The organism is Empedobacter brevis (assembly GCF_965118635.1).
Lineage (GTDB): Bacteria > Bacteroidota > Bacteroidia > Flavobacteriales > Weeksellaceae > Empedobacter > Empedobacter brevis_A.
The window spans coordinates 1-50,034 of the sequence record NZ_CBCPHV010000015.1; the positions used below are offsets into that span (position 1 = coordinate 1).

Here is a 50,034-nt window from a genome sequence, read left to right on the forward strand (position 1 = left end):
CTAAAGCATAATCTTGATAAGCCGTTGTAACGATAAATTTCTGTGAATGATCAAGAATTTTCATCAATTGAATTCCTGTTAATTCTGGCATTTGAATATCCGTAAAAATAAGATCAACTTTATTATTTTTTAGAAAATCAATTGCTTCAAAAACTTCCGTTGTTGCGAGCGAAATATTTAAATTTTTGTTTTCGGATGCATGTTTTTTTAATAATTCTACAGCTAAAGGTTCATCGTCCAAAATAATACAATTAATTTTCGTCATGGAATGGAATTTTTAAGTAAATATGAAACGTTTCATAATCGTTTTTAACTTCGAAAGTATAATTTTTCCCAAAATAATAATTCAATCTCTTTTTCAAATTTGTCAATCCAATTCCCAAAGTTTCATCTTTTTGATGTTGATTAATTTTATTTTCGACTGATATTTCTAGAAAATTAGTTTCAGTTTTGATATTGATTTTAATTGGATGATTGATATCTTTTACAATGCCATGCTTTATTGCATTTTCGACAAAAGGCGAAATGATATAAGGATGAATTAATCTTTTAGGATTCGTTATTAGAAATTCTTTTTCAACATAAAATTTTTCTCCATAACGAATCTTTTCCAAATCTAAATATTGATTAATATAATCAATTTCTCGTTCAATTTCTATTTTATCTTTATTGGTTTCGTATGTTGTAAAACGCATAATTGCACTTAGATTTTCGATTGCTTTTAGCGAATCTGCAGAATTTACACTTACCAAACTGTAAATATTATTTAAAGTATTAAACAAAAAATGAGGATTAATTTGAGCTTTCAGGAAGTTTATCTCAGCTTCTTTTTTCTCTTTTTCTATAATATTATTTTGTTTTAATGTATTGATAGAATGAAATGTCATCCATAAAAAAAGTGACGAAAAAACGATGAAAGAACCATAATGTAAATTATCATAAATATAAAAACTGATGGTTGTTCCTTCAAAATAATTCACTTTGTTAAACAAGAAATCTGTAATAATTTGTTCAATCATATAACGAACAATAATAAAAATACTAAAGGAACATATTATAGATAATAAGATTGATTTCCAATTAATATTCTTTAAGAAATAGGGAGCGATAAAAAAATAGGTTATAAAAATTGTGATTAATTGCACAATGTACATTGTTGCTGTAAATAATGCAATCGTTTCAAAGAATGGATTTCCATTAGTTAAATTAATTAAGCCAATCGTTATATAATCAAATAGAATATAAATAGCCCAAAAGCCCAAAAGAATAAAAACACTGATTTGTTTAGAGAAATTTATATTTTTTTTATCAACTTCCATTGTTTTGTTTTTTGTAAAATTAAATCCTTTTCTACATAAATAAGATGCGATTCGTCGATTAAAGAAATGGGTTGGTCGATAAATTGGAATTTATGTTTATGAAATCAGAGAAATTTGAGTGAAAATTAAAATTCAACTCAAATGAAAAATTTATTTATCACAATCGTTACCGTTTTAGGATTTGCTAATTTATCAGCTCAAGCAAAATATAATTTTCAAACAAAATTTGATGATGCTATTCCTGTTCTCAATCTCGGTACTTTTCATATGGGATTTACAACAGATGCAAATTCTACCGAATTCGATGAACATAACAAAGAGAATATTCGTGAAGTGCATGAATTAGCGAAGAAAATTGCAGCTTTCAAACCAACAATTATTTTGGTAGAACAAGAACCTTATAAAAATAAGAAAATAGCTGCGGCTTATTCAGCTTACTTAAAAAATCCAAAAATGAAGTTTGAAAAAACTACTGAAATAGAATTGTTGGCTTATGAAGTTGGACGATTAAGCGGAGCAAAACAGATTTATGGCATAGATTATCAAAAAGATTATTATTATCCGTTGTATTATGCGTTGAAGAACCAAGAAGATACGATAACATATAAAAAGTATAACGAGTTATTTTCTTTGAACGAAAAAAAGAATAATATTAACGAAGATAAAATGAATGTTGCTGAATTATTTTGGTTGAATAATCAACCAGATTATTTGGATGCATTGATTAATTATAATGCAGATTTACTTACTACAGTTTCTGTGAATGGTTATCCGTTAGGAGCAGAGCAAGCGGCAAAGTTTTATGAAAGGAATTTGTGGATGTTTGCAAATATGAATAATGTTCCGATTACAAAAGATGATCGCATATTTGTTTTGATGGGCGCTACGCATACAGCATTTTTCAAAGATTTTTTGCGACGCTCACCAAAGTTTAAAGAAGTGAATAGTTTAGATTATCTGAAATAAAGCCATAAAAAAACCTCGCAAATTGCGAGGTTTTTTTTGTATATAGTTGAATAATAATTATTCTTCTTCTGTAGATGGAGTTTCTTCGATAACAACTTCTTCGATAACTTCCTCTTTTTTCGCTTTCTTATCGTTAGCGTAAATTGGGTTGTCGAAGTTGAAGAAAGAACCTTCTTCTTTATTAGAATTAGCAGCTTTTTCAGCGTCTAATTTAGCTAATTCTGCTCTAGTTTTAGCAGCTTCTTCAGCAGCTTTGATAGATGCAGCATCTGGTACAATTTCAAATCCGAAATCTACTTCAACCTCTCTGTGGAAACGAACTTTAGCTTCGTATTTTCCTAAACGTTTGATAGTATTTCCAGGGATTCTAATGTTTTTCTTCTCGATTTCAACACCAGCTTTTACTAAAGCTTCTGCTAAATCTGCATTGTTTACAGATCCAAATAATTTATCTCCAGAACCAACTCTAGCTTCGATTTTAACAACTAAACCATCTAATTTAGCTGCTTTTTCTTTTGCTGCTGCGATTAATGTAGCTTCTTCTGCTTTACGAGCATCTAAAACTTCATTTAATTCTTGTATATTTTTTGGAGTTGCAACTGATGCTAATCCGCGTGGGATTAAGAAGTTACGTGCGTATCCAGGTTTTACTGAAACAACTTCAAATTCAAAACCTAAACCTTCTACATCTTGTCTTAAAATTACGTTCATGATATTTTAATATTTAGGTTATTATTTTAATTGATCACCAATAAATGGCATTAATGCTAAGTGACGAGCTCTTTTAATCGCTTTAGAAACTTTTCTTTGGTATTTTAAAGATGTTCCTGTGTAACGACGAGGTAAAATTTTACCTTGCTCATTCACGAATTGAATTAAGAAATCAGCGTCTTTATAATCAACGTATTTGATTCCAAATTTTTTGAAACGACAATATTTTGAGTTTGATTGTGTTTCGATATCTAAAGGAGATAAATAACGGATTTCTGATTCGCTACCTCCAGCTGCTTTTTTTGCTAAATCGTCAATTGCCATAGCTTTGCTTATTTGTTAGAGTTAGACTTTAATTTTGTTCTACGTTTTTCTGCCCAGTCCATACCGTGTTTGTCTAATTTCACAGTTAAGAAACGGATTACACGCTCGTCACGTTTGTAAGCAACTTCTAATTGAGAAACTAACTCGTTATTGTCTGTTTTAAATTCTACTAAGTGGTAGAATCCATTTCTTTTGTTTTGAATTGGGTAAGCTAATTTTTTTAATCCCCAGTTCTCTTTCGCTACGATTTCTCCTCCGTTAGCAGTAACAAAGTCATTGAATTTATTAACTGCTTCCTCTACCTGAGAATCAGATAGAACGGGAGTCAAAATGAAAACAGTTTCGTAATGTGTCATTTTTAACTTCTTTTAAGTTATTATTTATACTAAAATTCGAGGTGCAAATATAGGAATAATAATTTGAATAACACAAATGAATAATTATTGAATTTTTATAGATCGCTTATTTGTTGAAAATTATAGCTTTATATTTTTGTGCTAAAAAAAATGATGACTTTTTGTAAAAAAAATTTGCAGTTTAAAAAAAGTAGCTTACATTTGTCAACATAAAAGGCTAATGGCTTTTTCATAGGTTTAGGTTGGTTAAGGTTAAAACCCTCGTTTCTGCGAGGGTTTTCCTTTTTTTTGTAAAAACATCTTCTTAAATTTGGTCATATTATTTAATGTAAAATTTATATGACTACAAAATACAATCCTATTCCAAGCGAGTTATTCGTAAAGAATAGAGCGAAATTTGTAAAAGCAATGAAACCTCATTCTCTTGCTATTTTTAATTCAAACGATATTTACCCAATTTCTTCCGATTCTACATTACCATTTGCACAACATCGTGATATTTTTTATTTATCAGGAGTTGATCAAGAAGAATCAGTTTTATTAATATTTCCAGATGCTTACGATCCTAAATATAAAGAAGTGTTATTTGTTCGTGAAACAAATGACCATATAGCTGTTTGGGAAGGTGAGAAATTATCTAAGGCACAAGCAACAGATGTTTCAGGGATCAAAACAGTGCTTTGGTTGCAAGATTTACCAAATGTTTTGCGTAAATTAATGGTAGAAGCAGAGAATGTTTATGTCAATAAAAATGAACATTATCGTGTAACAGAAGCGCCGCAAGTAGAAACGAGAGAAGATCGCTTTGTAAAACAATTGAAAGCAGATTATCCAGGGCATACATATTTACGTTCAAATCCTATTTTGCAAAGATTACGTTCTGTTAAAGAACCAGAAGAGATTCAATTGATTCAACATGCGTGTGATATTACAGAAAAAGGATTTCGTCGAGTTTTAAATTTTGTAAAACCAGGAGTTTGGGAATATGAAATAGAAGCGGAATTTGTTTATGAATTCATTCGCAATCGTTCAAAAGGTTTTGCTTATACACCAATTATTGCATCTGGAAATAATGCCAATGTGTTACATTATATCCAAAATAATCACGAATGTAAAGATGGAGATTTAATTTTGTTTGATGTTGCTGCAGAATATGCCAATTATTCTTCTGATATGTCGCGTACAATTCCTGTTAATGGGAAATATACAAAACGTCAACGCGAAGTCTATGATGCGGTTTTACGTTGTAAAAAAGAAGCTGAAACAATGTTGATTCCTGGAAATAATTGGTACAAATACCATGAAGAAATGGGAAAAGTTTATACAGCTGAGTTGTTAGGTTTGGGTTTAATTGATAAAGCGGATATTCAGAATGAGGATCCAGCTTGGCCGGCTTACAGAAAATATATGATGCACGGAACATCTCATCATATGGGATTAGATACGCATGATTATGGATTGTTAACTGATGATTTTGTAGCGGGAATGGTTTTTACAAATGAACCTGGATTTTATATCCCTGCAGAAGGTTTTGGAATTCGTTTAGAGGATGATTATGTAATCCAAAAAGAAGGAAAACCTTTCAATTTAATGCAAAATATTCCGTTAGAAGCAGAAGAAATAGAAGAATTAATGAATAAATAAGAATTTTTCAGATAAATTATAAAAAAATGGAACTCAATTGAGTTCCATTTTTTTATGATATTTTAATAAAATCCTTAATCATTTTCTGGAGCATCATGCGAAGGAATATCATCTAAATCCAACATTTCTTTGGCAAGTGCTATCATTCTAGGAGTTCCTGTATGTTTATTTTTTTCATCCGAAAGTTTTACAACGCCTGTCCATTTAAGGTCAAAAGAACAAATTTCAGTCAATTTCATTACAATATTCATTGGTTTTAAATCGGTATCGTTTGTTAAATTCGTTCCGATTCCAAAAGATAATCCGATTCTTCCTTTAAAAGCTTTTGTAATCATTTCTACTTTTTCTGAATTTAATCCATCTGAAAAAATAATTGTTTTGAATAAAGGATTGATTCCCATTTTTTCGTAATGTGCAATTGTTTTTTCTCCAAATTCAATCGGATCACCAGAATCGTGACGAACTCCATCAAATAATTTAGATAATTTTTTATCAAATTGTCCAAAGAAAACATCAGAAGTATAAGTATCAGTTAAGGCAATTCCTAAATCGCCATAATAAACTTTTACCCAACGATCTAAACTGATTGAATTTGCAATTTTGAATCCATAACGAGCGCCATGGAACATAAACCATTCGTGAGCATGTGTTCCAATTGGCTTTACGCCATATTTATGTGCAAAATGAACGTTAGAAGTTCCAACAAAACTTTTTCCTCTATGGTTTGTTAGTTCCTTCATTACAATATCATGAACTTCGTAACTGTGACGGCGACGAGTTCCGAACTCAGCAACTGTTACACCAAGACGATTGTATAAATCAACTTTATCGCTTGTTCGTTTTGTGATTTCTTCGTTCGAAATACGTTTAGCATTTGTAAGTTTATAAAATAGTTCGCTTATCAAACACAAAATAGGAACTTCCCACAAAATAGTACGATACCAATATCCTTCTACGTGAACTTCTAAATCAGAGCCGTTTTGAATGATTTGAACTTCATTCGGATCATAGCGATAACCTTGTAAAAAATCTAAATATGCAGGGCTTAAATAAGGGCAATTTGTTGTAAAAAAATCTTTTTCATCCTTTGTAAGAGCCAAAGAAGCCATGGCATTGATTTCTTTTTGTAGTTCTGCTGCGAAACCTTCAGGAAATTGATGTTCTCCGCGGTTGATAAATTTATAACGAGCCATAACATCTGGATACAGTTTTGTAACGCCAAATTGCATGGTGAATTTATAAAAGTCGTTATCGATAATGGATTTTAATATGCTCATTTATGTTTAATTCTAAAATATTTTGAAATTTAAAGATAAAAAAAAACCATCAAAACAGATGGTTTTTATGAGATTATCTCGTTTGATGATCATTATTTTTTAACTCTTTTTTCGATTTTTGGTAATTCGAAATTAAAAACTAAAGTCAAATCTCTGAAAGAAGAATTTTCAGTTAAACCTTGTCCAGAAATATAGTATTTGTTTCTTGCATAAGCTAAGCGAGAAGGTAAAATAATAACTCCTTGAAAGTTATATAAATCGTTTGTAGAGCGTTCTGTTGTTTTGAAATGTTTTAATCCTTCTACAAAGTTTTTTAATTCTATGTTTTCTCTTTTTACTCCGTTTTTAATTTCAGTTGCTGTGGGAATAAAATAGTAATAAGTAGGATCTTGAATAGAAGAACCGTCTCCAAAGTTTATAGAATTCCATTCTGCTGAGTTAATAGGAACTCCAATTGCTCCATATTTTCTTTTATAATCTTTATTATTTGTAGCGCGAAAAGAAGTTGTTTGAATATTTAAATATATTTTAGAGCTATCATTAGAAACGATAGTTTCACCTGTTCCTTTATGATGTGGATTTTCGGCATACCAAATTCCTAAATTATCTTTTTTTGCATATGTTTTTAATGCAGGATAGGCGTCATCTTCATTATCTTTAATGTCATCAAATTTAGTAAGTTTTCCATTTTTTGGATTAAAATAATAATCTTCCATGTATTGCTGAATTGCTTCATCATCTAAAGCGTTACGTTCTTCAACTGGAATTTTAGTTTCTTTATCAACACCGTTATCATCATCATTATTACATCCTACCAAAACAGCAGAACATGCAATTAAAGTAACAAAGAATTTCTTTATCATGTTATTTCGATTTATATTGCGAATTTAGAAAAAATATTAGTTTAACCTAACAAATATTCAGTTTTAAATGAGATTAGATAAATTTCTTTGGAGTGTTAGATATTATAAAACGAGGTCTTTAGCAGCAGATGCCGTTAAAAAGAATCGTGTAAAAGTAAATGGAGATGTCGCAAAAGCTTCGCGAGATATAATCCCAGGTGATGCAATTGAAGTGAGAAAAGATCAAATTAATTTATCTTTCAAAGTATTGCAAGTGCCCAATAATAGGATTGGAGCGAAATTATTAACCTTGCATATTGTAGATACAACACCAAAAGAGGAATATGAAGTATTGGAGCTTCGTAAACTCTCGCAAGATTATTATCGTGAAAGAGGAGAAGGTAGACCTACGAAAAAGGATCGACGAGATTTGGACGATTATTTGGACGAAGGTGAAGAAGATTCTGGAGATATTATTATAAAAGGAGAAGATTTGGATTAACTTCAAATCTTCTCCTTTTTAAGATGTATCATAATTTCATCTAAAATCTCTAATGTACTTTGATTGGAAATATTGATGGTGTATTTTGCTTTTTCATAAAATTGATTGCGTTCAAATAAATGTTTCGCAATAAACTCTGTTATTTCTTCATTCGAAAGATGAGCGATCAAAGGACGAGTTTCTTTTTTATTTTCCAATCGTTTGACTAATTGTGGAAGTTGAACTCGCATAAATATGGAAATTGAATTTTTTGTAATTTCATCCATATTATCATAATAAACAGGTGTTCCTCCACCTAAAGAAAGTACAATATTAGTCGAAGTTAAGACTTCTTTTAATGCTTTTCTTTCTTTTTTTCGAAAACCTAATTCACCTTCTTTTTCAAAAATTTCACTAATTTTTGCTTGATATTTTTGTTCTATAAACTCATCAAGATCGATAAATTCAAAACCTAATGCTTTGGCTAAGTCTTTTCCAGTGGTCGATTTTCCACTGCCCATGTAGCCTACTAAAGAAATTATCATATTAATCTACAGGTAAATCTTCTGAATAAAATATTGTTAATCTTGCATATCCATCAAATGTATCAATTTGATATGAATAAGTGTTTTCTAAACGTCTCGCATCATAGCGTTCTACATTATAAGTTACTTGATAATCTTCATTTGTAACAATAGAATTTGAATGATGATATTTAGATTTAGGAGCATCTTTTTTAATTTCTGCTCTGTATTGATTCAAGAATTTAATAGGAAAAGAATATGTTAATTTATAAACAATTTCTTGCGAAACTTGTATGGCCGTTATCTTATTCAAAAACATCGTTCCTTGATTGTTATTTTTAATTTTCAAAGAATCTATGCGATCCATATTTTGGATGTATAAGTTTTTTCCAAGTTTAGAAACTTTAAAACAACGATCATTCAACTTTTGATGAATAATCTGTGGTTGATCTTTTATCAACTCCTTCAAATCTTTTAATGCAAAATTAGACAAATGTACATCTTTAGTTTCCTGATTACAATTGTTTGCATATTCAGAATCGGGTACGTCTGCCTCTGGATTATCAGATTTTTTACACGATACCACCGAAAACAAAGCAATAATAATATATAATATATTCTTCTTCATTCTAAAATTTCAATCTTTATTAGTGTTCTGAAAATAATTTCGGTTCACATAGATTTAGAATTGTTGGTTGACAAATATAGCATATAAATCATTTATCAATGTATAAAATGATGTTTCTATCACGTATTTTTTTACTTTTCTTATGTGATATACTATCTTTCTTTTTTAAAACTAAAAAAATATCAAAATTTAAGTTCTTAAAACCGAAATGATTAATTAATAAATTGTAAAAAACTTCATAAAACGTTTGTTAAATTAGTATTAAACACCCTATATTTGCACTCGATTTAAGAAGCCGACCTGGTAGCTCAGTTGGTAGAGCACAACACTTTTAATGTTGGGGTCCTGGGTTCGAGCCCCAGCCAGGTCACTTAGTCAAAACGTTCTTTTATTTTACTGAATTAAATAAAAATCACTATTCGTTTTGTGAACTCAAATATAATCGTATATTTGCAGTCCGAAAAAACGGAGACCTGGTAGCTCAGTTGGTAGAGCACAACACTTTTAATGTTGGGGTCCTGGGTTCGAGCCCCAGCCAGGTCACAAACTTCTAGTTATTGAGAAGTCTAAAAACAATAACACTCCAAAACGGAGACCTGGTAGCTCAGTTGGTAGAGCACAACACTTTTAATGTTGGGGTCCTGGGTTCGAGCCCCAGCCAGGTCACAAACTTCTAGTTATTGAGAAGTCTAAAAAACAATAACACTCCAAAACGGAGACCTGGTAGCTCAGTTGGTAGAGCACAACACTTTTAATGTTGGGGTCCTGGGTTCGAGCCCCAGCCAGGTCACACTTCGATAAGTCAAACAGGAATGTTTGACTTTTTTTATGGAATGAAATGGAGGTTGTTTTTATTTAAGATTATTCTTTTGTTGTTTATTTAATTTACTGTGCTTTAAATCTTGAATATAAAAACTATGATTTTTTAAAGATTTTTCATGATAAATAGTGATTGCAGAACATCAATAAAAAGTGTATTTTTAAAATTTAAAATCAATCAATTCTGAAACCTCTAACAACAATAAAAAACACTTCCTGGTGGAAAATAGTCCTTTTTCTTGTTTGGCTTTATTTCTTTGGATTAATGTTGCAAATAACTTTACGTTATATATCTATTTCGTCTGATGTTTCATTTTTGGCGATCAAACAAGATGAGGTTACATCAATTCCGAGTTATTTAACAATCTTTTACATTCATGTTTATTCGTCGATTTTCACATTATTTTTTGGCATCCTTCAATTTATAAAAATAACTAATCAACAAATTAGAAAAATTCACCGACTTTTCGGAAAATTCTATTTTTATATTACTGTTTTGTTGGCAGCGCCAAGTGGAATTTATATAGGCTTTTATGCGAATGGAGAATTGATTGCAAAAACTGCTTTTGTTATTTTAGGAATTCTTTGGTGGATTTTCACTGTGATTGCAGTTGTTAAAATCAAACAGAAAAATATTCAATCGCACCGAAATTATATGCTTCGTAGTTACGCATTAGCTGTTTCTGCGCTCACATTACGTGCTTGGAAAGTAATTTTGGTTTATTTGTTTCAACCTGCGCCGATGGATGTTTATCAAATTATAGCATGGTTGGGATTTGTTCCAAATTTATTGCTTGTAGAATATTATATTTATAAAACTAAACAATCTAAAATATGAAAAAATTAACATTACTTATTTGCACAACATTTGTTGTTTTTAGCTGTAAAGACGACAAGAAAGAAACTCTAGAAAATAAGGATTCTAAGGATACAATTTCATCTATTCATATAGAACCAACACAAGAAGATGTTGGGCTTTGGGCTGGACTTTTTGAGGCTGATTCTATTGATCATGAGAAAGGAGGTAATTGGTCTTATCAAAATAGAATTAGTATCGTTATTCAGAAAATTAATAAAGATAATACTGTTGAAGGTTACAGTGTTTCAGCTGGAAATATCAGACCATTTAAGGGAGATTTAGTGAAAGAAGGCAATTCTCGCTATGTGATGGCAAATGAACCTGGAGATCATAAATATGATGGAACCTTTAAGTTTAATATTTCTGAAAATGATGATTCCATTTATGGAACTTGGGTTTCGAAAAGAAAAGATTTACCTGTACTTTCTCGGAAGTTTAGTTTGAAGAAAACAGAGCTTATTTATAATCCGAAAAACATTTTAGTTCAACCAAAGTATGGTGTAGATGAAGAATATACCGATGAATTTGATAATATAGATTGGATAAATTCAAAAAAAGAAAAGTATGATGATATGGATGGTGAAGAATATTTTATTAATGTTAATCGTGCAGCTTCAGATGAAATTTATAAGCTAAATGGTTCGACACAAAAATTGACAGAAAAGCAACTAAAAAATTTACATAAGTTAGATTTAGAAATTATTCGAAACACAATTTATGCACGTCATGGTTATACTTTTGCGAATCGTGGCGCACGACAATTTTTTGATAATGTAAATTGGTATGTGCCTTTATATGCAAATGTTGAGGATAAATTGTCTACAATTGAGAAAGAAAATATTGCCTTATTGAAGCGTTTTGAAAAATATGCAACCGATAATTACCAACAATATGGTCGATAAAAATTAGAATCTTAGAAAAATAAAATTGTTAAAAATCAATCAATTTTTTATTTAACACTTTTTCTATATTAAATTTTTCTAAATTAATTATTACTAAAATTAAATAAAATAAAAAGTATAGTAATAAAAAATAAATTTGTCATAAATTTGCACCCATAATTTTCAAGAATGCAAAACATTAGAAATATTGCGATTATCGCACACGTTGACCACGGTAAAACTACATTGGTTGACAAAATTCTTCACAGCGGAAACGTTTTTAGAGAAAACCAAGAGTCTGGTGAATTAATCATGGATAATAATGATATCGAGCGTGAAAGAGGGATTACGATCTTTTCTAAAAATGCTTCGGTAGAATACAAAGGTGTAAAAATCAATGTAATTGACACTCCTGGCCACGCGGATTTCGGTGGAGAAGTTGAGCGTGTATTGAAAATGGCTGATGGGGTAATTTTATTGGTGGATGCTTTTGAAGGTCCAATGCCACAAACTCGTTTTGTTTTAAGTAAAGCATTAGAGTTAGGATTAAAACCATTAGTTGTAATTAATAAAGTTGATAAAGAAAACTGTCGTCCAGACGAAGTATATGACAAAGTTTTCGAATTATTCTTTAACTTAGATGCTACAGAAGAACAATTGGAATTCCCAGCGTTCTACGGTTCATCTAAACAAGGATGGTTCAATACTGAAAATGTACGTGTAGATGATATTACACCTTTAATGGATGGTATATTAGAGCACGTTCCAGCTCCAGAAGCTTACGAAGGTTCTTTACAAATGCAAATTACATCATTAGATTATTCTAAATTCTTAGGTCGTATCGCAGTTGGTAAAATAACTCGCGGTGTAATTAAAGAAGGAGATTGGGTTGCTTTAACAAAACCTGATGGAACTTTCAAAAAACATAAAATCAAAGAATTATATACATTCGCTGGTTTAGGTAAAGTAAGAGCTACAGAAGTAAAAGCTGGTGATATTTGTGCTGTTGTTGGTATTGATGGTTTCCAAATTGGAGATACTATTGCAGATCCAGAAAATCCAGAAGCATTACCAGTTATGCACATCGATGAGCCTACAATGAATATGTCTTTCGGAATTAACAACTCACCATTCTTTGGTAAAGATGGTAAATTTGTTACTTCTCGTCACTTAGTAGAGCGTTTAGAAGATGAGCTAGAACGTAACTTAGCTTTACGTGTAGAACCTACAGAAGATTCTAATACACAATTAGTTTACGGTCGTGGTATTATGCACTTATCTGTATTAATTGAAACAATGCGTCGTGAAGGTTATGAGTTGACAGTTGGTCAGCCTCAAGTAATCTTTAAAGAAATTGACGGTGTAAAATGTGAACCATACGAAACATTAGTAATTGATGTTCCAGATGATTATTCTTCAAAAGCTATTGACTTAGTAACTCAACGTAAAGGTGATTTATTAGTTATGGAAGCAAAAGAAGGAATGCAACACTTAGAATTCGAAATTCCATCTCGTGGATTAATCGGATTACGTTCTCAAATGTTAACTTCTACTGCTGGTGAAGCTGTTATGGCACACACTTTCTTAGAATATAAACCATTTAAAGGAGCAATCGCTGGTCGTTCTGCTGGTGTTATTATTTCGAAAGATCAAGGTACATCAACACCTTATTCTATTGATAAATTACAAGATCGTGGTAAATTCTTTATAGAACCAGGTGAAGAAGTTTACGAAGGTATGATTATCGGAGAGCATTCTCGTAACAATGATTTAGTTGTAAATGTTGTTGAAGCAAAAAAATTGAACAATATCCGTGCAGCTGGTAAAGATGATTCATCTTCTATCGCTCCAAAAACAGAAATGACTTTGGAAGAATGTATGGAATATATTCAAGCTGATGAATGTATCGAAGTTACACCAAACTTTATTCGTTTACGTAAAATCCACTTAAAAGAAGTAGATCGTAAACGTTTCGAAAAATCAATGAGCTAATCATTTCAAATTAGATAAATAAAAAACCAGAAGTTAATCTTCTGGTTTTTTATTTTGTATAAATTCCATTTTATGTTTGAGTTTGTTAACCACAAAATTTAACTCATTTTGAGAAGCACGATATTCTAAAATTTCACCTTTAGTTTTGAACCTTGAAATATTAAATCCTTCTTCTACATCATTGTACCAAATCAAATAGTTTTCACATAAAGCAATTACCCAAAAATTATCTTCAATAACGTCATTACATTTCCATATTTCAGGAGCAATTTTAATTTTATTCCAAAATAATAAAGTTTCATCTTCCATATTTTGCTCACTAAAATAAATTTCGAGCATCAATTCGTTTTTAGGGAAATTTATCCAATTATCCATTAATAAGAATTTTTTAATAATAACCAATTTTCAAATTTCTGAATTTGTGTCGAATTTGGTTCTGTCCATTCAATCAAATACCAATAACTATCAGAAGGAAGAGTTTTTCCATTTAATTTTCCATCCCAAGTATAATTATTTGCATCAGAACCTGTGAATAATAATTTTCCTTTGCGGCTGTAAATCAAAAATTTTGGATTGATTTTACTTTTTAATTGAGAATAATCCAATACATCATTTTTACCATCTCCATTTGGAGAGATAAAATTAATAAGTTTAATCAACGAAAAATCTTTCGAAACAGGCGTACAATTATCTGCGGATTTTACATAAACTGTATGATTTCCTAAAGTTACATTTGTAAAAATATTAGAAGATTGAAAAGGACCATTGTCTAATGAATATAAATACGGAGGATTAGATTCTGAAACTTTTATAGTAACTGTTGAACCTTGAATCTCGATTGATTGTATAATAGGATCTTTGGCTTCAATAACATTTACTTCTTGTGTATAAAAACAACCATTAAGTCCTAATTTTACATAATAAGTTCCAATTGGAACATTTGTGATGGATGAAGTATCAGATCCGTTATGCAACCATTCGTAAGTATCAAATCCAGAACCAGCATCCAAAGTTGTTGTAGTTCCTTTGCAAATTGTAACATCTTTTAAGGTTGATGATTTTGCAGATTGTTTGAAAATAAAATGGAGTGGAGCAATATTTTCGCATAAGTCATTTTGTTTAAATCTTACCCAAAATGTTTGATCTGAATTGATTGTTCTTATCGAATTGATTTTATTTTTTTTGCTTTTTGCATCAATTTCATTTAAGTAATACGTTGCTGATCCTTCAAGATTTGTAACCAAATAATTGACATAATCGGATAAATTAATTTCTTCATCGTTGCTTAAATCCTCATCACAAATTTCTATTGGAGGAATTACATTTGCAACACTCAAATTATTTAATTCAAAAATAATTTTTTCGATAACGGGTTGACAAGTTCCGATTTGAACACGAATCCAAATTTCTTTAGAATTTTTAATTTGATTTAATTCAAAATTTGTAATATCAGCAGAAATATTATTCTTAGCATCTTGTTCATTTTCAAAATATTTTACTTGATGTGCTGAATAATAATCTTCTATAATACGATCTGTATATTCATTTAAATTTATCTGTATTTTTCCATCTAAATCATTATCACAAATAGAAAAATTCTTTTGAGATATTACTGGTTTTTCTTGTATTGAAACATGAATATTACCTTTTAATGAGCAACCACTACTTTGTGTGATTTCAACTTCGTAATATCCTGCTTCAGTTACTGTTAATTTATCGTTTGTTTCACCAATAATTTCTGCTCCATCCTTGTACCATTTATAAGTAGAATCTGGAGTTGAAGCATCTATTATTGCTGATGATCCTGGATCTGGACATAATAAAATATCAGGACCTAAACTTTTTGTTCCTAAAAGACTTCCCGCTTTCAAAAAAACTGCAGAATCATAAAGTCCATTTTGTTGATCAGCTATTACAATTTTTAAATGATATCTTATTCCAGTTTTAATAGTTGTTTTTGCGGTCATTACCCTAGTTTGTCCATTAAAACTAATTGGAGCATTTGTTGGGTTAAATTGATCAAAGTATTGAGGATTAATTGCTGTACATTTTCCTCCGTTCCCATAAACTGTATTTACAGAAACTGGTGTTTTTGTATTAGGAATTACAGCTAAATTTGTATAAGGTTTTGAACTTCCTGCTTCTTTTATTAGAAAAGCAAAACCATCTGTATAACCACAGTTTCCTGGATCATTTCTTTTTAAATATTGTTCTGAAGCAAATAGATAATCAAAACTAATTTGATTTGTTTGATTAGAAATAAAATCAAATTCTAAAATTGTGGCATTTTTTGTTTTCGAAACGCCTAGTGCATTTTCTAAATCAATATCACCTTTCCAATTCTGATCATCTGTACTATTTATTCCTATATTTGGTCCAGGAGCTTCTTTTAGCTTTCCAGTAGTTAATAAAATACCTTTTGATAAAGAAAAAGAACTCAAATTTTTATCGAAATAACCATAACTTTTATCTCCATCATTAAAATTCCAGCCAGAAATCTCTATGGAACCTTCATCAATATCTATACAATTTGTTCCAACAAAAATATCTTTAACTAGCTCTGTTGATGTATAAGATGTATCTACATTAATGTATTGCCCAAATAGGAAATTATTAAAAGTAAAAATTGAAATAAAAAATAGAATTATTTTTGTGTAAAAGTTATTCATTGTAAAATAATTAAGATAAAAAAACTGTTAAATTACTTCTGGAAATAAAGTAGCTTTAACAGTTTAGAATTTATATCTTTTAATAAAAATAGTATTATCCTATTTTTCCTAAATTTTCTGCAATAGTTTCAATAAAAGAAGTTAATGGTTTCTTCGCCATCATTTCAATCATCATATTGAAATTCCCGTCAAAATCTAATGTTACATCAGACGAATGATCATCAACTGCATCAATAGAAATTGTTAATGTATATTCAAATGCTGGAGCAGGAGATTCGAAAACAATTTTTGATGGTTCAACTGTTTCTTTCAAACGCATACCAACTTTTGGTAAAGCACCAACGCCAACTGTAAATCCTTTTCCAGATTCATGAATTTCGAACGATTTTGTGTCTTCAGGCATCAATTGTTCATAATTTTTCATATCCAACAAAAAATTATAAGCTTCTTGTTGATTTTTTGCAAAACGGACTTTATTTGTATTTACCTTCATATCCTTGTGAGTTTTTTTATAAATTTGTAACAAACCTTTCAAATGTACAAAGTTTTTTTTAATGAAAGTTTGTTAACTTTCAGTAACCAATCGAATCCTGAAGCAAAAAATATATTGTTTCAAAATGAAGCTCAATTCGATGAATCATTTCATCTTTTATCAACTAAAGCAGCAACGTTAGTTAATATTTTTAGTGAAGATATAGATCGTGTTTGGACAAAATTTTTAAAATATTATAAACATATACAAGCAGCAGGAGGTATTGTTCGAAATCCTCAAGATGATTACTTATTTATTTTCAGATTAGGAAAATGGGATTTACCGAAAGGAAAAATGGAAGAAGGAGAATCGCCAGAAGAATCTGCAATTCGTGAAATTGAAGAAGAATGTAGTTTAACAAATCTAGAACTGAAACGATTTTTAATGCCAACTTTTCACATTTATTTTTTGAGAGAATATATTGTGAAAGAAACATTTTGGTTCGAAGTTTTCTATAACGGAGTTGAATTGCCTTTGCCACAAACAGAAGAAGGAATAGAATCTGTAGAATGGAAAAAAGAAAGCGAAATCCCAGAATTGTTAAAAAATTCTTATCCGAATATCAAATTATTAATGAATAATTATTTATATTTGGACTAAATAAAATTCAATGAAAAAATATATATTAACATTCTCTGCTTTAATGTTTTTTGGATTGACAACAAATGCGCAAACAAAAAATGAATCGAAGGCTAAAACTGAAAAAGCTTCGAAAGTTCAATCTAAAATTTTAGAAAATGGAACCGCTAAAATAGAAGATTTGCAAGCTTATCAAGTTTTTGGGGAATCGTTTGATATAAAAAATACTTTGACAAAAGATGAACTTGGAAAGTTGTACGATAACATGAAAAATGGTGATTCATTAGAAAATGTACAATTTACTTCTACGATAGAATCTGTTTGTAAAAAGAAAGGTTGTTGGATGAAAGTTGATCTTGGAAAAGGTGAAGAACAATCATTTGTACGTTTCAAGGATTATGGATTTTTTATGCCATTAGATGGTGAAAAATCAAATGTTATTGTACATGGAAAAGCTTTTGTAAGCGAAATTTCTGTACAAAAATTGCGTCATATGCAGAAGATGCAGGACAATCGAAAGAAGAAATAGCGAAAATTACAAAACCTCAGTTACAATATAATTTTGAAGCTGATGGCGTTTATTTGAAACAAAATTGATATTTTTAATTAATATTTAGTCAAAACCTTTCTACATTTTTGGAAAGGTTTTTTTATGAAATTGATTCTATAAAAGATGACAAATTTATTTGAATTTAATCCAAATCAGTATTTTTCCTTAATTGGAAAATCGGTGAATGACGATTTATTTCAGTCATTTCAAGAAGAATTTGAATCAGAAGTTTCTGAGCGAAATATTTTTCAAGGAAAAATTATATTGTACAAAGAAAAAGGACTTTCTGTAAAAATTGTTGATGAAATAATTACTTCAATAAAATTTTATCTTTCTCCAAATCCAATTTGTAAAACTTATGAAGGAAAAATTATTTTTGGTTTACAGCGAATTACGGATGAAACACAAATTCGTAAGGATGAAAATTATAAACGAATTAAAGATAATGATCCAAATCGATTAACAAATAGTTATAAAAGAGAAAATTGCGTGTTTAGCTTTGATTCGATGACTGGCGAATTTCTTACGATTGAATTATTAAATGAATAATATTTCTTTTAATTAGCTTGTATTAACCATTCGTTAACCGTTCATTAACGGATATAAATTAATGTTTTCTAGAATTTTATAAAAAATAAAGATTATTTTAATTGCAGTTATTTTATCAACAACATATGCTTGTCAAGGACAAACAGCAACAGCATCTGCAAAAGCTAGAACATCAGAAAAAACGACACATTCCAGTGCTTCGATAAATGTGAGTGATAGTAACGAGGTTTATTCATATTCGGCAATATTTGATAAACAAAATTCGAAAACAGCATTAAAAGAAATAGAGAAAGCTTTTGGAAAGCCAATGATTGAAGGAAAGAATTATGTTTGGCGAGAAGGAAATTCATTAGAAATAAAAGCACGAGAAGGAAAAGTAACAATAGAATTTGAAAAAGGTTCTACAAAACTCTATGAAAAAGTAAAAGAATTAGGCGAATCGATTTCTGCTGTTGTAGGAAATAAGAAATAATTAGATAAAAAACGGAAGTCAAAATTAGGCTTCCGTTTTTATTGTTTTTAGAAATCTATTTAATCTTTATAAATCAAATATTTTGCTCTAATTTTCTTGAAAGCTTCCAAATCTTTTTGCCAAGTTGCTTTTATTTCTTCTTCCGATAAACCTGCTTCTATTTGTTTGCGCAATTCATCAGTTCCAGAAAGTTGATCAATCCACAATTTTTTACCATTCATTGTCCAAAAAGGTTGCTTTGTATTATTTTTATATGCATTAATTAACCATTTCAAATTGATGGCAGATTGATAAGGAACTTCGGATAAATCTTCTCCATAACAAACTTCATTTTTGAATTTCGGATTTGTAGCTCCAGGTTTTGAAGTTGGAATATATTCAAAAGGCATATTTTTAAGAAAAGGAGAACCATAAACCTGAAATTGAATATTCGTTCCGCGTCCTTCATTTACATTTGCTCCTTCGAATAAACAGGTGCTTGGATACAAATTAATCGCATGTGCATTTGGTAAATTTGGCGATGGTTTTACAGGTAAATCATACTTTGATTGATGTGTATAATTGATTAAAGGAACAATTTCCAAATCAGCTTTTACATTATTTGCTAGCCAACCTTCACCATTTATCATTTGTGCATATTCACCAATTGTCATTCCATAAACAATGGGAACATTGTGCATTCCAACAAAGGATTTATACTCGTTTTTCATTACAGGGCCGTCTACATAATGTCCGTTCGGATTTGGTCTGTCCAATACAATTACTTTTTTTCCATTTTCTGCTGCAGCTTCCAAAACATAATGTAAAGTAGAAATATAAGTATAAAAACGTGCTCCAACATCTTGCATATCAAAAATCAAAATATCTACATCAGCAATCTGATTTGCTTTTGGCTTTTTATTATCTCCATAAAGTGAAATAATAGGAAGATTAGTTTTTGCATCAACTCCAGATTTTACTCTTGCACCAGCATCGGCATCACCACGAAAACCATGCTCAGGTGAATAAAGTTTAACAACATTGATATTATTTTTTAATAATAAATCAACTGTATGCATCGTTGTTCCATCAATTGTTACAATTCCTGTTTGATTTGATACTAAACCAACTTTTTTATCTTTTAATTTTGAAAGATAGTTGGTTGTATTTTCTGCTCCAACAAGAATGGTTGAATGGTTTTCAATTGTTTTTGAGGTGTTATTTTGAGCTAAAATTGATCTAGAAAAGCTGAAAAAAATAACTGAACTAAGTAAACCAATTGATGTATATTTGACAAAGTTTTTCATTTCGTTTTGAATCATTTGAATTTAGACGAATTTAAAGCCTAAAATTAATTTTAATCTTATAAAAAGTATATAATTTGAGTTTTTCTTGGTGGTTTTCAAAAAAAATTGCGCTTGGTAAAAATACTAAAAATAACTTATCGAGTATTATTATTCGCGTAGGTCAAATTGCTGTAGCATTAGGTTTGATTGTATCTTTGGTAACAATTTCAACTGGTGTTGGTGCAAGAAAGGCAATCAAAGAAAAGTTAGCCGATTTTAATGGACATATAACAATTAGAAACTATAATAGTAATACATCTTTAAATTCTGATTCATTATCCCTTCATCAATCTTTTTATCCAAAGTTTAAATCCATTCCGGAAGTAGAACATGTTCAAGCAATAGCCAATAAAAGTGGCGTTATCCGAACAGATGAAAATTTTAGTGGCGTTGTTTTCAAAGGAGTTGGAACAGATTATGATTCAGTTCGTTTCGAAAAATTTATGGTAAAAGGACATTTTCCTCGTATCAATAAAGATTCTATTATGGATGAGGTTTTATTATCGAAAAAGATTGCAGATGAAATGAAATTAGACGTTGATAGTTCATTTGTAATGTATTTTATTCAAGGCGATACAAAACCAATTTATCGTCGATTTATTATTTCTGGATTGTTTAAAACAGATATCAAAAATTTTGACGACCAAATAATGCTTGGAGATATCAAACATATTCAACGATTAAATCGCTGGGATTCGACTACTGTTGGTGGTTTCGAATTATTTGTGAATGATGTCGAAAATATAGATGCTGTAGCCAAGCAAGTTCAGGAAAATATTCCGTATAATTTATACGCAGAATCAGCAACTTCTTCATTTGCTCAGATTAACGATTGGATTTCTATTTTCGATAAAAATATTGTCATTATTCTTTTTATCATGCTTTTTGTTGTGGTGATTAATATGGTGATGGTTTTATTGATTTTAATTTTAGAACGAACACATTCCATTGGTATTTTAAAAGCATTTGGAGCAACAAATTGGCGAATAAGAAAACTATTTATCAATTATGCGCTATTTATTATGTTACCAGGATTAATTGCTGGAAATGTAATAGGACTTGGATTATTATTCATTCAAAAATATTTCGAAATCATAAAACTTCCGGCAGAAAATTACTATTTATCAACAGCTCCAGTTTATTTAGATTTCGGAACAATTATTTTATTAAATGCGGGAGCTTTATTAGTTTCTGCAATTGTATTACTTTTGCCATCTTATATGATATCTAAAATTACACCTGCAAAAGCAATTAATTTTAGATAAAATTTAATGTTTTAATTTAAAAGTTTGAAAAAAATGAAATACGCAAACAATATATTAGAAACGATAGGAAATACACCTTTGGTTAAAATCAATAAGATTACAAAGGATTTACCTTGTACCGTTTTAGCTAAAGTAGAATATTTTAACCCAGGATCTTCTTGTAAAGATCGTATGGCGTTGAAAATGGTTGAAGATGCCGAAAAAGATGGTCGTTTGGTTCCAGGCGGAACAATTATCGAAGGTACTTCTGGTAATACAGGAATGGGATTGGCTTTGGCTGCTGTGATTAAAGGTTATAAATTAATTTGTGTAATTACAGACAAACAATCAAAAGAGAAAATGGACATTTTGCGCGCTGTTGGTGCAAAAGTTGTTGTCTGTCCTACAGATGTTGAGCCAGAAGATCCACGTTCTTATTATTCAGTTTCGAAACGTTTAGCACAAGAAACACCAAATGGTTGGTATGTTAACCAATATGATAATCCCTCAAATGCACAAGCAAATTATGAACAAACTGGACCAGAAATTTGGGAACAAACAGAAGGAAAAGTAACACATTTTATTGTTGGAGTAGGAACAGGAGGAACAATTTCTGGAGTTGGAAAATACTTGAAAGAAAAAAATCCAAACATTAAAATTTGGGGAGTTGATACATATGGATCAGTTTTCAAAAAATATAAAGAAACAGGAATTTTCGACGAAAACGAAGTATATTCTTATGTAACAGAAGGAATTGGTGAAGATATTTTACCAGAAAATGTGGATTTTGATATTATTGATGGATTTACAAAAGTTACGGATAAAGATGCTGCAGTTTATACACGTCGTTTAGCTTTAGAAGAAGGTTTATTTGTCGGAATGTCTTCAGGTTCTGCGATCAAAGGATTATTACAAATGAAAGACGAATTTGGACCAGATGACGTTGTTGTTGTCTTATTCCACGATTCAGGTTCTCGTTATGTTGGAAAAATCTTTAATGATGATTGGATGCGTGATAGAGGATATTTAGATGAAGAAGTTAAAACAGCAGTAGATTTAATCAAAGAACATGTAGATAAACCATTAATTAGTGTTCGTACAGAAGAATTAGCTTCTCATGCAATTGATCGTATGCGTCGTTTCAAAATTTCTCAAATTCCAGTAATGGATGTAAACGGAATTGTTGGTTCTTTAGACGAATCAGATTTGTTCCAAGCATTTTTAGAAGATCGAAATGTTGCAGATAAACCAATTCACGAAATCATGGGAAAACCTTATCCAATTGTAAAAGCTGGAACATCTATCGAAGAAGTTTCGAAGCTAATTACAAAGGATAATCAAGCTGTTTTAATAGAACTAGAAAATGGAAAATATCATATCATCACAAAATATGATATTATTAACTCGATTAAATAACAAAAATCCTATCTTTGAAGCGATATGGGAATTGTATTAAAAGGTCAGAATTTAGTAAAAGATTACGGTAAAAAACACGTCGTAAAAAATGTATCTTTTCAAGTAGAACAAGGAGAAATCATCGGATTATTAGGACCAAATGGTGCTGGTAAAACAACTTCTTTCTATATGATTGTTGGTTTGGTAAAAGCTACACAAGGAAAAGTATTTTTGGATAAACAAGATATTACAAACGATGCAATGTACAAACGTGCACAAAAAGGAATTGGATATCTAGCGCAAGAAGCTTCTGTTTTTCGAAAACTTTCTGTAGAAGATAATATCAAATCAGTTTTACAATTCACAAAACATTCGAAAAAAGAGCAACAAATGCGTACCGATGCTCTGATTGAAGAATTTTCATTGGAACATGTTCGCAAAAACCGTGGAGATTTGCTTTCTGGTGGAGAACGTCGTCGTTGCGAGATTGCTCGATGTTTAGCTACAGAGCCAAATTTTATTTTATTAGATGAACCTTTTGCCGGAGTTGATCCAATTGCGGTAGAAGATATTCAGAAGATTGTACGTTCCCTGAAAGATAAAAATATCGGAATCTTAATCACCGATCATAACGTATCACAAACGCTTGCAATTACGGATAAAACATATATTATGTTCGAGGGTAAAATCTTGAAAGAAGGTTCTCCAGAAGAATTGGCGAATGACGAAGATGTTCGTCGTGTTTATCTTGGAGAGAACTTTATGTATCAACAGATATAAATTAAGAATATATTATAAAAAAAAACCACTCAATTTTGAGTGGTTTTTTTGTTTATTCTATAAAAAGTAAATCTCCTTTTTGGTTAACAGCTTCTTTAAAATAAAGATAAACATCTTGTATATCAAAACGTCTAAAATTAATTGAGTTAGAAATATTTTGTTCAGGAAGCTGATAAATCATTTCAAAATTTAACATGTTACCAAAACCAGAACTCTCGATTTTTTCGACCAAAATTCCTAAAGACTCTAATCGATCTACCAACCGATTAATTTCCAAATCATTATGTTTCATAATCTCTAAAACTTACTATTAAAGCGGGTTCAAAGCTAAAACATAATTGATAAAAAAAGAAGAATAATTTAAAAATATGAATATTTAATTTACTTTTTTAAGTAAATTAGAAGTAGAAATTAACGAATAAAAAATGATGAAGAAAATTTTATTAATCATTTTATTAGCATCATTCTCAACCAAAGCTCAGTCAATTTCCAAGTGTGAAACAATTGCAGCAAAAGCTTTGTTCAATTCTGATTATGTAAAAGAATTAACAAAAGATTGGAATAAGTTAATCAGAGAAAACGGAGGAACAAATTATGGTTTACAACCTGTATCTATAGAAGATAATATTTACAGATTTGTTTTAGTTCAACATTATCCTGAGCGTGATTACAATGCAAATTGGTTTACAATAGATCTCACAAATAATAAAGTTTTTGAAGAAAGTATGGTCGATCCTGAATACAATAATTTTTTTAATTTGAAAATGAAGGATCAAGAAAAGTTAAAAAAATGTAAGAAATAAAAAAGCTGAAAATCAAACTTGATTTTCAGCTTCAAAAAATTACTTTTTAGCTTTTTTTGGCTGATTTTTCTTCTACCAATTCATCCTCATAATAATACTTTTTACGCGGACGTTTTACACCATAAGAGCCATTTACAATTTTTCCTCTTCTCGATTTTTTATCTCCTTTTCCCATCAATAAATGTTTTAAAATTAATAAATTCGATTACTTTCAATACAAGTTAATGAATTCAATTTAGTTGAACAAAATATTTACAATTCTTTATGAATTAAGCTAACTTTGCGACATCATTTGACGTGATGAAATGTTAATTTTCAAAATATATAAAATGAGTAGAAATACAGACGAAAATAAAAAAAAACATAAGAAAAAGTTAAATCAAAAAAAACGTAAAGCACAAGAAGCCGAAGCCGAACGTAAAGCTCGATTAAAAACAATTAATCAGCAATTTAACGATCAAAAAACATCAGAAACCGAAAAATAATGATAAAAATTCTACATACAGCCGATTGGCATTTGGGTAAAAAATTAGATAGTTTTTCTCGATTAGAAGAACAAATTCTAGTGATGAATGAAGTTGTCGAAATTGCAGATCAAGAACAGGTCGATTTAGTTCTAATTGCAGGAGATTTATTCGATAATTTTAATCCAAGTATAGAAGCTGTAGAATTATTTTATAAAACATTAAAAAGACTCTCTAATAACGGAAAACGTCCTGTTGTTGCTATTGCAGGAAATCACGATTCGCCAAGTCTTATTGATGCTCCAGATCCATTGGCGCGTGAATGTGGAATTATTTTAATAGGTTATCCTAATGCTAAAATTCAGGAATTTGAATTAAATGATTTCAAAATTTCAAAATCCGTAGAAGGAATGATTGAATTGAAATTAAATGCTTTCGATTTTCCAATTCGAATAATTCACACGCCTTATGCAAATGAAGTTCGTTTGAAACAATATTTTGGTGAAAACAAAGAAGATGCACTGAATGAAGTTTTAGCAACAAATTGGAAAAATATTGCTAATGAATATTGCGATGAAAATGGAGTGAATTTGTTGATGGCGCATTTATATATGAACAAAAAAGGTGCTGAACTATTAGAAGAACCAGAAGGTGAAAAACCAATTAAAATAGGAAATGCAGATATGATTTTTTCCGAAGCTATTCCTTCACAAATTCAATATACGGCGCTCGGACATTTACATGGTTTTAAGAATATAGGAACGGAAGAAAAACCTGTTGTTTATAGTTCTTCGCCTTTGTGTTATAGTTTTTCCGAAGCTGGTCAGAACAAATATGTTTCGATTATAGAAGCGGGACCAAATCAAAATATTTCGTATAAAAAAATAGAATTGAAGAATGGAAAACCGCTTATTCGTAAAACTTTTGACGATATAAATGTTGCTGTTCAATGGTTGAATGAAAATCAAGATGCTTTGGTTGAATTAACTTTAGAAAGTGATTCTTTTCTAAAAGCAGACGAACGAAAATTAATTTATCAATCGCATGCAGGAATCATTCATCTTATTCCAAAAATAAAAAATCAAGAGATCGAAACGGTTGAATATAAGTTTGCCGATCAAACAAAAGATATGAAAGAACTATTTGCAGATTATTTCAAATCGAAGAATGGAAATCAAGAACCAAATGATGAAATAAAAGAGTTGTTTAACGAAATCTTGAATGGAAATTCTCGAATGTAGAAGCCGAATAATTTTGTTGGTAGGATTGTCATTCCGACGTTAGGAGGAATCTAAGATTTTTCATTTCACACAAGCTACATTCAGAATGACAAAAAATAATGAAATAATGTTTCAAATTTCGTTAAAAACCTAAACTTAAAATACTATGCAAACGTTAGGAACACATAATTATTTCGTTTATATTCTAACCAATAAAACAAAAACTGTGTTGTATGTAGGAGTAACAAATAATTTGAAATTAAGATTATATCAACATTCAAATCCTAATATTTTTAGCAATGCATTTACAATGAAGTATAATTGTTATTTTTTAATTTATTATGAATGTTTTTCTGATATTAATGCAGCCATTTCAAGAGAAAAACAAATCAAAGGTTGGAATAGAAGTAAAAAAGAATTGTTAATTAATAATTTTAATTCTGAATGGAAATTTTTGAATGCAGAAATCGAATAGTTTTGTTGGTACGATTGTCATTCCGACGTTAGGAGGAATCTAAGATTCTTCATTTCGCATAAGCTACATTCAGAATGACAAGAAATAACGAAATCATGTTTCAAATTTCGTCCTAAAATATAAAACTTATTCTCAGCCTAAATTTTATTTAAAAACTAAAAAAATGATTCCAGTAAAATTAACCATAGAAGGACTTTATTCGTACCAAGAGCGACAAACAATCGATTTTTCTAATCTAACAGAAGCAGGATTATTTGGTATTTTCGGAAATGTAGGTTCTGGAAAATCATCAATTTTAGAAGCCATTATGTATGTTTTATATGGCGAAACCGAACGCTTAAATTCCAAAGATAAACGAGCATATAATATGATGAATTTAAAATCAAATTTATCATATATCGAGTTTGATTTCTATAATTTCGAGCAAAAATTATATCGAGCAACGCGCGAATTCAAACGAAATTCAAAACGTTTCGAAGATGTAAAATCGCCAACAGTTGTTTTTTATGAACAAAAAGACAATGAATGGATTCCGCTTAATCATACAAAAGCAGAAGAAATAATTGGTTTGAGTTACGAGAATTTCAAACGAACAATCATCATTCCGCAAGGACAATTCAAAGAATTTATTGAGTTGGGAGCAAAGGATCGAACGCAAATGATGAAAGAAATCTTCGGGCTTCATCGTTACGATTTACAAGATAAAGTTGCTGCTTTAAATGCTCAAAATTTAACGAATCTCAATCAATTAGAAGGAAAATTGACTGGTTTTGAAGAAGTTTCGGAAGAGAAAATAAAAGAACTTGAAGAAAATTGTATTCAACAAACGAATCTTTCGAATAAAATACAAGAAGAATATCATCAACTTAATGAATCTTTTCAACGCTTAAAAGCATTGAAATTAGATTTTGAAACGTTGAAACAAAAGAAAACTGATTTTGAAAAAATTTCAGTTCAAAAAGAAAAAAATGATCAGCGAAAAATAGAACTTGAACATTATGAATTAATTTTCAATGTATTTTCTCAACTTTTAGAAAATCACAAAAAAGTTTCAAATCAGATTGAAGAAAAGTCAACTTTAGTTGATAATCAACAAAAACAATTGGCTTTAATCGAAAATCAAATTAAAGAAATTTCTATTCAAATTGAAGCGATTAAAAATGATTATGAAGCTTTACCAACAAAAAGAAAAGAAGAAATTGATTTAGAATTAATTGTTCAAATTCTAACTTTTTCAGAAGAAATAGAAAAGCTGAAAGCTAGAACAGCAAAAGGATTGAAAGAAGTTGAAGATGTTCAGAAAAATGAACAGAAAATAGAATCTTCAATTAAAAATTCCGAGAAAGAATTAAAAGTTTTAGCAGCATCCAAAATAGATGCACAAACATTGATGGAAGTTGGAAATTGGTTTATTCAGAATAAAAATTTGCAAGAATCAATCAAAAAGCAACAAGAAAAAATTGAAAAACAAAAGCAACAAATAAATGTTTTTGAAACTGAATTGAAAGCTGAAAATATCGAAATTTCAACATTTGATGATTGGTTTAATTCTGAATTTCAAAAACTTGAATCAACAAAAAAAACAATCGAAAAACAACGAAATGAATTGGAAGTTCAGCAAAAATTGGCACATTTTGCACATAATTTGCACGAAGGCGAATCTTGTCCGCTTTGTGGCGCTTTAGAACATCCAAATATTGTTGAGGTTGACGATGTTTCTTCGAAATTTGAAGTTGTAAATAATGAGTTGAAGCAAGTTGAAGAAAACCTGAAATCGCTTCAGAAAAAACAAAATGAAATTCAGAAAATTATCGATCAAAAACTATTTGTAGAAAAGCAAATGGAACTAGAAAATAATGTTTTGAATGAAGCTGAAAATCAACTAAAAAATCATTCTAATTTATTTATTTGGAAAGATTTTGATTCGGAAAATGTTGCATTATTTGAAGAAAAAAAGAATGCTGCAATTGCTTTAGAGAAAACAATTTCGGATAAAAATAATGAAATCGAAATTTTTAGAAAAACCTTAGAAAAGGAACGTCAAGTTGTTGAGAAATATAAAAATGCTTTAGAAAAATTTAGATTAGAAGAAACCGAAAAAGCTTCTCAAATCAAACAAAATCAAGCAAATCTGAAAGTTTTAAAATTTGAAAATTTTCAAAATGAAACAACAGAAAATGTATTGAAAATATTGACTGATTTAAAAATAAATAATGCGAAGATTGAACAAAATTATAATCAATTTACAGAAAGTTTAAATCAATTAAACCCGAAATTAGCTTCTCAAAAAACTTCGATTGAATTACTTGAAAAACAATTTATTGAATTAAAAGAAGAATTAAATCAGATTCAAAATCAGATTGAAAAATCATTAGAAAAAAATCAAATTCAAAATATAGAAGAAGTTCAATTGGTTTTAAATCAAAATCTAAATATTCTTGAAATCAGAAATGAAATTGAAGATTTTAGAATTTTATATGAAACATTGAAAAGTTCTATTCTTGAATTAGAGAAAAAATTATCCGAAGTTTCTTTTGATGAAACAGCTTATAAAACGCAAGAAGAAAAATTGACTTTTGTTGCAAATGAATTGAAAGAAGCGACTGAAATTGTTACAAAAACAAAAACGGAAATCGAACGATTGACAAAATCTTTTGCAGAAAAGAAAGATTTGTTGCTTGAATTGGAGAAGTTGCAAAAAAGAGCTGCAAATTTACAAACGATGCGAAATTTGTTTAATTCAGCAGGATTTGTGCAATATGTTTCGTCGATTTATTTGAAACAATTGTGTGATAATGCAAATGTAAGATTTCATCGAATGACGAGAAATCAGCTGAGTTTGCAAATGAATGAAAACAATGATTTCGAAATTATAGATTATTTGAATGAAGGACGTTCGCGAAGTGTGAAAACGCTTTCTGGAGGACAATCTTTTCAGGTTTCATTGAGTTTGGCTTTGGCTTTGGCAGAAAGTGTGCAAACGAATGCGAAATCGGATAAGAATTTCTTTTTTATTGATGAAGGTTTCGGAACGCAAGATGCAGATGCTGTAAATATTGTTTTTGAAACGTTGATGAGTTTGCAAAAAGAAAACCGAATTGTGGGAATTATTTCTCATGTAGACGAGCTGAAAGATAGAATTCCAGTTGCGTTGCAAATTACAAAAGATGAAGAAAAAGGAAGTTTGATAGAAGTTATCTCATAAAAAAAGTCCTCTTTTGAGGACTTTTTTGTGTTTTATAAACTTTCTATTTTTATTGTTTTTAATAATTCGGGCAAAACAGCATTTGGAAATTCTTGTTGTGCTTCTATTAGCAAAGGTTTATAATCGTGATAACGATTAGAAAAATGTCCTAAAACTAATTTTTTTACATTGGCTTGTTTTGCAATCATTCCAGCTTCTTTTGCGGTTGTATGTCCAGTATAAACAGCCAAATCTTTTAATTCGTGTAAGAAAGTTGATTCGTGATACAACAAATCAACATCTTGAATAATTGGAACAATATCTGGTTTATATTTTGTATCTGAACAATATGCATAACTCAAAGATTTTTGTGCGTCAAATGTTAAATAATCATTTGGGATTATTTCTCCAGAAGCTAATGTAAAATCTTTTCCGTTTTTTAAATTTTGATAATCGCAAATTTCAATTTCTGGAAATTCTTGAATTGTATCCATATTCAATTTTCGAGGTTTTGGTTTTTCTCGAAATAGATAACCGTTTGTATAAACTCTGTGATTAAGCGGAATAGAATAAACTTCGACTTTATCATCTTCAAAAACTAAAACAGATTCTTTTGTATGCAATTCATTAAAAATAATATCAAATGAATTATTAGATTCTGTTAATCGTAATTGTGTTGTAATAAATTCTTCGATTCCTTTTGGACCATGAATGTATAAAGGTGTATCGCGGCCAAGTAATTGAAGTGTGGATATTAATCCAATCAATCCAAAAACATGATCGCCATGTAAATGTGATATAAAAATGTGGTTTATTCGGTTGAATTTTGCTTTTGCTTTTCGCAATTGGACTTGCGTTCCTTCTCCACAATCAATTAAAAAATAACGTTCCGCTATGTTTAATAATTGAGCAGTAGGATGCGTAAAAGCAGTTGGTAATGCCGAATTGAAACCTAATATTGTTAGTTGTAAACTCAATTTACGTTTAGATTAGTTAAAAAATTGTTTAATTTTTCGACAGCTTTTCCTCGATGACTAATTGCATTTTTTTCTTCTGCACTCATTTGAGCAAAAGAGGTTGAAAAACCATCTGGAATAAAAATAGGATCATAACCAAAACCATTGTCTCCCATAACTTCTGTTGCAATAGTTCCGTTTACTCTTCCTTCGAAAAAATATTCCTTTCCTTCCAAAATTAAACAGAAAATAGAAATAAAATAAGCTTTTCGGTTAGTTTTTCCTTCTAATTCTTTCAAAGCTTTTGCAATATTATCTTCATCTTTTCCTGTTCCTGCATATCTAGCTGAATAAACGCCAGGAGCACCATTCAATGCTTCGATAACTAAACCAGAATCATCGGCAAAGATATTTTTCCCTGTTTTATCAAAAATAGTTTTTGCTTTTAGTTGAGCATTTTCCTCGAATGTTGTTCCGGTTTCTTCAATTTCATCAAAAAAATTAATGTCATTCAAAGATTTCATTGCTAAGTAAGAAGGTAACATTTTTGTAACTTCTTTTACTTTATTATCGTTATGTGTGGCAAAAATTAATTCCATTTATATAGTTTTTTGTTCTGTATTTTTGATTAATAGATAAACGGAAAAAATTCCGATAAGTGTCATTCCTCCAATTAATAAATAATCTCTTTGTGCAAAAACTTCTCCTTCCATATTGCCTTGTGCCAACATTAAAGAATAAGAAAGTGTATTATTTAAGAAATGTAATAACATAGGCAAAAACAACGATTTTGTGCGATAATAAACAATTCCAAAAATAATTCCTAAAAGTCCAGCTCCTATAAATTGCCAAGGATTCATGTGTGCACAACCAAAGATAAAACCATTGATTAAGATAGCTGTTGTAGGATTTACATTAAAATTTAGCATTCCTTTCAGAATAATTCCTCTAAAAATAATTTCTTCGAAAATAGGTGCTAAAATACAAACCATGATAAATCCAGCAATTTTGTAATCTAATATCATTTCAAAAGAAGCTTGGAAAGTCTTATAAATTCCTTCCAAAGGTCCTGTTGTAGGAATCAAGCTTGTAAAAACTTCTGCTAAAGGCAAGAGAAATAACCAGCAAGCAACTGCTAAAATAAGCTGAAGAGGAGTAAAGGAATGTTTGATATCTTTTAGAATTGTTGAGAATTTAGTATTTGTCAACATCAATAGAATAACAATTGCAGAAATTGTTCCTGCAAAAAATCCTAAAGGTAAAAGAATGTGATTAAGAGGTTTGTAAAAAAGTGCAGGAATAGAAATAACTCCGCCTACAAATTGCATCATAATAACGGCAATAAGACTATAGAAAAGTGCTCTTCCTATACCAAATCTTAATTTGTTTTCCTTCTTAGTAACAAACTCTTCAAAAGGCGATATATTATTCATGATGATAAGGTTTACCTTGCAAGATACTAAATCCACGATAAATTTGTTCTGTTAAAAACAAACGAACCATTTGATGCGTAAATGTCATATTGGATAAAGACATTTTTTTGTTTCCACGATTGTAAACAGATTCATCAAAACCATAAGGTCCACCAATAACAAATACAAGATTTTTTACGGATTGATTCATGTAATTTTGAATATTATCAGCAAATTGTTTCGAAGTAGGTTGTTTGCCTTTTTCATCTAAAATAATGACAAAATCAGTATTGACAATCTTGCTCAAAATTTGTTCAGCTTCTTTTTGTTTTTGTTGAATTTCGGACAAATTTTTACGATTTTTGATGTCAGGAATTTCAATTCTTTGATAATTAATATGTGAAGGCAATCGATTTTCATACTTTTGCAGAAGCATTTCGATGGCTTTTTCGTCTGTTTTACCGATACAAATAGTCGTAATATTCATTCAAAATTATTTATTGAGACAAAAATATGCGCATTCTACAAGATTTTAAAACATATACAGGAATAAATTATTTTCGAGATTGGTCGAAAACAAAAATGATGAACAAAAAAACGGGCATCACTGTATATGATTTTTTGAAAGTTTTTTGGATTCGCGTTATGAAAGGGAATTTCCCTTTGCGTTCGGCGGCAGTTTCTTGGATTTTATTTTTTAGTATGTTTCCGTTTCTGCTTTTCTTGTTCAGCGTTTTGCCTCATTTAGCTTATTATCAAGAGATAAAAAACTTATTGTTTACACAGCTTTTACCACAACTTTTGCCAAAACATGTGAGTAATGAAGTGATTTCGTATATTGACAAAACGACTGCTTTGCAAGGGAAACGTAAAGTAAATTATTTTCTGATTTTGATTACAATTTTTATGTCTTCAAATGGGATTCAGGGAATTATAAACGGATTTAATGTTTCTTATCAAGATATTTATGTAAAACGTAAAAATTCGAAGTCGAGAATGATCTCGATAATTTTAACATTGTTTTTTACAGCGTTTATTGTGTTACAGGTTTTTTTATCGTATTCAACATCAATTATTTGGAAATATTTATCGAATGTTTCTTCTTTAAGTAAACTTGGTCAGTTTTCCTATTTAATCAATTATTTTTCGGTATTTATCTTCTACTTTGTTTCAATGTGTATGTTGTATTACTTTGGTCCAAATCACAAAAAATCGCGTAGTACAGTAATGCCTGGTGCGTTATTAACGTCGCTTTTGTTTTTATTGACAGTAATAGGTTTTAACTCGTATTTAAGTTATTTTACAAATATTGATTTATTGTATGGTTCGCTTGGATTAGTCATGATTATGATGATTTTTGTCTACATCAATGTTATTCTAATGTTAGTTGGTTATGAATTGAATATGTCAATCAATTACACCAAAAACTACGAAGATGTTAATCATATAGACAATAATCATTTTATTGATTTAGATAAAGCTTAACGCTCATTTAAAAGATGACCACACGTTTTGCAATAGATTGCACCATCTAAGTGATAATCATCTCCACAATTAGGGCATCTTTGTGTATTCGTAGGAATCTCGTCTTTACTTTTAGAAGCTTTATTCATTTCCATTGTCACAATACTTGTAGGAACGGCAATGACACCGTAACCAATAATCATAACAACAGAAGCTAGAAATTGACCCAAACCAGTAACAGGAGAAATATCACCATAACCAACTGTCGTTAACGTAACAATTGCCCAATAAATACTGATTGGAATACTTGTAAAACCAGATTCTGGATGATCGTGTTCAACCATATACATGATAGAACCGATAACAACAACAATTAATATTACAAATGATAAGAAAACGATAATTTTATCTTTACTTTCCTTCAATCCAAGTACCAAAACATTTTTTCCACGAGTGAAACGTGTAAGATTAAAAATTCTGAAAATACGTAGCAATCGTAAAATACGAACACTTGATAAATACTTGCTTGCAGGGAAGAATAATCCTAAATAGAAAGGTAAAATAGATAACAAGTCGATAATACCATAGAAACTAAAAATATAGCGCCAACGATTTTTTACACAATAAATTCGAAGCAAATATTCGATGGTAAATAACGAAGTTAAAATCCATTCTAAAGAGACTAATACAGTGTGATGTCGAGCATTAATTGCTGGAATTGATTCTAGCATTACTAAACCAACACTCAATAAGATTAGCAGCAATATTGAAATGTCGAAAAGCTTTCCGTAAGGCGTATCAGCTTCAAAAATAATATCGAAGATTTTTTGTTTTAGCTTCTTTTCTTCATCAGCTCCCATTCTTTTTAGATAAGGAAATCGACCTTTAAACATTGATTTATATTTTTTAAAGAGCTAAATTAGGAAAAAAAATTCTATGAATATTTTATTGACAGGCGGAAGTGGATTAATTGGTTCAGAATTAACAAAGATTTTAATTGATAATGGGCATAAAGTCCGGATTCTGACGAGAAAAAAAGAAATTGAGCATCCTTTTTATCATTGGGATAAAGATAAAATAGATGAGAAAGTTTTTGAAGATTTGGACGGAATTATTCATTTGGCAGGAAGTTCAATTGCCGAAAGATGGTCACAATCTTATAAGGAAGAAATTGTCTCAAGTCGAGTAGATACAGCGAATTTACTTTTTGAATATGTGAAAAAATTAAACGTGGATTTAAAATTTTTTATTTCAGCATCTGGAGTTGGATATTACGGACAAATAACTTCGGATAAGATTTTCAAAGAGACAGATGAACCAAATACTGATTTTTTAGCAAAAGTTTGTATCGCATGGGAAAAAGCAGCTTATCAATTCGAAAAAATTGGAGCAAGAGTAGTTTGTCTTAGAACTTCGCTCGTATTATCTAAAAAAGGAGGTAGTTTCAAATTATTAAAAAAACCTATTCAACTTGGAGTGGGAGCAAACCTTGGAGATGGAAAACAATGGATGCCTTGGATTCATATTAATGATTTGTTGCAAATGTACGCTCAAGCTGTAGACAATGAAAACCTTCATGGTAGTTATAATGCATCATCACCTGAATATATAAATCACTCAGATTTCAATCATGCAGTAGCAAAAAAAATGAATAAACCTTTTTTTATGCCTAATATTCCAGCTTGTGTAATGAAATTTGCTCTTGGAGAAATGAGCTGTTTAGTTTTAAATGGTTCTCGAATTGATGCTAATAAAATTCAAGAAACAGGATTCAAATTTGAATATCCATCATTACAAATAGCTTTGGAAGAATTAATATAAAGAATACTATAAAATTTGAGTCATATTATTCTTTATATCTTATTGAGTATTGTATTTTTGCAGTAATTATAAATAAAAATGAAATTAAAAATTACTTTACTCTTTTTACTTATTGCATTTTATACAAATGCACAATCTAAAGACTTAAAATTCGGAAAAGTTTCGGAACAAGAATTTAACCTAACTCAAGTTCCATTCGAGAAAGATGCGGATGCTGTTATTCTTTTAGAAGAAGGAAAAATGGATTTAACGCATTCAAATTATTATTTGACTGTAAAACGTAGAATTAAAATTCTAACTGAAAAAGGTGTCGATAAAGCAAATATACAATTAAGCTATTACAGCAAAAGTAAAAATGAATCGATAACTGGAATAAAAGGAAGTACGATTAATATCGTAAATGGAAAAGAGCAAATAACTCCCGTTGATGATAAAGAAATTTTTGATATTTCTTTAAACGAATTGTACTCAGCAAAACGATTTACATTTCCAAATGTAAAAGTAGGATCTATAATAGAATATAGTTATGTAAAGCGAAGCGAACATAATTTTTCGATTGATGCATGGAACTTTCAGCACGATATTCCAACACTTTCAAGTACGTTTAGATTAAATAATCAAGCTTATGGAGCCTACTCAATTATTACAATAGGTGATGGGTTGAATGCTAAATATAAAGGAAAATTAAATTCAACAGAATGGTCTTTAGCCAATATTCAAAGTTACAATCAATTGAAATATGTTTATAATCCTGATGACCAAAGTGAACGTATAAAAATTCAGGCAGATACATACCATACAAATGGAACAAAAAAGCCAACACTAAATGCGTGGAAAGAATTAATACAGGATATAAATACGGAATATGATAGATATAGAAATCCTGCTGCAATAAGAGAAATTGCCCAAAATATTCCAAATGGAAAAGATGAGGTAGAAACTTTAAAAAATATAGTTGAATACATTGATACAAATGTAAAATGGAATAAATTTTACGGAATTATACCAAGTCGATCAAACAAAACCTTACTGAAAGAAATGGCTGGTTCAACAGCAGATATGAACCTTTTATTAAATGAAATTTTAAAAGCAAAAGGTTTTGATAGTTACATGGTATTGTATAGTACACGCGATCATGGACAAATTTTGCTTACATATCCAATCGTTAACCAATTCAACTCTGTTTTAACAGTTGTGAAATTAAATAATGGAGCGTTGAATATTATTTTAGATGCTTCAAAACTGAATAAGGAACAAATCGAATTTGCTCCTCTTAATGTGTTTAATTATTATGGAGTAGTTATCAAAAAAGGAGAAGCTTCTTTTGTGAAATTGAATCAAAGATTGTCTTATTATGAATCAGCATTGAAGTATAATTTTACAAAGGATGGCAATGTAATTCTTGATCGAAAAGATAAATTCAATGGTTATTTTTATGAATCTGATTCGGATGAAAAAAATGTATTGAATAAATTTTTAACAGAATCCTTAGATGTTCGTTTGGACGAAGAAATAAATGATGATACGGTTTTTGAAATCGATTCTTACGTTAAAAATTATAAAGCAAAAACAAAAATCCTAAATGCGCCATTTTATACATTTATAAATCCTTTGCGAGAGTTTCTAAAACAATATACTTTTGAAGATACAAATCGTCAACGCAAAATAGAATTTAATTATCCATATTTGTTTAATATTCAAGTAAAATCAAAAATTCCTGAAGGTTATGAAGTAGTTCTTGATGATAAGTATAAAGCACATCATAAATCTGATCTTGGATTAGAATATTACCAAGAAGCAAAAATGAAAGATGGAGAATTGGTCATAACAATTCAATATTTATTGCCAGAAGGTGTTTATGAAGCAGAAAAATACAACGAACTAAAACAATTCTTTGAGAAAATAAAATCAGAATCTCTGAAAGAAGTTTTAATGAAAAAGAAATAAAAATAAAACCGCACTGAAAAAATTTAGTGCGGTTTTTTTATTTATTCAATCACCATCAAATTACAACCCCGAACGTCCGAATGATCGAAACGTCCTAAGATTTCAAATTGATTTTGAGATATTTTTTTTCCTAAATCATCAGTTGCTATAAAACTAATTGAATTGTAATTAGCCAAATCAATCACATTTACGCCACCAGTTTTTCCTTCTTCAACATATTGGAAAGGATCTTCGGTTTCTCGAATTAAAATTCGCATCCAATTTGGCGATTTAAATGTCAAATCTCCGCGAGAATATCCTTGCGAAAGCAATTCTGTCATTCCATATTCCGAATGAATTTCATTTGTACCAAAGCCATCTTTCAAAATTCCATGCAATTCTTCGCGCGTAATTTCTTTCTTGCGTCCTTTCATTCCGCCAGTTTCCATTACAATTGTATGTTGCAAATTCATTTTATAACTCTCAACAAAATCTAATAAAGCGAACGAAACTCCTATTAAAATAGCTTTTTTACCCGTTTTTTCGTGCGCAATAAGATTTTCATACAATTCATCGTGATTATATAAATAGAAACCACTTTTATCGCTGTCAGATTTCTCAATCCAATATTCCACCATATCAATTAAAGACGAACCAGTTCGCTCCAAATACGAGGGCAAAAGTGCGAAAATAGTATAGTCGGAAAGTGGACCATAAAATTGCTCGAAACATTTCTCTAAACTATAATGATACAATGCCAAATCTGTTACCAAATGTTTACTTGTTGACATTCCTGTTGTTCCAGAACTTGTAAAAATCTTTTCAACTTCACGATTTCCCGAAATCAATTCAAATTTCTTAAAAAACTGAATTGGTAAAAAAGGAATTTCGTTGGTGTGTTTTACAGTAGAATAATCAACGTTCAAGAAATTTAAGAAGTTTTTGTACACTTCATTTTCTTGCGCTTGATAGCGGAAAACTTCCAATGCAACGTTTTGGAAATCTTCTTCGGATTGAATAGAAAAAATTTGCTTTGAATCAAACATTTTGCAAAATTACAAAATAGAGTAGAAGTGAACGAATTTAGAAGTTAAAACCATTCAATTAATTTTACAAATTCAAGAATTATTAATAGAACTATAAAAAATAGAAATCCAAAAATCCACTTTCATAATATATTTCAGCAAGTTTGTTTCTAAAAGTTAAATCATTTGGAAAATAATTAATAAGATTTCTTAATCGTAAAGTAGCTTTGTACTTTCGGCCTTGTTCCAAATCATAATTTATTTTATCAAGTAAACTTTTTTGCATGAAGTAAATATAAATAAATCTACTGATTTTTCAGTTTTACAATTGTTGCATTGGCTTTGTAAAGATGATCGCCAAGAATTTCGTAATTCTGAATCAAATCTTTGTAGAAAAGCGCACTTGTCGTTAAAAGTTTCTCTTTTTCGATGGTTTTCATCAAATTTGCTTCCGCTTCTTTATAAATTGTATTAATCGTTTTTTCTATAAATTCAGCTTGTTTGATAGAAACTTTTTCTTGTGTTTCGTTCAAATTTTGATTTAAAATTCGAGTTGTTTGATCTAAATTATCTTGAAATTCGACCAAATAAGTTCTCATTTTTGGAGTAAAATAACTATTAGTCATACGACGACGACGATGGATAGACGAAATTTTGATTGCAATATCGCCAACACTTTCCAAATGATGACAAAGCGTAATTAACTGATGAATTGCAATTGTATTTTCGTTTGGTAAATCCAAATCTGCAATTTCATTTAGAAAATCATTTACTTCTCGCTCCAATTGATCACCTTCCTTTTCGAGTTCTAAAATTCGTTCACGAAAAACCAAAATCTTTTCTTCATCACTTTCAGTAATCATTCGCCCAAGCGTATAAATCGTTTGTTTTGTTGTAGAAGCGAGTTTTAACAACTTTTTGTTAGCTTCATTTTTATATAAATCAGAATTTGTACCGAAAGGAATAGCATAAAACTCTAATTTATTATCTGCTGATTTTATAGAAAAATATTTTTTCTGACAATAGAAAGCTAATTTATTGATGAATGGAGTAAATAGAAGTAATCCAACTAAATTACTAATAGTATCAAATGTAATAAGCTGTATGGTGATATTAGATGAAATGTAAGTTCCAATAAATTTTAATACAAAATTGCCAATTAGCATAAAAATCAATGCAATGACAATATTAAAAAATGTATGGAAAGCGGCAACAATTTTTGTGTATTTATCTCCAATTGCAGCAACTAAATGCGCTGTAAAAGTTGTTCCAATATTTGCTCCTAAAACAATCATTGCAGCAAATTCTATTGGCAAACCTTTGCTTGCTAACAAAATTGAAATCGTAATGGATGCTGAAGAGAAATGAACTAAAATCGTTAGTAATATTCCAAAGAAAATAAACAATAAATTGCTTAAAAAGCCATAATTCAACATATGTTGAAAAAAGTCTTCTAACTCTTGATGGTTTTCTATAGAAGGTAAAAAGTATTTAAGGAAATAAAGAGAAAGAAAAAGCAACGAAAGCGAAAATAAGATTCCACCTATTTTTCTTTGATTTCTTTTTTTCGAAAGATAAAACGGAAAAGCAACTAATATAAGTGGCAATGCAATTTGTATTAAATCGAATTTCATTCCGAAATACACCAACCACAATGTTAGCGTAGTTCCGATATTCGCACCCAATATCAAACCAAATGCTTTTCGCAAATTAATCAATCCTGCATTTACAAAACCTAATATAAAAACACTCGCAGCCGAGGAAGATTGTATAGCTGTTGTAAAAAGAGTTCCCGTAACAATTGTTGAAAAATTGTTTTTGGTAAGTTTATTTAAAGTACGTTTAAAATTCGATCCAGATAACGCTTGTAAATTTTCGCTTAATAATTTGATTGCAAAAATAAACAAAGCAATTGCTCCGAATAATTGCAAAATTTGTATGATAAGGTGCATTAATGATTAATTGAATACAAAAATAGGAACTCCAATGTAAATAGAATATTATCTTTTGAACTTTTATTTCAAAAAAAAGTTTAATTTTTTTTGAATTCTAAAATTCTGATTTTCAAAATTGAAGTGAATTTTTATAAAAAACTTCTAATTTTTTTTGGAAAAACATTTGCGAGATTCGAAAAACTGCCCTAATATTGCACCACGAAAAAGGAACAATACTTCTTTCGAGAAATAAATTTCCTGTTTTCAATTTGAAATATTCAATTAATAATATTTTTGCCGATGTAGCTCAGCTGGCTAGAGCAGCTGATTTGTAATCAGCAGGTCGTGGGTTCGAGTCCCTCTATCGGCTCAGCAAAAATATAGGTCGGGGAGATACTCAAGCGGCCAACGAGGACGGACTGTAAATCCGTTGGGTAACCTTCGCAGGTTCGAATCCTGCTCTCCCCACAAAATAAGCCGATGTAGCTCAGCTGGCTAGAGCAGCTGATTTGTAATCAGCAGGTCGTGGGTTCGAGTCCCTCTATCGGCTCAATAAAAAGTTTATATTTTTACTTTTAAAACAAAAAATAATAAGCCGATGTAGCTCAGCTGGCTAGAGCAGCTGATTTGTAATCAGCAGGTCGTGGGTTCGAGTCCCTCTATCGGCTCAACAAAAATATAATATATAGGTCGGGGAGATACTCAAGCGGCCAACGAGGACGGACTGTAAATCCGTTGGGTAACCTTCGCAGGTTCGAATCCTGCTCTCCCCACAATCCATTTTTAAATATTTGGAATGAATCATCAAGCTTTTGATGATTTTTTTTATTAATGTAAGCATCATAAAAAAAGCCCTTTTAAAGGACTTTTTACTTGATGATGTTTTTGATAATCTCTATCGAATAGACATTCGAAATTTTCTCTATAAAACTATTAAAATCTAATGTAGAATGATCGTCAGCATCATCTGATATTGTTCTGATAATGATAAACGGAATATCAAATTCGTAACAAACTTGTGCTACAGCAGCACCTTCCATTTCTACGCAAAGAATTTCTGGTAAGTTTTGTTGTAATTTTTCTTTTTGGGAATTTGTAGAGAAAAATAAATCTCCAGAACCAATTAATCCAATATGAAGCTGAGGTTGATGAATATTAAATTTATCCAAATCTTTTTCTGAAATTACATGATGTAAATGTTGTTCTTCTAAGATTTCTGAAATAGCGGTTGTAGCAACTTCTACTTGAGCTGAATTAGCATCGAAGTAAGCTTTGTTTAACATCGGAATTTCGTAAGCGGGAAAAAGAGGCTGAGCATTCATATCATGTTGAATCAAACTTTTTCCTAAAACAATATCTCCAATCTTTACATCAGGATGAATTCCGCCTGCAACACCTGTAAAAATTAATTCAGAAATTTTAAATTCAAGAATTAATGTTGTAACTGTTGCAGAAGCAGCAACTTTACCAACACGAGAATAAACAACGACAACTTTTTGATTGTTTAATTCTCCCGTAAAATAACTTCGTCTACCAATTTTATGTTCTTGCTTGTTTGTTAATAAGTTTACTACACCATTTATTTCTTGTGGTATAGCGCCCATTATTCCAATTATTTTTTCGCTCATTTTTCTTATTTGCGAGCGAAGTTACCAATTTATTTTCTGTATTTGTAAACCGAACAATAAATCTCGTAGATTAGAATAAAAGGCAAACAAATGATAATCAAAGATGTATTTAGAAGATTTTTTATCATGATACAAAAGTATACTTTTTTTAGAATATGCTAAAAATCAATTATGAATTAGAGTACTGTTGTTGTATTTTTGTATCATAAAAATATAAAATGAGAAAAATATCTACAGCGATTATATGCTGTGCATCAATAATGTTGATGAATTGTACGAATAAAACGGAAGATAAAGTAGTAGAACAACCAACTAAAACTGCTACAACAGTCGAAGAACCAACAGAAATTGTACAAGGTGTAATTAGAAAATCTGGAGTTGAATGGACAGCTTATAAAACAACAGATAAAGTTGCTGTTTCAGGACGTTTTGATGTTGTTTTAGTAAAGAATGCAAACGAAGAAGGGAAAACACCTCAAGAAGTTTTAGAAGGAGCAGATATTATTGCAACAGTTGCGACTTTAAATTCTGACCAAATTGATCGCGATCAAAAATTGAAAGATATTTTGTTCGGAAATATGATGAATACAAGCGAAGTTAAAGGTCAATTACATTTTAGAGATGGTAAAACTTTCTTGAATTTAACATTGAATAATGCTTCAAAAGAATACGAAGTAAAATCTACATTCGAGAATAATGTATTTACGATTGAAACAGATGTTGACTTGATGGATTTTAATGCAGGAAAAGCTGTGGAAGCGTTAAACAAAGCTTGTTTAGAATTACACAAAGGAGCAGATGGCGTTTCGAAAACATGGAGTGAAGTTCATATCAAAGGTCAAGTAGAATTTAGCGATAGTTTCGGTAAATAATTCAAAAAAATAAAAATTTAAGGCTACATTTTTGTAGTCTTAATTTTTATAATCAAATCACGAACTAATGAATTGGGTAATTTTAGTAATCGCAGGATTGTGCGAAGTAGGTTTCGCATCTTGTCTTGGAAAAGCAAAAGAAGCAACCGGAAATGAAACATATTTATGGTACGGAGGTTTTTTATTTTTCTTAACGGTAAGTATGGTTTTATTGGTAAAAGCAACGCAAACTTTACCAATTGGAACAGCTTATGCAGTTTGGACGGGAATTGGCGCAGTAGGAACAGTTTTGATCGGAATCTTTATCTTTAAAGAACCAGCAAGTTTTTGGCGTGTATTCTTTTTAGTAACTTTAATTTGCTCAATTATAGGATTAAAATTTGTATCAAATTAATTCTCAAAAAAGATTTAATTATAAAACATTATTTTAAATATAAAAAAAGAGAACCAATTTGGTTCTCTTTTTTATGCTCTTTTATTTTTTATGCTTTGAATAATTCATTCAGATTAATTCCTCCGAAATTACCTGAACTCATCATCAAGAATATTTTATCTTTTTTATCTAAGCTTTCAATATATTCTTTTAATTGTTCACCGTTTGTAAAAACAAGAATAGAATCATCTCCGAATGCTTTTTTGATATCTTCTGGAGAAATCATAGGCATACGTTTTATCTCTAAAGCTTCTGGGCTATACATGACTATTTTTATATCCGCTTTGTCCAAAGCGCCTTTATATTGTACTAAAAACTCAGGATTCAATGAAGAATAAGTATGAATTTCTAAACATCCAACAACTGTTTTGTCTGTATATTGCTCTTTCACTGCATTGGTAACCGAAGTTACTTTACTCGGAGCGTGTGCAAAATCTTTGTAAGCAACAAAATCAGATGTTCTATTAATTAATTCTAAACGTTTAGAAGCGCCTTTGAATGATTGAATGGCTTCATTGAAATCATCATCCATTACGCCTAATTGTTTACAGATTGCTCGAGCTCCTTCTAGATTCATTAAATTATGATTACCAAAAACTTCTAATGGAATTGGGCCATCTTCTGTTTCTATAAAAGTAATCCCATTCTCTATAAAATGTTCTGGCAAATGATAAGGAAATTTTTTTATGGCTTTCTCTGTTTCATCAACGATTTTAACGACTTCTGCATCTGTTTCGTTGTAAATTAAAGCGCCGCCATTTACGATAGATTCGACAAATTTTGAGAATTGTAAAGTATAATCTGCAAATGTTGGGAAAACATTGATATGATCCCAAGCAATTCCCGAAATCAAAGCAATATTTGGTTGATATAATAAGAATTTCGAACGACGATCCAAGGCAGATGATAAATATTCGTCACCTTCCATAATCATAAATTCATTATCCTCTGTCAACTTTACCATTACATCAAACCCGTCCAATTGAGCACCAACCATATAATCAACATCAATATTATGGTAATGCAAAACGTGTAAAATCATTGATGTAATTGTCGTTTTTCCATGAGAACCACCTATTACAACACGTGTTTTATCTTTTGATTGTTCGTATAAATATTCTGGGTATGAATAGATTTTTAATCCTAATTCTTGTGCACATAACATTTCAGGATTATCAGCATGAGCATGCATTCCCAAAATAACGGCATCCAAATCTGCTGTTATTTTTTCTGGAAACCAACCCATTTCTTCTGGTAAAATTCCGCGTTGTTCTAAGCGAGTTTTCGAAGGTTCGAAAATAGCATCGTCAGAACCTGTTACTTGATAGCCTTTTTCATGCAAAGCAATTGCTAAATTGTGCATTGCACTTCCACCAATTGCAATAAAATGAACTTTTTTCATTTTGTATGTTGTATTCTTTTAATCTTTTTTATTTTCTTCCTCGTAGCCCATATCTTCGAAATCATCAAACTCTTCGTCGTCTTCATTCAAATAATCGTCTAATGATTTTTCACAATTTTCGGCAAGGATATCGTCCATTGGTCGAACTTTATTAAATTCTGGCGCTTGCTCAATTGCATTCATAATTTTTTGCATAATTGCATCGCTCGAATCATTTTCATAATCAATATCCAATGGTTCTTTGAATGTCATTGTTGCATTAATTCCTCGTTTTTTGATACGTAAACCTTTTTTATCAAAAGCTCTACGAAAACCATCAATCACAACTGGAATAACGATTGGTTTATTTTTCTTGATTAAATGAGCTGTTCCACGACGACCAGGAGCAAAAGCAGTTGTAGTTCCTTGCGGAAATGTTACGACCCAACCACTTTGCAATGCAATATCGATATTATTAATTTCGTTTAAATCAACTTTTCTATTTACATTTTCGCCTTTTGCACGCCAAGTTCTTTTCACGGTAACAGCTCCTGTATAAGCGAATAATTTTGTCAAAAGATTATCTTTCATCGTTTCTTCAGCAGCAACGTAATAAAAGTCAATTTTAGGATTTAGTAAATAAATAGGATTTTTAATGGTATCGATAAAGCCATTTTTTACACTACAAAATACATGATACATTGCAAATACATCAGCAAAATAAGTTTGATGATTCGAAACGAATAATACATTTTGAGATGGTAAATGAACCAAGTTTTTTGTACCGCTTACTTTTAGTTTATTGAAACCATTGTATCGGTTATAGGTAAATGATCCTAATAAGAAAATTAATGTTCTTTTTAGGAAATATAGATGTCCAAACGAATCGCGGAATGCGTTCTTTTTCTTTGCTTTTTGAGACACGAGTTTTATTGTTTAAGTTACAAATTTAATACGATTTTTAAATAATCTTTAAATTCTTCTAAAATCATTGCAGTTGCGCCCCATAGATATTCATCATCACCAATGTTGTAACCAGGTATTTCGACAACTTGTCCAGAAAATTCTCGTTCAAAAACTTCATAATCAGCATTCAAAAAAGCTTCTAAATTTAATGGAACAACATATTGTACTTCACGTTCATCAGGATTGAAATTAGGTTCGCCATGATAAATTCCTATGTAAGGATAAACCAAGAAATTGCTTGGTGGAATATACATTTCGCTCAATTGTCTTACAACCTCAATGTTTTCATAATCTACACCAAGTTCTTCTACCGTTTCGCGAATTGCAGTTTCGTCAAAACTAATGTCTTGCTCCTCAAATTGTCCGCCAGGTAAAGAAAATTGATGCGAATGTGCTCCTTCGTAAGAAACACGCATAGTTACTGGAAATTCGATTTCTCCATCTTCATTTTGATACAATAAAATCATCACAGACGCACTTCTAGGATTGGTACGTTTTACATATTCTAAATCAAATTTTTGACGATATGGAGGCGAAAGCTTTTCATGAGATTCCCAACCTGGCAATTCTTCTACACTTTCGGCTAATAAATATTTTAATTCTTCTAAATCTAAATACAAAATTAATTGATTTTTAAGCTAATAAAAAAGAGTGACATTTTTCGTCACTTTTTTCAAAGATAATTATTTTCATTGAAGAAAAATAAACCTTTACAGGAAGCTTTATTAATTCTTTAACTTTTGAGATAACGGAATAAAAATTCAGAATTAGGACTTGTACATGAATATTTTTGAAATTTCACATTTTAAGTTTTAACTTCGTTAAGTTAAAAACTTAAAAAATGTTCAATAAAAAACTTTTTTACGGAATGATGGTTGGTTCGTCTATTTTAGCCACATCATGTAGTCAAAAGTCAACAAATAGTATGTGGAACGATAAAAATCCTTTTTTTGAAGTCAGCAAATTGCCTTATCATACTGCCGATTTTTCAAAAATTAAAAATGAAGATTTCAAACCAGCTTTGTTACAAGGGATGGCAGAGCAATTGGTCGAAATTAATAAAATTGCAAATAATCCTGATGCACCAACATTTGAAAATACGTTGGTCGAAATGGAAAAGTCTGGTCAATTATTATCAAGAGTTAGCCATGTTTTCGGATTATTGACAGGAGCGAATACAAACGAAGTTTTGCAAGCAGTAGAAGAGGAGATGTCGCCTAAATTTGCTGCTCATAGCGATGCAATTTATTTGAATGATAAATTGTTTCAACGTGTAAAAACGTTACATGATAACAAAAAATCATTGAATTTAGATAAAGAATCATCTCGTTTATTAGATGTTTATTATCAACGTTTTGAATTGGCTGGAGCTAATTTGTCCGCTTCACAAAAAGATGAGTTGAAAAAATTGAATGGAGAAATAGCTTCTTTAGAAACAAAATTTTCAAATCAATTATTAAAAGGAACAAAATCTGGTGGTGTTACATTTTCGAAAGAAGAATTAACAGGATTGAGTGATGCTGATTTAGAAGCTTTCCGACAAGAAGACGGAACATATTTAATCAGTTTATTGAATACAACTCAACAACCAGAGTTACAAAATATGAGCAATCCAGCTTCAAGAAAAAAATTATTTGATGCAGCTTGGATTAGAACAGAGAAAAATGACGAAAATGATACGCGTGCAACAATTTTAACTTTAGTTAAAAAACGTGCTGAAAAAGCAAAATTATTAGGTTTTGCAAATTATGCAGAATGGAATTTGCAAGACCAAATGGCACAAAATCCAACTGCTGCAAAAGGAATTTTGAATCAGATGATTCCAGCAGCTACTGCAATGGCACAAAAAGATGCGAAAGAATTTGAAGCGTTAGCGAAGAAAGAAAATCCAGCAAATACATTAACTGCTGCAGATTGGAACTATTATGCGGAGAAAGTTCGTAAAGAAAAATATGACATTGACGAAAACGAAATGAAACCTTATTTTGTTTTAGATTCAGTTGTTGAGAATGGAATTTTCTTTATGGCAAAAGAATTGTACGGAATTTCTTTCAAAAAACGTACAGATATTCCAACATGGAATGAAGATGTAAAAGTGTATGAACTATTCAATGAAGATGGTTCGAAATTAGGATTGTTTTATACAGATTATTTCAAAAGAGATTCTAAACAAGGAGGTGCTTGGATGAGTAATCTTGTAGAACAATCACATTTATTTGGAACAAAACCTGTTATTTATAATGTTGGAAATTACACAAAACCTGCCAATGGTCAACCAGCATTGATTTCGTATGACGATGTGGTAACAACTTTCCACGAATTTGGCCATGCTTTGCACGGTTTCTTTGCAAATCAAAAATATCCAACTTTATCAGGAACAAATGTTTCGAGAGATTTTGTAGAATTTCCATCGCAATTTCATGAACATTATGTAACGGAACCTTCTATCTTGAAAAATTATGCGAAGCATTATCAAACAGGAGCTCCAATCCCTGATGAATTGGTAGAGAAAATGAAAAAAGCCTCAAACTTTAATAAAGGTTATTCGTTGACAGAAATACTTTCTGCTGCAGCTTTAGATTTGTCTTGGCATACAGTTTCTGCTGATAAAGTGATTTCAAATGTAGATGATTTCGAGAAACAAGCTTTAATCGATAATAAAACAAATTTACCACAAGTTCCACCTCGTTATCGTTCTTCTTATTTTAGTCATATTTTTGGCGGTGGATACGCAGCGGGATATTTTGCGTATATCTGGGCAGAAATGTTAGATCATGATGCATACCAATGGACAATTGAAAATGGAGGAATGTCTCGTAAAAATGGTCAAATTTTGAGGGATAAAGTTTTTTCTCAAGGAAATTCAGATGATTTGAATGTTATTTATAAAAATTTTAGAGGTAAAAATCCTTCTATAGAGCCGATGTTAAAATACCACGGATTGAAATAATTATTCTAAAATATTAACAACTTAAAAATCCAAGACATAGTTCTTGGATTTTTTTCGTTTTATGAATAAATTTGCAGCTATAAAAACAAGTATAAATGGGAAGAGCATTTGAATTTAGAAAAGGACGTAAAATGAAACGTTGGGCGGCAATGTCTAAAGCGTTTACTAAAATTGGGAAGGATATCGTAATGGCAGTAAAAGCTGGAGGACCTGATCCGCATTCAAATTCTCATCTTCGTGCGGTGATTCAGAATGCGAAGGCTGTCAATATGCCAAAAGATAACATTGAGCGCGCAATAAAAAAAGCGTCTGATAAAAATACAGAAAACTATAAAGAAGTTCTTTTTGAAGGTTATGGACCTCACGGAATTGCGATTTTGGTAGAAACTTCTACAAATAACAACAATCGTACAGTAGCAAATGTACGCTCGTACTTCAACAAATGTAACGGACAATTAGGAACACAAGGTTCTGTTGAGTTTATGTTTGATCATATTTGTAATTTCAAAATTCAAAAACCTGAAAATGTAGATTTAGAGGAATTAGAATTTGAAATGATTGACTTTGGAGTAGAGGAGATTTTTGAAGATGAAGATGGAATTGTATTAATTGCACCTTTCGAGAATTACGGAACAATCTTTAAATCTTTGGAAGAAGGAGGATATGAAATTATTTCATCAGAATTCGAAAGAATTCCACAGACAACAAAAGAATTAACAGAAGAACAAAAATCAGACATCGAGAAATTGTTAGAGAAATTTGACGAGGATGAAGACGTAAACAACGTTTATCATACGATGAAAGAAGACGAAGAAGAGGAAGAATAATCTTTTTCGAAAAAATTAATATTAAAACCGTTTAATTTATTTTAAACGGTTTTTTTTATCTTTAACCATAATTGAATTTTTGGAAAATGATAAAGATCCTAACTTTACTTGGTTTGATTTTACAATTCGTTGCATTCTGGATGGCAGCACCAGAAATACTTGGATCAGATTGGTTGAGTAAAACCGAAGAAATGATTCGAAAAGCAATTAATCAGTTACCACAAGTAATTTTGGCTATATTAGGAATAGCGATAGGAATGATGTTTTATCATTCGATGAGTTCTATTTTTGTGTTTAGCATTGTTATTCCCATTATAGTTTTACTGTTGCTTTTTTATAAAAAAGTAGAACAATTATTGGATAAAAAAATTTCGAAACCATTGGTCAATAAATTAATCATAAACGAAACTTTTCGTTTTACTTTATTGAAGTTTGCAGCCTTATTTTTTACGCTTGGTTTCCTTATTCAGATGATTTTGGTAATTATTACATAATTTTTTTATTAAAATATTCTTTTGATACTGAATAAACTATGTTTTTATATTAAAAAAACTTTAAGTTAAGGTTTGGAAATT

Annotated in this window: 52 protein-coding genes, 9 tRNA genes and 1 pseudogene; 35 read left to right on the forward strand and 27 right to left on the reverse strand. The window is 30.2% G+C overall.

Translation table 11 applies throughout. From position 1 onward, the window contains the following. Both ACMHJW_RS13335 and ACMHJW_RS13340 read right to left on the reverse strand, forming a co-directional pair. Positions 1–265: LytR/AlgR family response regulator transcription factor (locus ACMHJW_RS13335; protein WP_413533905.1), on the reverse strand; the 265-nt coding region annotated here is incomplete at its 3' end. Beyond that, positions 252–1,319: a sensor histidine kinase gene (locus ACMHJW_RS13340; protein WP_413533906.1), complete on the reverse strand. Its 1,068-nt coding sequence runs from the start codon at positions 1,317–1,319 to the stop codon at positions 252–254. The genes ACMHJW_RS13335 and ACMHJW_RS13340, both read right to left, overlap by 14 nt. Before the next feature lie 141 nt (positions 1,320–1,460). On the opposite strand from ACMHJW_RS13340, the gene ACMHJW_RS13345 reads away from it, so the two are divergent. After that, on the forward strand, positions 1,461–2,285 hold the full coding sequence (locus ACMHJW_RS13345; RefSeq protein WP_413533907.1) for a DUF5694 domain-containing protein: 825 nt from the start codon (positions 1,461–1,463) through the stop codon (positions 2,283–2,285). A gap of 213 nt (positions 2,286–2,498) precedes the next feature. Here ACMHJW_RS13345 and rplI read toward each other — a convergent pair. The 3 genes and pseudogenes from rplI to rpsF form a co-directional block, all read right to left on the reverse strand. Further along, positions 2,499–2,996: pseudogene (gene rplI, locus ACMHJW_RS13350) on the reverse strand (50S ribosomal protein L9); the annotation flags it as partial. A 21-nt stretch (positions 2,997–3,017) separates the two neighbouring features. Continuing rightward, the gene (gene rpsR / locus ACMHJW_RS13355) at positions 3,018–3,320 is read right to left on the reverse strand and encodes a 30S ribosomal protein S18 (RefSeq protein ID WP_019976570.1); all 303 of its coding nucleotides are present in this window, start codon (positions 3,318–3,320) and stop codon (positions 3,018–3,020) included. An 8-nt stretch (positions 3,321–3,328) separates the two neighbouring features. Beyond that, positions 3,329–3,676: a 30S ribosomal protein S6 gene (gene rpsF / locus ACMHJW_RS13360; RefSeq protein ID WP_019976571.1), complete on the reverse strand. Its 348-nt coding sequence runs from the start codon at positions 3,674–3,676 to the stop codon at positions 3,329–3,331. 339 nt (positions 3,677–4,015) lie between these two features. Between rpsF and ACMHJW_RS13365 the strand changes: the two genes are divergently transcribed. Then, positions 4,016–5,320 (forward strand): aminopeptidase P family protein, encoded by a 1,305-nt coding sequence (locus ACMHJW_RS13365; protein WP_413533908.1) that lies wholly within the window; start codon positions 4,016–4,018, stop codon positions 5,318–5,320. A gap of 74 nt (positions 5,321–5,394) precedes the next feature. On the opposite strand, the gene pncB is transcribed toward ACMHJW_RS13365, so the two are convergent. Further along, the gene (gene pncB / locus ACMHJW_RS13370; RefSeq protein WP_413533909.1) at positions 5,395–6,597 is read right to left on the reverse strand and encodes a nicotinate phosphoribosyltransferase; all 1,203 of its coding nucleotides are present in this window, start codon (positions 6,595–6,597) and stop codon (positions 5,395–5,397) included. Between the two features lie 92 nt (positions 6,598–6,689). Then, the gene (locus ACMHJW_RS13375) at positions 6,690–7,460 is read right to left on the reverse strand and encodes a hypothetical protein (protein WP_413533910.1); all 771 of its coding nucleotides are present in this window, start codon (positions 7,458–7,460) and stop codon (positions 6,690–6,692) included. Positions 7,461–7,527: 67 nt separating this feature from the next. Between ACMHJW_RS13375 and ACMHJW_RS13380 the strand changes: the two genes are divergently transcribed. Beyond that, on the forward strand, positions 7,528–7,941 hold the full coding sequence (locus ACMHJW_RS13380; protein WP_413533911.1) for an RNA-binding S4 domain-containing protein: 414 nt from the start codon (positions 7,528–7,530) through the stop codon (positions 7,939–7,941). Between the two features lie 2 nt (positions 7,942–7,943). Here ACMHJW_RS13380 and ACMHJW_RS13385 read toward each other — a convergent pair whose 3' ends face one another. Together ACMHJW_RS13385 and ACMHJW_RS13390 are read right to left on the reverse strand one after the other, a co-directional pair. Then, entirely contained in the window at positions 7,944–8,465 is a 522-nt protein-coding gene (locus ACMHJW_RS13385; RefSeq protein ID WP_413533912.1) for a shikimate kinase, read from the reverse strand. 1 nt (position 8,466) lies between these two features. Then, entirely contained in the window at positions 8,467–9,072 is a 606-nt protein-coding gene (locus ACMHJW_RS13390; RefSeq protein WP_413533913.1) for a hypothetical protein, read from the reverse strand. Between the two features lie 297 nt (positions 9,073–9,369). Here ACMHJW_RS13390 and ACMHJW_RS13395 point away from each other — a divergent pair. The 7 genes from ACMHJW_RS13395 to typA all read left to right on the forward strand — a co-directional run bounded on the left by ACMHJW_RS13395 (position 9,370) and on the right by typA (position 13,623). Then, positions 9,370–9,442: transfer RNA gene (locus tag ACMHJW_RS13395), tRNA-Lys, on the forward strand. A 100-nt stretch (positions 9,443–9,542) separates the two neighbouring features. After that, a tRNA-Lys gene (locus ACMHJW_RS13400) sits at positions 9,543–9,615 on the forward strand. Between the two features lie 50 nt (positions 9,616–9,665). Beyond that, positions 9,666–9,738: transfer RNA gene (locus tag ACMHJW_RS13405), tRNA-Lys, on the forward strand. Positions 9,739–9,789: 51 nt separating this feature from the next. Continuing rightward, a tRNA-Lys gene (locus ACMHJW_RS13410) sits at positions 9,790–9,862 on the forward strand. A 294-nt stretch (positions 9,863–10,156) separates the two neighbouring features. Next, positions 10,157–10,729 carry a DUF2306 domain-containing protein gene (locus ACMHJW_RS13415; RefSeq protein WP_413533914.1) on the forward strand — a complete coding sequence of 191 codons (573 nt, stop codon included), beginning with the start codon at positions 10,157–10,159 and terminating at the stop codon, positions 10,727–10,729. After that, a complete protein-coding gene (locus tag ACMHJW_RS13420) occupies positions 10,726–11,652 on the forward strand; it encodes a YARHG domain-containing protein (RefSeq protein ID WP_413533915.1) in 927 nt (308 codons plus the stop codon). Before ACMHJW_RS13415 ends, ACMHJW_RS13420 begins: the two co-directional genes overlap by 4 nt. Positions 11,653–11,820: 168 nt before the next feature. Next, positions 11,821–13,623, forward strand: coding sequence for a translational GTPase TypA (gene typA / locus ACMHJW_RS13425; protein WP_413533916.1), 1,803 nt, complete (start codon positions 11,821–11,823; stop codon positions 13,621–13,623). Between the two features lie 33 nt (positions 13,624–13,656). Here typA and ACMHJW_RS13430 read toward each other — a convergent pair whose 3' ends face one another. From ACMHJW_RS13430 to ACMHJW_RS13440, 3 genes are all read right to left on the reverse strand, one after another. Then, on the reverse strand, positions 13,657–13,998 hold the full coding sequence (locus ACMHJW_RS13430) for a hypothetical protein (RefSeq protein WP_413533917.1): 342 nt from the start codon (positions 13,996–13,998) through the stop codon (positions 13,657–13,659). Beyond that, positions 13,998–16,292 (reverse strand): choice-of-anchor L domain-containing protein, encoded by a 2,295-nt coding sequence (locus ACMHJW_RS13435; protein WP_413533918.1) that lies wholly within the window; start codon positions 16,290–16,292, stop codon positions 13,998–14,000. Before ACMHJW_RS13435 ends, ACMHJW_RS13430 begins: the two co-directional genes overlap by 1 nt. A 94-nt stretch (positions 16,293–16,386) precedes the next feature. Then, a complete protein-coding gene (locus tag ACMHJW_RS13440; protein ID WP_413533919.1) occupies positions 16,387–16,785 on the reverse strand; it encodes a hypothetical protein in 399 nt (132 codons plus the stop codon). A gap of 42 nt (positions 16,786–16,827) precedes the next feature. Here ACMHJW_RS13440 and ACMHJW_RS13445 point away from each other — a divergent pair, with 42 nt between their 5' ends. The 4 genes from ACMHJW_RS13445 to ACMHJW_RS13460 all read left to right on the forward strand — a co-directional run bounded on the left by ACMHJW_RS13445 (position 16,828) and on the right by ACMHJW_RS13460 (position 18,974). Further along, complete coding sequence (locus tag ACMHJW_RS13445) at positions 16,828–17,424, forward strand: NUDIX hydrolase (protein ID WP_413533920.1); 597 nt, start codon at positions 16,828–16,830, stop codon at positions 17,422–17,424. A 10-nt stretch (positions 17,425–17,434) separates the two neighbouring features. Next, positions 17,435–17,932 carry a DUF4920 domain-containing protein gene (locus tag ACMHJW_RS13450; protein WP_413533921.1) on the forward strand — a complete coding sequence of 166 codons (498 nt, stop codon included), beginning with the start codon at positions 17,435–17,437 and terminating at the stop codon, positions 17,930–17,932. 144 nt (positions 17,933–18,076) lie between these two features. Next, positions 18,077–18,502 carry a hypothetical protein gene (locus tag ACMHJW_RS13455; protein ID WP_413533922.1) on the forward strand — a complete coding sequence of 142 codons (426 nt, stop codon included), beginning with the start codon at positions 18,077–18,079 and terminating at the stop codon, positions 18,500–18,502. A 208-nt stretch (positions 18,503–18,710) separates the two neighbouring features. Next, the gene (locus ACMHJW_RS13460; RefSeq protein ID WP_413533923.1) at positions 18,711–18,974 is read left to right on the forward strand and encodes a hypothetical protein; all 264 of its coding nucleotides are present in this window, start codon (positions 18,711–18,713) and stop codon (positions 18,972–18,974) included. Between the two features lie 59 nt (positions 18,975–19,033). Here ACMHJW_RS13460 and ACMHJW_RS13465 read toward each other — a convergent pair whose 3' ends face one another. After that, positions 19,034–20,275 carry an exo-beta-N-acetylmuramidase NamZ domain-containing protein gene (locus ACMHJW_RS13465; RefSeq protein ID WP_413533924.1) on the reverse strand — a complete coding sequence of 414 codons (1,242 nt, stop codon included), beginning with the start codon at positions 20,273–20,275 and terminating at the stop codon, positions 19,034–19,036. A 59-nt stretch (positions 20,276–20,334) separates the two neighbouring features. Here ACMHJW_RS13465 and ACMHJW_RS13470 point away from each other — a divergent pair, with 59 nt between their 5' ends. The 3 genes from ACMHJW_RS13470 to lptB are packed head-to-tail and all read left to right on the forward strand — an operon-like array spanning position 20,335 to position 23,718. Further along, complete coding sequence (locus ACMHJW_RS13470; RefSeq protein WP_413533925.1) at positions 20,335–21,564, forward strand: ABC transporter permease; 1,230 nt, start codon at positions 20,335–20,337, stop codon at positions 21,562–21,564. Between the two features lie 33 nt (positions 21,565–21,597). Beyond that, positions 21,598–22,959, forward strand: coding sequence for a pyridoxal-phosphate dependent enzyme (locus ACMHJW_RS13475; RefSeq protein WP_413533926.1), 1,362 nt, complete (start codon positions 21,598–21,600; stop codon positions 22,957–22,959). Positions 22,960–22,989: 30 nt separating this feature from the next. Continuing rightward, positions 22,990–23,718 (forward strand): LPS export ABC transporter ATP-binding protein, encoded by a 729-nt coding sequence (gene lptB / locus ACMHJW_RS13480; RefSeq protein ID WP_125348857.1) that lies wholly within the window; start codon positions 22,990–22,992, stop codon positions 23,716–23,718. 52 nt (positions 23,719–23,770) lie between these two features. On the opposite strand, the gene ACMHJW_RS13485 is transcribed toward lptB, so the two are convergent. Continuing rightward, entirely contained in the window at positions 23,771–24,010 is a 240-nt protein-coding gene (locus ACMHJW_RS13485) for a hypothetical protein (protein WP_413533927.1), read from the reverse strand. A gap of 136 nt (positions 24,011–24,146) precedes the next feature. On the opposite strand from ACMHJW_RS13485, the gene ACMHJW_RS13490 reads away from it, so the two are divergent. Beyond that, positions 24,147–24,521, forward strand: coding sequence for a hypothetical protein (locus tag ACMHJW_RS13490; protein WP_413533928.1), 375 nt, complete (start codon positions 24,147–24,149; stop codon positions 24,519–24,521). A gap of 46 nt (positions 24,522–24,567) precedes the next feature. Here ACMHJW_RS13490 and ACMHJW_RS13495 read toward each other — a convergent pair whose 3' ends face one another. After that, positions 24,568–24,696: a 30S ribosomal protein THX gene (locus ACMHJW_RS13495; protein ID WP_413533929.1), complete on the reverse strand. Its 129-nt coding sequence runs from the start codon at positions 24,694–24,696 to the stop codon at positions 24,568–24,570. Between the two features lie 154 nt (positions 24,697–24,850). On the opposite strand from ACMHJW_RS13495, the gene ACMHJW_RS13500 reads away from it, so the two are divergent. From ACMHJW_RS13500 to ACMHJW_RS13515, 4 genes are all read left to right on the forward strand, one after another. Continuing rightward, positions 24,851–25,006 carry a hypothetical protein gene (locus tag ACMHJW_RS13500; RefSeq protein ID WP_413533930.1) on the forward strand — a complete coding sequence of 52 codons (156 nt, stop codon included), beginning with the start codon at positions 24,851–24,853 and terminating at the stop codon, positions 25,004–25,006. Positions 25,007–25,008: 2 nt separating this feature from the next. After that, entirely contained in the window at positions 25,009–26,226 is a 1,218-nt protein-coding gene (locus ACMHJW_RS13505; RefSeq protein WP_413533953.1) for a metallophosphoesterase family protein, read from the forward strand. Positions 26,227–26,371: 145 nt separating this feature from the next. Beyond that, positions 26,372–26,680 (forward strand): GIY-YIG nuclease family protein, encoded by a 309-nt coding sequence (locus ACMHJW_RS13510; RefSeq protein ID WP_413533931.1) that lies wholly within the window; start codon positions 26,372–26,374, stop codon positions 26,678–26,680. A gap of 163 nt (positions 26,681–26,843) precedes the next feature. Next, positions 26,844–29,885, forward strand: coding sequence for an AAA family ATPase (locus ACMHJW_RS13515; RefSeq protein WP_413533932.1), 3,042 nt, complete (start codon positions 26,844–26,846; stop codon positions 29,883–29,885). Between the two features lie 32 nt (positions 29,886–29,917). Here ACMHJW_RS13515 and ACMHJW_RS13520 read toward each other — a convergent pair whose 3' ends face one another. Genes ACMHJW_RS13520 through rlmH form a run of 4 tightly spaced genes read right to left on the reverse strand, consistent with a single transcriptional unit; the run spans position 29,918 to position 32,719 of the window. Further along, positions 29,918–30,841 (reverse strand): ribonuclease Z, encoded by a 924-nt coding sequence (locus tag ACMHJW_RS13520; RefSeq protein ID WP_413533933.1) that lies wholly within the window; start codon positions 30,839–30,841, stop codon positions 29,918–29,920. After that, positions 30,838–31,419 carry an RdgB/HAM1 family non-canonical purine NTP pyrophosphatase gene (rdgB, locus tag ACMHJW_RS13525; RefSeq protein ID WP_413533934.1) on the reverse strand — a complete coding sequence of 194 codons (582 nt, stop codon included), beginning with the start codon at positions 31,417–31,419 and terminating at the stop codon, positions 30,838–30,840. The genes ACMHJW_RS13520 and rdgB overlap by 4 nt, the downstream gene beginning before the upstream one ends. Then, positions 31,420–32,253, reverse strand: a complete 834-nt coding sequence (locus tag ACMHJW_RS13530) for a CPBP family intramembrane glutamic endopeptidase (RefSeq protein WP_413533935.1) — start codon at positions 32,251–32,253, stop codon at positions 31,420–31,422. Continuing rightward, complete coding sequence (gene rlmH, locus ACMHJW_RS13535; RefSeq protein ID WP_413533936.1) at positions 32,246–32,719, reverse strand: 23S rRNA (pseudouridine(1915)-N(3))-methyltransferase RlmH; 474 nt, start codon at positions 32,717–32,719, stop codon at positions 32,246–32,248. Before rlmH ends, ACMHJW_RS13530 begins: the two co-directional genes overlap by 8 nt. Before the next feature lie 26 nt (positions 32,720–32,745). Between rlmH and ACMHJW_RS13540 the strand changes: the two genes are divergently transcribed. After that, a complete protein-coding gene (locus tag ACMHJW_RS13540) occupies positions 32,746–33,717 on the forward strand; it encodes a YihY/virulence factor BrkB family protein (RefSeq protein ID WP_413533937.1) in 972 nt (323 codons plus the stop codon). Here ACMHJW_RS13540 and ACMHJW_RS13545 read toward each other — a convergent pair. Then, positions 33,714–34,589: an ion transporter gene (locus ACMHJW_RS13545; protein WP_413533938.1), complete on the reverse strand. Its 876-nt coding sequence runs from the start codon at positions 34,587–34,589 to the stop codon at positions 33,714–33,716. The two genes, ACMHJW_RS13540 and ACMHJW_RS13545, sit on opposite strands and share 4 nt — an antisense overlap. 43 nt (positions 34,590–34,632) lie before the next feature. Here ACMHJW_RS13545 and ACMHJW_RS13550 point away from each other — a divergent pair, with 43 nt between their 5' ends. Both ACMHJW_RS13550 and ACMHJW_RS13555 read left to right on the forward strand, forming a co-directional pair. Continuing rightward, complete coding sequence (locus tag ACMHJW_RS13550; protein ID WP_413533939.1) at positions 34,633–35,517, forward strand: TIGR01777 family oxidoreductase; 885 nt, start codon at positions 34,633–34,635, stop codon at positions 35,515–35,517. Positions 35,518–35,595: 78 nt separating this feature from the next. Continuing rightward, on the forward strand, positions 35,596–37,464 hold the full coding sequence (locus tag ACMHJW_RS13555; protein ID WP_413533940.1) for a DUF3857 domain-containing protein: 1,869 nt from the start codon (positions 35,596–35,598) through the stop codon (positions 37,462–37,464). A 41-nt stretch (positions 37,465–37,505) separates the two neighbouring features. Here the strand turns inward: ACMHJW_RS13555 and ACMHJW_RS13560 are convergent, their stop codons facing one another. From ACMHJW_RS13560 to ACMHJW_RS13570, 3 genes are all read right to left on the reverse strand, one after another. Continuing rightward, positions 37,506–38,489, reverse strand: a complete 984-nt coding sequence (locus ACMHJW_RS13560; protein ID WP_413533941.1) for an acyl transferase — start codon at positions 38,487–38,489, stop codon at positions 37,506–37,508. 91 nt (positions 38,490–38,580) lie between these two features. After that, entirely contained in the window at positions 38,581–38,754 is a 174-nt protein-coding gene (locus ACMHJW_RS13565; protein ID WP_413533942.1) for a DUF6584 family protein, read from the reverse strand. A gap of 19 nt (positions 38,755–38,773) precedes the next feature. Further along, a complete protein-coding gene (locus ACMHJW_RS13570; protein ID WP_413533943.1) occupies positions 38,774–40,420 on the reverse strand; it encodes a Na/Pi cotransporter family protein in 1,647 nt (548 codons plus the stop codon). 278 nt (positions 40,421–40,698) lie between these two features. Between ACMHJW_RS13570 and ACMHJW_RS13575 the strand changes: the two genes are divergently transcribed. The 5 genes from ACMHJW_RS13575 (at position 40,699) to ACMHJW_RS13595 (ending at position 41,175) form a co-directional block, all read left to right on the forward strand. Then, positions 40,699–40,772 (forward strand) — tRNA-Thr (locus ACMHJW_RS13575). A gap of 17 nt (positions 40,773–40,789) precedes the next feature. Further along, a tRNA-Tyr gene (locus tag ACMHJW_RS13580) sits at positions 40,790–40,870 on the forward strand. An 8-nt stretch (positions 40,871–40,878) separates the two neighbouring features. After that, positions 40,879–40,952, forward strand: a tRNA-Thr gene (locus tag ACMHJW_RS13585). A 44-nt stretch (positions 40,953–40,996) separates the two neighbouring features. Next, positions 40,997–41,070 (forward strand) — tRNA-Thr (locus ACMHJW_RS13590). Between the two features lie 24 nt (positions 41,071–41,094). Then, positions 41,095–41,175 (forward strand) — tRNA-Tyr (locus tag ACMHJW_RS13595). A 96-nt stretch (positions 41,176–41,271) separates the two neighbouring features. Here the strand turns inward: ACMHJW_RS13595 and ACMHJW_RS13600 are convergent. After that, on the reverse strand, positions 41,272–42,030 hold the full coding sequence (locus tag ACMHJW_RS13600; RefSeq protein ID WP_413533944.1) for a 5'-methylthioadenosine/adenosylhomocysteine nucleosidase: 759 nt from the start codon (positions 42,028–42,030) through the stop codon (positions 41,272–41,274). Positions 42,031–42,248: 218 nt separating this feature from the next. Between ACMHJW_RS13600 and ACMHJW_RS13605 the strand changes: the two genes are divergently transcribed. Beyond that, complete coding sequence (locus tag ACMHJW_RS13605) at positions 42,249–42,902, forward strand: hypothetical protein (protein ID WP_413533945.1); 654 nt, start codon at positions 42,249–42,251, stop codon at positions 42,900–42,902. Between the two features lie 67 nt (positions 42,903–42,969). After that, positions 42,970–43,296, forward strand: a complete 327-nt coding sequence (locus tag ACMHJW_RS13610; protein WP_413533946.1) for a DMT family transporter — start codon at positions 42,970–42,972, stop codon at positions 43,294–43,296. Between the two features lie 88 nt (positions 43,297–43,384). On the opposite strand, the gene ACMHJW_RS13615 is transcribed toward ACMHJW_RS13610, so the two are convergent. The 3 genes from ACMHJW_RS13615 to ACMHJW_RS13625 are packed head-to-tail and all read right to left on the reverse strand — an operon-like array spanning position 43,385 to position 46,302. Then, complete coding sequence (locus tag ACMHJW_RS13615) at positions 43,385–44,737, reverse strand: UDP-N-acetylmuramate--L-alanine ligase (RefSeq protein WP_413533947.1); 1,353 nt, start codon at positions 44,735–44,737, stop codon at positions 43,385–43,387. Positions 44,738–44,755: 18 nt separating this feature from the next. Continuing rightward, positions 44,756–45,640 (reverse strand): lysophospholipid acyltransferase family protein, encoded by an 885-nt coding sequence (locus ACMHJW_RS13620; RefSeq protein ID WP_413533948.1) that lies wholly within the window; start codon positions 45,638–45,640, stop codon positions 44,756–44,758. 17 nt (positions 45,641–45,657) lie between these two features. Beyond that, positions 45,658–46,302, reverse strand: a complete 645-nt coding sequence (locus ACMHJW_RS13625) for an NUDIX hydrolase (RefSeq protein WP_413533949.1) — start codon at positions 46,300–46,302, stop codon at positions 45,658–45,660. A gap of 221 nt (positions 46,303–46,523) precedes the next feature. Here ACMHJW_RS13625 and ACMHJW_RS13630 point away from each other — a divergent pair, with 221 nt between their 5' ends. The 3 genes from ACMHJW_RS13630 to ACMHJW_RS13640 all read left to right on the forward strand — a co-directional run bounded on the left by ACMHJW_RS13630 (position 46,524) and on the right by ACMHJW_RS13640 (position 49,953). After that, positions 46,524–48,632 (forward strand): M3 family metallopeptidase, encoded by a 2,109-nt coding sequence (locus ACMHJW_RS13630; RefSeq protein WP_413533950.1) that lies wholly within the window; start codon positions 46,524–46,526, stop codon positions 48,630–48,632. A 95-nt stretch (positions 48,633–48,727) separates the two neighbouring features. Continuing rightward, positions 48,728–49,459 carry a YebC/PmpR family DNA-binding transcriptional regulator gene (locus ACMHJW_RS13635; protein ID WP_413533951.1) on the forward strand — a complete coding sequence of 244 codons (732 nt, stop codon included), beginning with the start codon at positions 48,728–48,730 and terminating at the stop codon, positions 49,457–49,459. 86 nt (positions 49,460–49,545) lie between these two features. Beyond that, positions 49,546–49,953: a hypothetical protein gene (locus ACMHJW_RS13640; RefSeq protein WP_413533952.1), complete on the forward strand. Its 408-nt coding sequence runs from the start codon at positions 49,546–49,548 to the stop codon at positions 49,951–49,953. Positions 49,954–50,034: the final 81 nt, after the last annotated feature.

Bases quoted from the DNA above. Each gene is read 5' to 3' on its own strand.
- ACMHJW_RS13340 (WP_413533906.1), bottom strand. From the start codon at position 1,319: ATGGAAGTTGATAAAAAAAATATAAATTTCTCTAAACAAATCAGTGTT.
- ACMHJW_RS13345 (WP_413533907.1), top strand. From the start codon at position 1,461: ATGAAAAATTTATTTATCACAATCGTTACCGTTTTAGGATTTGCTAAT.
- rpsR (WP_019976570.1), bottom strand. From the start codon at position 3,320: ATGGCAATTGACGATTTAGCAAAAAAAGCAGCTGGAGGTAGCGAATCA.
- rpsF (WP_019976571.1), bottom strand. From the start codon at position 3,676: ATGACACATTACGAAACTGTTTTCATTTTGACTCCCGTTCTATCTGAT.
- ACMHJW_RS13365 (WP_413533908.1), top strand. From the start codon at position 4,016: ATGACTACAAAATACAATCCTATTCCAAGCGAGTTATTCGTAAAGAAT.
- pncB (WP_413533909.1), bottom strand. From the start codon at position 6,597: ATGAGCATATTAAAATCCATTATCGATAACGACTTTTATAAATTCACC.
- ACMHJW_RS13375 (WP_413533910.1), bottom strand. From the start codon at position 7,460: ATGATAAAGAAATTCTTTGTTACTTTAATTGCATGTTCTGCTGTTTTG.
- ACMHJW_RS13380 (WP_413533911.1), top strand. From the start codon at position 7,528: ATGAGATTAGATAAATTTCTTTGGAGTGTTAGATATTATAAAACGAGG.
- ACMHJW_RS13385 (WP_413533912.1), bottom strand. From the start codon at position 8,465: ATGATAATTTCTTTAGTAGGCTACATGGGCAGTGGAAAATCGACCACT.
- ACMHJW_RS13390 (WP_413533913.1), bottom strand. From the start codon at position 9,072: ATGAAGAAGAATATATTATATATTATTATTGCTTTGTTTTCGGTGGTA.
- ACMHJW_RS13415 (WP_413533914.1), top strand. From the start codon at position 10,157: ATGTTGCAAATAACTTTACGTTATATATCTATTTCGTCTGATGTTTCA.
- ACMHJW_RS13420 (WP_413533915.1), top strand. From the start codon at position 10,726: ATGAAAAAATTAACATTACTTATTTGCACAACATTTGTTGTTTTTAGC.
- typA (WP_413533916.1), top strand. From the start codon at position 11,821: ATGCAAAACATTAGAAATATTGCGATTATCGCACACGTTGACCACGGT.
- ACMHJW_RS13430 (WP_413533917.1), bottom strand. From the start codon at position 13,998: ATGGATAATTGGATAAATTTCCCTAAAAACGAATTGATGCTCGAAATT.
- ACMHJW_RS13435 (WP_413533918.1), bottom strand. From the start codon at position 16,292: ATGAATAACTTTTACACAAAAATAATTCTATTTTTTATTTCAATTTTT.
- ACMHJW_RS13440 (WP_413533919.1), bottom strand. From the start codon at position 16,785: ATGAAGGTAAATACAAATAAAGTCCGTTTTGCAAAAAATCAACAAGAA.
- ACMHJW_RS13445 (WP_413533920.1), top strand. From the start codon at position 16,828: ATGTACAAAGTTTTTTTTAATGAAAGTTTGTTAACTTTCAGTAACCAA.
- ACMHJW_RS13450 (WP_413533921.1), top strand. From the start codon at position 17,435: ATGAAAAAATATATATTAACATTCTCTGCTTTAATGTTTTTTGGATTG.
- ACMHJW_RS13455 (WP_413533922.1), top strand. From the start codon at position 18,077: ATGACAAATTTATTTGAATTTAATCCAAATCAGTATTTTTCCTTAATT.
- ACMHJW_RS13465 (WP_413533924.1), bottom strand. From the start codon at position 20,275: ATGATTCAAAACGAAATGAAAAACTTTGTCAAATATACATCAATTGGT.
- ACMHJW_RS13475 (WP_413533926.1), top strand. From the start codon at position 21,598: ATGAAATACGCAAACAATATATTAGAAACGATAGGAAATACACCTTTG.
- ACMHJW_RS13485 (WP_413533927.1), bottom strand. From the start codon at position 24,010: ATGAAACATAATGATTTGGAAATTAATCGGTTGGTAGATCGATTAGAG.
- ACMHJW_RS13490 (WP_413533928.1), top strand. From the start codon at position 24,147: ATGAAGAAAATTTTATTAATCATTTTATTAGCATCATTCTCAACCAAA.
- ACMHJW_RS13495 (WP_413533929.1), bottom strand. From the start codon at position 24,696: ATGGGAAAAGGAGATAAAAAATCGAGAAGAGGAAAAATTGTAAATGGC.
- ACMHJW_RS13500 (WP_413533930.1), top strand. From the start codon at position 24,851: ATGAGTAGAAATACAGACGAAAATAAAAAAAAACATAAGAAAAAGTTA.
- ACMHJW_RS13510 (WP_413533931.1), top strand. From the start codon at position 26,372: ATGCAAACGTTAGGAACACATAATTATTTCGTTTATATTCTAACCAAT.
- ACMHJW_RS13515 (WP_413533932.1), top strand. From the start codon at position 26,844: ATGATTCCAGTAAAATTAACCATAGAAGGACTTTATTCGTACCAAGAG.
- rdgB (WP_413533934.1), bottom strand. From the start codon at position 31,419: ATGGAATTAATTTTTGCCACACATAACGATAATAAAGTAAAAGAAGTT.
- ACMHJW_RS13530 (WP_413533935.1), bottom strand. From the start codon at position 32,253: ATGAATAATATATCGCCTTTTGAAGAGTTTGTTACTAAGAAGGAAAAC.
- rlmH (WP_413533936.1), bottom strand. From the start codon at position 32,719: ATGAATATTACGACTATTTGTATCGGTAAAACAGACGAAAAAGCCATC.
- ACMHJW_RS13540 (WP_413533937.1), top strand. From the start codon at position 32,746: ATGCGCATTCTACAAGATTTTAAAACATATACAGGAATAAATTATTTT.
- ACMHJW_RS13545 (WP_413533938.1), bottom strand. From the start codon at position 34,589: ATGTTTAAAGGTCGATTTCCTTATCTAAAAAGAATGGGAGCTGATGAA.
- ACMHJW_RS13550 (WP_413533939.1), top strand. From the start codon at position 34,633: ATGAATATTTTATTGACAGGCGGAAGTGGATTAATTGGTTCAGAATTA.
- ACMHJW_RS13555 (WP_413533940.1), top strand. From the start codon at position 35,596: ATGAAATTAAAAATTACTTTACTCTTTTTACTTATTGCATTTTATACA.
- ACMHJW_RS13560 (WP_413533941.1), bottom strand. From the start codon at position 38,489: ATGTTTGATTCAAAGCAAATTTTTTCTATTCAATCCGAAGAAGATTTC.
- ACMHJW_RS13565 (WP_413533942.1), bottom strand. From the start codon at position 38,754: ATGCAAAAAAGTTTACTTGATAAAATAAATTATGATTTGGAACAAGGC.
- ACMHJW_RS13570 (WP_413533943.1), bottom strand. From the start codon at position 40,420: ATGCACCTTATCATACAAATTTTGCAATTATTCGGAGCAATTGCTTTG.
- ACMHJW_RS13600 (WP_413533944.1), bottom strand. From the start codon at position 42,030: ATGAGCGAAAAAATAATTGGAATAATGGGCGCTATACCACAAGAAATA.
- ACMHJW_RS13605 (WP_413533945.1), top strand. From the start codon at position 42,249: ATGAGAAAAATATCTACAGCGATTATATGCTGTGCATCAATAATGTTG.
- ACMHJW_RS13610 (WP_413533946.1), top strand. From the start codon at position 42,970: ATGAATTGGGTAATTTTAGTAATCGCAGGATTGTGCGAAGTAGGTTTC.
- ACMHJW_RS13615 (WP_413533947.1), bottom strand. From the start codon at position 44,737: ATGAAAAAAGTTCATTTTATTGCAATTGGTGGAAGTGCAATGCACAAT.
- ACMHJW_RS13630 (WP_413533950.1), top strand. From the start codon at position 46,524: ATGTTCAATAAAAAACTTTTTTACGGAATGATGGTTGGTTCGTCTATT.
- ACMHJW_RS13635 (WP_413533951.1), top strand. From the start codon at position 48,728: ATGGGAAGAGCATTTGAATTTAGAAAAGGACGTAAAATGAAACGTTGG.
- ACMHJW_RS13640 (WP_413533952.1), top strand. From the start codon at position 49,546: ATGATAAAGATCCTAACTTTACTTGGTTTGATTTTACAATTCGTTGCA.